This is a genomic window from Streptomyces sp. NPDC088124, from assembly GCF_040685895.1.
Taxonomy (GTDB): domain Bacteria; phylum Actinomycetota; class Actinomycetes; order Streptomycetales; family Streptomycetaceae; genus Streptomyces.
Genome location: NZ_JBFBJB010000014.1, coordinates 1 through 55,603 on the forward strand (window position 1 = coordinate 1; position 55,603 = coordinate 55,603).

A 55,603-nucleotide genomic window follows, 5' to 3' on the forward strand; every position below is an offset into this window, starting at 1 on the left:
TTTCCCTTTCCGGCGGTTCCGACTCTACCAGATCCTTTCGGGCCTGATTCCCAGTCAGTGGGGCTTGTCCTCCCGGCCCTGCGGCCGTTCCGACGTTCCAAACCCTAGCGGATTCCGCAGGCGACTCATAATCGAGCCTTCGAAATGAATTTCGGCATGCCGAAATTCGTCCCGGCCAGGGGATCGTGCTGTGTTTGGGTGCCGCTGCTGCGGCGTGAGTGGTTGCTACCGGGTCGTACCGACCCCGTGACAACTCGGAGCACTTTACGGACCGGCCGGGGGCGTGTCAAACCGGTTGCCGCTCGCCCCGTTCGGCCCTCATCGGCCGTCATCGGCCCCCGTCAGTCCAGGTCGGTCAGGCGTCCGCCGGCATCCGGCTGGGCGTCCTCCACGCGGCGCAGGAGGCGGATCAACAGCTCTCCGAGTACTCCGCGTTCGTCCCCCGTGAGGTCCTGGAGCAGTTCCTCCTCGAAGTCCGATGCCATCCGCATCGCCGCCAGCCACTTCGTGCGGCCCTCGTCCGTCAGCTCGACGATCACGCGGACCCGGTTCGTCTCGTCACGGTCGCGCGTCACCAGGCCCTCGCCCGCCATGCGGTCGATGCGGTGCGTCATCGCCGCCGGGGTGAGGCCGAGGCGCTTCGCGAGTTCGCCGGGGCCCAGGCGGTAGGGGGCTCCCGCGACCACCAGGGTCTTGAGGACCTCCCACTCGGCGTTGCTGATGCCGAGGTCGGCGACGTGTCTGCCGTACGCGACGTTCATCCGGCGGTTCAGCCGGCCGAGGGCCGAGACGATCTGCTCCACCTGGGGGTCGAGGTCGTGGAACTCGCGCTGATAGGCGGCGATCTGCTCGTCGAGGCTCGGCTCCTGGAGATCCGGCGGGCCGGCTTTCGCGGGGGTGTCGGACATCGGGGCAGTATGCCACGCATCTCTGTTGGCATTGAAGTCCTTCTCTGTGTACTGTTTAGCTTCTAAGTTTAGCTTTGAAGTCTTCAGACTTCGACCCTTGACCTTTGAGGTAGGTGAGTGTGACCAGGGCGATGGGCGCATCCTCTGCGATGCGCCGGATCCAGGCGGGGAACGCGCTGAGCGCGTTCGGGCTGGGATTCACGGTTCCGTATCTCTATGTGTACGTGGCTCAGGTGCGGGAGCTGGGTGCGAGTACGGCCGGTGCCGTGCTGGCGGTCTTCGCCCTGGCCGCGCTCGTCGTGCTGCCCTTCACCGGGCGGGTGATCGACCGGCGCGGTCCGCTGCCCGTCCTGGTGGGCGGCGCGCTCGTCGCCTCCGTCGGGGCGCTGGCCATGGGGCTCGCCGGCAGTGTGCCGGCCGCCGTGGCCGCCGCCGCGCTGCTGGGGGCCGGGACCGCCGTCATGCAGCCCGCGCTCGCCACGATGATCGTGCGGTCGTCGACGCCCTCGACCCGTACGCGCGCCTTCGCCACCCAGTTCTTCCTGGCGAACCTCGGGCTCGGTGTCGGCGGGCTGATCGGCGGGCAGCTCGTCGACGAGAACCGGCCCGGCAGCTTCCTCCTCCTCTTCTCCGTCGAAGCCGTGATGTTCCTCGTGCTCGCGGCGATCGCCCTCACCGTCCGGCTGCCCCGGCCCGCCGCCCTTCCGGGAACCTCCGGTCCGGCCGGACGGTCCAAGGCTCCGGAGCGGGGGATGCGGGATCTGCTGAGTCACCGGGCCATGGTGCATCTGTGCCTGCTGGGGTTCGTGCTCTTCTTCGCCTGCTACGGGCAGTTCGAGTCGGGGCTCGCCGCGTACGGCACCGAGGCCGCCGGGATCGATCCGTCGACCCTCGGGATCGCGCTGGCCGCCAACACGGCGGTGATCGTGGTCGCGCAGTTCGTCGTCCTGCGACTGGTCGAGCGGCGCAGGCGCAGCCGGGTGATCGCCGCGGTCGGGCTGATCTGGGCGTTCGCCTGGGGCGTGGCGGGGTTCGCGGGGCTGGGGCACGGCGGGCAGGCGGTGGCGACGGCCGCGTTCGTCTCGACGTACGCGCTCTTCGGGCTCGGCGAGGCGATGCTGTCCCCGACCGTCGCGCCGCTGGTGGCCGATCTCGCGCCGGCCGAGTCGGTCGGCCGGTACAACTCCGCTTTCGCTCTGGTCAAGCAGGTCGCGCTGGCGGTGGGACCGGCGGTGGGCGGGCCGATGGGCGCGGCCCTGGGCGGCCCGTACATCGTGACGTTCGTCCTGTTCTCGCTGGGCATCACCGTGCTGGCCCTGCGGCTGGGGCGGCGGCTCACGCCCGTACAGGACCAGCCGTCGCTCGTGACGGCCTCGCGGGTCGTGGCTCAGGGGCTGCCCGAGCCGGCCGTCCCCGCTCCCGCTCCCGTCTCCGTCCCCGCGCCGGTGACCGGGGCCGTCGGCTGAGCGAGCGCCCCGCGCGGCGTCCGGTGGTCAGTGCGGCAGGGCGAACTCGCACCAGACGGCCTTGCCTCCCCCGGGAGTGCGGCGCGAGCCCCAGGACGAGGCGATCGTCGCGATGATCGAAATACCGCGGCCCGCCTCGTCCGCCGGTTCGGCGCGGCGGCGGCGGGGGAGGTGGTCGTCCCCGTCCGTGACCTCGATGATCAGCCGGCGGTCGGTGCGGCGGAGTCTGAGGCGCATGGGCGGGGTGCCGTGCTGGAGGGAGTTCGCCACCAGTTCGCTCGTGGCGAGCACCCCCAGATCGCACAGCTCGACCGGGAAGCGCCAGGAGGCGAGCACGCCCGTCGCGAAGGCCCGGGCGCGCGGGGCGGCCTCGACGCCGCCGAGCAGGTCGAGCGCCGCGTTGTGGAACAGCTCCGCGTCCGCGCCCGTACGGGCAGGGTGCTGGAGGACGAGGACCGCGACGTCGTCGTCGTGGTCGTCGGTCACGCCGAGGGAGCGGATCAGCCGGTCGCAGACGACCTGGGGCGAGCCCTGGGCGCCGGACAGGGCACGCTCCAGGGAGGCGACGCCCTCGTCGATGTCCTCCCCGCGCCGCTCGACGAGCCCGTCGGTGTAGAGGACGGCGGTGGAGCCGGGCGGGAGGGCGATCGAGCCCGAGGTGTGGAGCCAGCCGCCGGTGCCGAGCGGCGGGCCCGTCGGGTCCTCGGCGCGCTGGACCGAGCCGTCCTCGGCGCGGACCAGGATGGGCAGATGGCCGGCCGAGGCGTAGACGAGACGGCCCTCGTTGGGGTCGTGGACGGCGTAGACGCAGGTGGCGATCTGGCTGGCGTCGATCTCGGCGGCGAGTCCGTCGAGGAGCTGGAGCACCTCGTGCGGCGGCAGATCGAGGCGGGCGTAGGCGCGGACGGCGGTGCGCAACTGCCCCATGACGGCGGCGGCGCGCACCCCGCGGCCCATCACGTCACCGATGACCAGGGCGGTACGGCCGGCGCCGAGGGTGATCACGTCGTACCAGTCGCCGCCGACCGCCGCGTCCTCGCCGCCGGGGCGGTAGGTGGCGGCGACGCGCAGGTCGTCGGGCTGCTCCAGCTCCTGCGGGAGCAGCGAGCGCTGGAGGGTGACGACGGTACGGCGGTGGCGGCGCTCGCTGGTGCGCAGCCGCTCGGCCGCCTCGGCGTGGTCGGTGACGTCGGCGGCGTAGATGAGGATGCCCGCCGTGCCCTGGCAGGCGATGGGGGTGCAGGTGACCGTGTAGGAGCCCTCCGCGCCGTCCTGGTGGCGCCGCGCCTTGCGGGACTTGACGGTGCGTGACGTGCCGCTGCGCAGGACCTGGTCGAGCAGGGGGAGCAGGCCCAGCTCGGCGAGTTCCGGGCAGCTCTCGGCAGCGGTGGCGCCGAGGGACCGCGGGCCGAAGGTGGTGGCGTACGCGCCGTTCACGTACGCCACGCGGTGGTCGGGGCCGTACACCAGGGCGACGAGGGCGGGCAGCTCGCCGAGGACCTCCCGTACGGACAGCTCCTCGACCGCGGGGAGGGAGGGGAGGGAGGGGACGTCCGCCGGGGGCTCTGGCTTCTGTTCGTACTCACCACGGGCCGCCGGGACCGTACCGCGGTCCGTCCGCGCGGCGGAGCGGCGCTGTGTACCGGGGAGACGGGCGCTCCAACGCGTGAAATTCACGGATTCTCTGGCCTCATGGTGTTGTGGGTCGTGCCGTGCGTCTGGGTCGGGGGATGGGCGGGCGGGCGCCCGGGGTCCGCGTCGCCGGATGGCGGCGCGGCGGAGCGGTCGGTCCGGATCACTCTGTGCAGATGTGAGCCCACCTATGGTCACACGTCCAGTGTGACCGATCGCACTGACAGGGGCACCGGGGTCGCGGAGGAACCGGAGGCGCGGGGTCGCCGCGTCCCACGTTCATCGAGGTCACGGGGGTTTCCGGGGTCACGAGGGGGTGCCGGGGTCAAACAGTCACAGGGAAGGGATCGGATGGTCTCAGGGGTCATGCGGTCTCAGGGGTCGGATGGTCGCGGGGAGGCGCGGACGGTCGCAGGGGTCACGCGGTCGCCGGGGTCGCCGGCCTCACGCCTCCTCGGTCCCCTGGGAACGCTCACCATCCTTGGAACGCCCGGTCCCCCGGGATCGTTCGCCTCTCGCGGCGAGTTCGAACTCGGCGCGCGGGTGCTCCAGCGAGCCGAGGGAGACGATCTCCCGTTTGAAGAGCCCGGACAGGGTCCATTCCGCGAGAACGCGGGCCTTCCTGTTGAAGGTGGGAACACGGCTGAGGTGGTACACGCGGTGCATCAGCCAGGCCGGGTAGCCCTTGATCTTTCGGCCGTAGACATGCCCCACGCCCTTGTGGAGACCGAGCGACGCGACCGATCCCGCGTAGGCGTGACGGTAGTCCCGTAGGGGCGCGCCGCGCAGGGAAGCACGGATGTTCTCCGCGAGAACTCTGGCCTGCCGTACGGCGTGCTGCGCGTTCGGCGCGCACAGCTTCCCCGGTTCGTCGGAGGTCAGATCGGGTACGGCGGCGGCGTCACCGGCCGCCCAGGCGTGTTCGGTGTCGGCGACCGTGAGTTGCGCGGTGCAGCGCAGCCGGCCGTGGTCGTTCCGCGGCAGGTCGGTGGCGGCGAGGACGGGGTGCGGCTTGACGCCGGCGGTCCACACGAGCGTACGAGTGGGGAAGCGGGCTCCGTCGCTGAGGACGGCGACGCGGTCCTCGCAGGAGTCCAGGCGGGTGTCGAGCCGTACGTCGATGTTGCGGGCGCGCAGCTCCCGTACGGCGTACTTGCCCATGACGTCGCCGACCTCGGGGAGGATCCGGCCGGTGGCCTCGACGAGGATCCACTTCATGTCCTCGGCCTTGATGTTGTGGTAGTAGCGCGAGGCGTAGCGGGCCATGTCCTCCAGTTCGGCGAGCGCCTCGACGCCCGCGTAGCCGCCGCCGACGAAGACGAAGGTGAGGGCGGCGTCGCGGATCGCGGGGTCGCGGGTGGAGGAGGCGATGTCCATCTGTTCGATGACGTGGTTGCGCAGGCCGATGGCCTCCTCGACGGTCTTGAAACCGATGCCGTGTTCGGCGAGACCGGGGACGGGGAGCGTACGGGAGATGGAGCCCGGGGCGAGGACGAGTTCGTCGTACGTGAGGTCGACGGTGCCGGTGCCCTCCTCCTCGGAGGCGAGGGTGCGCAGGGTGGCGGTGCGTTTGGCGTGGTCGATGGCGGTGGCCTCGCCGATGAGGATCTGGCACTGATCGAGCACGCGGCGGAGGGGGACGACGACGTGGCGGGGGGAGATATTGCCCGCGGCGGCCTCGGGGAGGAACGGCTGGTAGGTCATGTACGGGTCGGGCGACACCACGACGATCTCGGCCTCACCGCTCTTCAGCTGCTGCTTCAGTCTGCGCTGGAGCAGCAGCGCGGTGTACATGCCGACGTAGCCGCCGCCGACCACCAGGACGCGGACCCTGGGCGGGCGCGCCTCGGGCAGGTCTGCCCCGGGCGGCGTTGCCTCGGGCTCGGATGCGGGGGTCGTTCCCCGGGAGATCTCAGCCGTCACCTTCCCATGACGCACCCGGCTTCGTTGTTTGTCCACAGGCGCGACGCATTGTATGACCGGAGAACGTCCGCGGGTGCGGACGGCCGCGGGCCGGCGGGCGCCCGGTGCCCGGGGCAGGCGCGCAGGTCAGCGGGGGCGGGGTGGGTGCGGGGCCGGGGGTGAATCAGGCATGTTCCGGTCCTTGCTCCGATCGGGGGGCGCTCCGTGCGGAACTACCCTCTTCTGAATTGCCCCGGGCTCAACTATGTTCGTACTTCGTCGGGGTGTCCGGCCGGTTACCGGACCGGGAACCCGGCAGCCAGGCGGGGAGTCTCCGGGGGGAGACATCATTACCGGGGGAACGCTTATGCACATTCAGGATTCTCATTGGCAGGCCGCCGTCGTCACGGAAGGTGACGGACGGGTGGCCGACGAGGGACGACTGGGAGCGGTGGGGGTCGGCGGGTCAGGTCGTGCCGCGCCTCTCCGTGTGGACGCACAGCGCAATCTGGAGCACGTACTGCGCGCGGCTCGCGAGGTCTTCGGCGAGCTGGGGTACGGGGCTCCGATGGAGGACGTGGCGCGGCGCGCCAGGGTCGGGGTCGGCACGGTCTACCGCCGCTTCCCGAGCAAGGACGTACTGGTCAGGCGAATAGCCGAGGAGGAGACCTCCCGGCTGACCGACCAGGCGCGTTCGGCGCTGGGCCAGGAGGAGGAGCCGTGGTCGGCGCTCTCCCGCTTCCTTCGCACATCGGTGGCGTCGGGCGCGGGGCGGCTGCTGCCCCCGCAGGTACTGCGCGTCGGGGTCGATTCCGACGACGTGGTGGCCGGGCGGAACGGGGCGGCGGACGAGGCGCGGGTGCCGCAGCAGCGGCAGGCGGGCCAGCCGGACCTGCGGGTGGTCGGATCGCGGATATCGGCCTCGGCCGACGATCTGGACGACCCGGGCGCGGTCGAACTGCTCGCCGTCGTGGGGCAGTTGGTGGACCGGGCGCGGGCGGCGGGTGAGCTGCGCGGCGATGTGACCGTGGCGGACGTCCTGCTGGTGATCGCGACGGCGGCGCCCACGCTGCCGGACGCGGTGCAGCAGGCGGCGGCTTCGGCGCGGCTGCTGGACATCCTGCTGGAGGGACTGCGGTCCCGGCCGGTGTAGTTCAACGCGTGTAGCTCGACGCGTGTAGCTCGGAGGTTCTCGTGGAGTGGGGCCGGTGCGTGGATGCGTACCGGCCCTTCCGGGTCCGGGTCCGGGTCCGGGTCCGGGTGCGACGGTGCCTTGGGACGGCCCGCTTTCCTACCGGACGGCCTTCTCACCGGCCTGCTTCCGAACTCGGCCGATTTTGAACTGGTTTGCCGATAAACGGCGTTGATCTTTCCCCGAACGGGTGAAGGTTAAAGCCCGCCGTCAGGAAAGCCCCCCGGACGAGTGGTGCGGGGCTGCAAGCCCTGGGTCGGCGCGTCGCGCTGTGGCACGCTGGCCCGGTGTTTGGGACAGAAGGGGCGCGCACGGGGCACGTAACAGGGCGCCTGCGGGGGCTTCCGCGATGAACGGCGACGGGCGGGACGAGCCGCAGGACGAGCCTCTGGACGGCCGTGACCCCGATGGTGCCGACCGTACCGACGGTACCGCCGGTGGTACTGGCGGCGGTACGGGCTTCGGCGATGTGGCGTCCTCTCGCCAACTGCCGCATCAGGTACCGGGGCAGGTGCCGGAACAGGGGCCGCATCACGGGCCGGGGCAGGTCCCGAGCCAGGGCGGGCCCCGAGAGCCCTCCGGCGCCCCCGGTGTTCCCGGCCAGGGCGGTCCGGTGGGGCCGATCGGGCCCGTGGTGTCCGTCGGGCCGGTCGTACCGCATCCCGCGTCGGGTACGGGCGGGCCGGACGGCAGCGTTCCGCCGCAGCGCGAACGCGCCGAAAGTACCGGACGCGCCGAACGGGCCGGAGGGGAACCGGCCGCACCGGGCCGGGGAGAGCCGCTCCTTTCGGACGCCGACCTGATCCAGCGGATGCGGGACGGCGACGACAGCGCGTACGAGGAGCTGTTCCGCCGCCACTCGGAGCCGGTGCGCCGGTACGCCCGTACCTGCTGCCGCGACGCGCACACCGCGGACGATCTGACGGCCGAGGTGTTCGCCCGTACGCTCCAGGCGGTACGGGGCGGCGCCGGGCCCGAACAGGCGGTGCGCGCCTATCTGCTGACGACCGTACGGCGAGTCGCCGCATCCTGGACGAAGTCCGCGAAGCGCGAGCAACTGGTCGACGACTTCGCGGTGTTCGCCGCGCGAGCGACCCGTACCTCCGAGGTCTCGGCCGAGGACACCCTCGACCTGGGCGCGGACGTCCTGGCGATGCACGAGGCCGACCGGTCCATGGCCATGCAGGCCTTCCGCAGCCTGCCGGAACGCTGGCAGGCCGTCCTGTGGCACACCACGGTCGAGGAGGAGTCGCCGAGCGAGATCGCGCCGCTCTTCGGGCTGACCGCCAACGCCACCGCCGTACTGGCCAGTCGGGCGCGCGAGGGCCTCAAGCAGGCGTATCTCCAGGCACACGTCAACTCGGCGCTCATCTCGGAGGGCGACTGCTCGCGGTACGCCGACCGGCTCGGCGCCTACGCCCGCGGCGGGCTGCGCATGCGTGCCGAGCGCGGGCTGCGCAAGCATCTGGCGGAGTGCGCGAAGTGCCGCCTCGCGGCGGGTGAGCTGGCGCAGGTCAACGCGGCGATCCCGGCGGTGCTGCCGATCGCGGTGATCGGCTGGTTCGCGGCGGGGTACTCGCTGAAGGCGGCCGGGGTCGTGGCGGGCGGCGCCGTGGGAGCGGCCGGCGCGGGCGCCGCGGCGGCGGCGACGGGCGCGGCGACGGGCGGGACGGCAGGGGGCGTTGCGGGCGGGGCCGCCGGTGGCGCCTCCGGCGGATCGGCGGGCGCGGGGGCCGGTGGCGCGGGCGCCGCGTCCGAGGGGCTGGGCGCCCCGGCGAAGGCGGGGATCGCGGGGCTGCTGGTGGTCGCCGCCGCCGGTCTGGTGTACGCGCTGTCGGGCAACAGCCCGGAGCCCGACGCCAAGCCCCGGGAGAAGCCGCCGGTCGCGCAGCCGCTCGTACCGCGGGTACCGGTCCCTTCGCCCGCGCCGGCCGAACCCTCGGCGCCTCCCCCCGCGCCGTCCGCCCCGGCCCCGACGCCGACTCCTTCGAAGAAACCAGCACCGGCACCGCCCCCCACCCCCACGAAGCCCGCGCCGGAACCCGAGCCGAGCCCGAGCCGTACCAACCCCGGCCCCACCCCCACGCCCACACCCGAGCCGTCGCCGCCTCCCCTGCCGGAGCCGACCTCCCGCCCGAAACCGCCACCGCCGCCCGCCCCGGCCGACTACCAGGTCAACGAGCTGGCGTACGGCGTCCTCGGGGACGGCTCCGAGCCCGAGGTGCGGCTCGTCGGGAGCGGCTGGCTCTGGCAGCGGTCGAACGTGTCGATCGGCGGCACCCGCCACGGCCACGGCGTCACCATGCACGCCTCGTCCTCCGTGACCATCGACCTCAACCGGAGCTGTTCCTCGTACGCGGCGCTGGTCGGTGTGGACGACCTGACGCTCGGCCAGGGCTCCGTACGCTTCTCCCTCTACGGCGACGGCACCCGTCTCTGGCGCTCCCCCGTACTGCATGGCGGCGACGCGGCCGTACCCGTCCAGGTGGGCATCTCGGGCCGTGACTCCATCCGCCTGGTCGTGGAACCGCACGCCCCGTCCGATGCCGTCGCGCTCGCGGACTGGGCGCGGTCCCGCATCAGTTGCCCCTGAACCCCGGGGCCAGGAGCGCGCGTACACCGGTCCGTACGGCGTCCCAGTCGGTACCCGGTTGACGGTCCCGCGCCCGTGGCAGCCAGGTCGCCCGGTCCCGGTGCTCACGGCGCAACTGCTCCGTGTCCACCTCGGCGCCGGGCGGCGGACCCGACGCCTCCAGTGCGCCGATGCGCCGGTCCATCGCGGCCAGCAGCGCCCGGTCGAGTTCGGTCACCGCCGCGAGGAACTCGCTCGTGGGCATGGTCACCCGTCCTGTCGGCGGGCCGGCGAACTCGATCACGCCCTCCGGGTCCGGCTGGTGCTCCCAGGCCACGGTCACGGTGTCGCCGGGCCCGTCGGCACCCGCGTCGGCGTCGGCGACGGTGCGCCAGCAGCGGATGTGCGGGGCGACGCGCAGATAGTCGGTGTACAGGAAACCGACGCTGTGCCAGTTCAGCGCGGCCTCCGCCTCCGGGGTGTCGAGCCAGGTCCACTCCGGCGAGAGCTCGGCCGCCACGTCCAGCAGGTCCGGCGGCACCGGTTCCATCGCCCCCGACACGAGCGCGATCATGTCCTCCCACAGGCGGACGACGTAGTAGTCCACGTACGGGTGCGGTGGCCCGCCCTCCTCCTCGTTCCGCAACTGCCGGACGCTGCGCTCGGAGTAGCGCAGCACCTCATGGCCCCCGAGGTCGACGCAGTACCAGCCGTCGGTCAGACCGAACCAGTGCAGTACGGGACGCTCGGCGCCCCACGGTCCGACCTGCTCCAACGGGGTCAGACCGAAGCGGATGCGCATCGCGGGATCGGTAGTCGTCACGGATTCAGTTTCGAATACGGACGCACCCTGTTGCACTCTCCCGGGTCCCGGACACGTAAGGGCAGACGCGAGGAAAGGACGCCATGCCCATCGAAACCGAAGCCCAGTTCACCGAGGTGTACCGGGCCCACTACGAGGACCTGCTGCGCTTCGTACGCCGTCGGGCCCACCCGATGAACGTCGACGACATTGTCGGGGAGACGTTCCTCGCCGCGTGGCGCCGCAGGAGCGAGCTGCCCGAGGACCCACGGCCCTGGCTGTTCCGCACGGCACGCAACGCCATGCTGAACGCGAACCGCGGGATGCGCCGCCGGTCGGCGCTCGTGGTGCACATCCAGCAGTCCTCCGAGCCCGGCGCCCGGCACGCCACGGCGGACATGACGGCCGAGGTGGAGAACCGGCTGGACCTCGGCGCCGCCTGGCAGGAACTCGCCCCGGCGGACCAGGAAGTGCTCGCCCTGCACGTCTGGGAGGAACTCTCCGCCCGGGATGCCGCGAAGGTCCTCGGCTGCACCCGCGCCGCCTATGCCATGCGGCTCACCCGGGCCAAGCGCCGCCTGGCGGCACGGCTCACCGCGGGCACCGCCGTCAGGCCCGCCCTCGCCACGGCCCGCTGACCCGCCACCTCGCTGACCCGCAAACTTCCGACCCCTTGAGTGGAGACACCATGACCCACGACCTTCTCTCCCGCCTGGCCAAGCTGGACGCCGCCCCCCGCACCGAACCGACCGCCGCCGAGATCGACCGCGAGGAGACCCTGCTGCGCACCGTGCTGAGCGACACGGAGCGGCCCGCCCGGTCGCTCCGCACCACCTTCCACCGCCCCCTCGTGCGCCGTACGGCATTCACGCTGGCCGGCGGGCTCGCCGCGGGCCTGGCCTTCGTCGCGGTGACGGGCAGCCTGCCCGGCCTCGGCGGCACCGGACCGCTGCCGTCCTCGGAACTGGCGAGCTGGACCGCCACCCCGAACGCCCTGGACCTCTCCGCCGGCAAGGGCTCCGCCGCCGAGAAGGCGTGCCTGGAGGTGGCGGGGGAGCGCCCCGGCAACCCCTCACCCACGATCGTCAACGCCGACGTGCGCGGCAAGGTCGCCTCCATGATCGTCATGTGGGGGGAGCACGACGCGTCGTACTGCCTGGCCGCCTCGGACGGCACCGGCCTCATGATGGCCATCGACCCGACGGCCAAGGTCGCCGCGGACGCCGTCACCCTGGACACGCTGGGCGCCCGTGGCAGCGACGACGGTGAGTTCAACTACGCGCTCGGCTCGGTGGGCGCCGACGTCAAGGACGTCACCGTGCGCGACTCCGGGAAGACCGTCCACGCGACGGTGCAGGACGGCCGGTGGACGGCGTGGTGGCCGGACGGCGACCCGAACGGCCTGATCACCGGCACCGTCACGGTCACCCTCAAGGACGGTACGACGCGGAGCGTCACGGGCGACGAGCTGATGGCCCAGCGCCCCGAATGAGCCCGGGCGGTCGGCTCCGGCGTCGACGCGCCGCTTCGGACCGGGTCTTCCGGCGACGGAGCCGGACCGAACCGGGTCAGCCGCCCGCTTCGACGTACGACGCCAGGTTGGCCAGCGAGGAGGCGATCCCGGCCTCGTGGGCCGCCCGGTCGAGAAGGGCACCGTAGACGGCCGCCGGGGGTGCCGCGATCATCCGGACGGCGCGGTCGATTCTTCTCATGGCCCGATCCTAGAACGGGGGTCCCGCCGCGCCCGAGCCGTCGTCGGCCTTGAGCGCCGCGACGAACGACGCCCAGGCGCCGACGCCGAAGGCGAGGCGGGGGCCGTGGGGGGCCTTGCTGTCACGTACGGGGACGGTGCCGGGGAGGTTGTCGCGCACCTCGACGCACTGGCCGTTCCCGCTGCTGTAGCTGCTCCTACGCCAGTTGGACTCGGTTGATCCGTACGGCATTTCAGCCCCTCTTCGTCTCTTCAGTCCCCCGCCGCCGCAATCCTGTTCAACAAGGCGGCGCTGTCGTCCGGCCCCACGGCCATGGCTTGCAGATGCTCGAACATCGATTTGTAGCGGCGCATCTCCGCCTCGGACTCCAGGAACAAGTCCCCGGCGGGAGTGTCCACGTACACCAGTTCCGGATCCGCCGGATCCGGGAAGTCCATGTGCACGAAACTGCCGGTCATGGCCGCGTGAGCGCCCTTCTCGAAGGGGATCACCTGGAAGGTGACGTGGGGCTCCTCCATGAGCTGGAGCAGGTGTTTCGCTTGCCCCCGCATCACTTCGTGTCCCCCGACCACCCTCCGAACAGCCGCTTCGTCAACGATAGCCCAGAGCCTCAGAGGGTGCTCCTTCGTGAGCAGTGCCTGGCGTTCCATGCGGGCCTGAACGCGCTGAGCCACCTCTTTCTGACTGGCCGTTGGCAACACGCCCCTGATGACCGCCTGCGCGTAAGGCTCCGTCTGCGCGAGACCGGGCACAAACAGCGACTCGTAGTTGCGTACCGTACGAGCCTCCGCTTCGAAGCCGATGTAGGCGGTGTACTCCTCGGGCAACTCCGAGTGGTACGGGCGCAGCCAGCCCTGGTCGTTCGAGCGGCTCTGGACCGCCAGCAGATCGGCTCGCTGGACCTCGGTCGCCTCGTACAGATCCAAAAGCGCTACCAGCGTGCGCTTTTGAGGGCGCGCCCGGGCCTTCTCGATGCGGTACAGGGTGGCCGCGTTGATGTTGGTCCGCGCCGTTACCTCCTCCCGAGTCAACGCCATCGCCTTGCGTAAACGGCGCAGTTCGGCTGCCAGGCGTCGCAGCCTGACCGTGGGCGGGTTGGGTCGCTTCTCCGACATGGCCACAGACCCTTCACTTTCGACACTTTCCGTGAGTGTGCATGCCCACTAAGTAATCATGCAAGTCACTCGAACGCCTGAAAGCTATTCGCAATCCTTGCGTTCAACATGGAGGCGCGGGCACGCTGAGGCAAGAAGACACGCTCTGTCGCGACTGGGCAACGGAGCACATTCATGGTGGCCGTGCCTTGGCCAAACCAAAAACCCTCGCGACCGAGGCAACGGTCCGAGGGCATGGTCAACGCTTTGAAGGAGCGTCAACACATGGACTCTATCGTCCGTTTCTTCGAGCCGCTGCTGCGGCTTTTACTTCCCCCGGCGGGGCGCCATCGCGCGGCGGTGGCGCCATCGTCGGCGTGCTCGGGCCGGTACAAAGCGCCGGGGCACCGCTCCGCCGTGGTCTTCGTCCACGCCTGCCGCTCACTGCCGCGTGCCGAGTACAGCGCGCTGCTTCTCCCGTACCCCCGCGCCGAGTTCGAGCGCTGGAAACGGGCGGAGCGGCGGTTGCGCCACCGGGAACTGCTGCTCGCAGATTCCGCGGAGGTGGTCTGATGCCCTGCCTTCGGGACCCCGACGGCCTCTCCGTGGTGCTGCGGTGGAACCGTCATCCCTCCTCGGTGGGGTTGGCGCGGCTGGAGTTGCGTAAGGCGCTGGCCGGTTGGGGGATGAGCAGGCTGGAAGACTCGGCCGTGCTGATCCTCTCGGAGCTGCTGACCAACGCGGCGCGGCATGCCCGCGTCTCGCCCGGGCGGGAGATCGAGACCCGGTACCTCGCCGGGCCGCGAGGGCTGCGGATCGAGGTGCACGACGCCTCCTGCGAGCAGCCGCAGCCGAAAACCCCGGGCCCGGACGCGTGCGAGGGGCGCGGGCTCGTCATCGTCGAGGCCCTCGCCGACCAGTGGGGCGTCCACGAACGCGAGCGCGGCGGCGTCGGGAAGGTCGTCTGGGCCACCCTGTCGGTCTGAGGCGACGACGGTTCGCCCGGGCGATGGTCCGGGCGAACCGTCAGCCCACCGGGACGCCGTTCTCCAGGCAGACCGTCACCCCGAGGTGGCGCGCCTCGACACAGGCCCGCATCCGCCGGGCCAGCACCGGGGTCAGGCGCTCGGGCACCCGATTCAGGTCGACGAACGTGAACGCCCGGAGTTCCGCGGCCTGGAGGCGGATCGCCGTGATCTCCTCGGCCGACAGGACGCCGCCGTCGAAGATGACCGCCATCGCCTCGCTGCGGCCGGGGCGTGGTGGCGTCCAGTCGATGCCGAGCAGCCGGCCCGGCTCCAAGGTGAGCCCGAGTTCCTCCTCGACCTCGCGTGCCGCGCCTCGGCGAGGGGACTCGTCCCGCTCCACCGCGCCGCCGGGGATCTCCCACGGCTCCTTGTACACCGGGTCCACCAACAGCACCCGGCCTTCGAGGTCGAAGAACAGCACCCCGGCCGAGACGCGTTTACGTGCCAGCGAACGGTCGTAGGCGGTCAGATCGCCGGAGGCGGTGTCCATGCGCCGAGCCTAGGCGTATCCACGAACCCCGCGTCCACACGCCACCACCGCTACCGGTGACGTGAGTTGTGGCGTTGCGAGGGGCTGCCGGGGTCGGGCGGGGCGCGGTGGGGCCGCGCTGAGGTGCCCCGGCAACCAACAGACCCCTGGGCCACCCTTCGGCTCGGCCCCGGGCGCACCGTCCCGCCCCGGTCGCCCCTCGCAGCGGCAGGGCTCGCCTCATCGGCCCTGGTCCTCGTCCTGGCCCTGTCGGCTACGACCGCAGCGTCGGGCGCGCCACCACGCCGCCCGCGACCGCGCGTTGGCGGGGGGCCGCCGTGCCCGTCCAGCAGGTGCCCCGGCGGGAGAGGAGGCGGCGGAGCCAGAGTTCCGTGGAGACCAGGTCCGCTATGCCGTCCAGCGGGACCGGCTCGCCCTCGGCCGCCGCGCGCAGGGCCTTGCGGACGACGCGGGCCTCGACCAGGCCCGCGTCGGCGAGGAGCGGGGCGTCGAAGAGGGTGATCAGGTCGCCGATGGAGGCGCGCAGGCCGACCCGGGTGGCCGCCGCCGAGCCCGCGCGGGAGGTGGCGCCCCAGCCCGGGGGGAGGTCGTGGATGCCCGTGCCGGCCAGGACCGTACGGAGGATGTCGGCGCGGGCGCCCGGCTGGACCCGTAGCGCCTCGGGGAGTTCGCGGCAGGCCCGTACGACCTGGTTGTCCAGGAACGGCGCGTGCAGCCGCTGGCTGCGGATCTCGCCCGCCTGCTCGAAGACCCGGTGGTCGGCCGCGAAGCGGGCGAGGGCGGCGCGGGCGCGGGCCTCGCCGGGGCGCTGGACGGAGGTGGGGCGGGTCGCGCCCGAGAGAAGGCGAACCGATACTTCGGCCAGGGCCTCCCCGGTCAGCCAGCGCGCCGCCGGGCCAGGACGGGACCAGGTGAGCGCGGCGAGCGAGGCGCCCAGCGGGCCGTTCGACGCGGCGGACAGGAGTGCCCGGTTCGCCTCGGGGAGCCGGGCCGCGGCCTCTTCGAGTCCGGCGCGGTAGGGCGTACGGGCCAGCCTGCGCGCCGCCCGGTAGACGGTCACCGGGATGAAGAGGGAGGCCGGGGACGGGCCTTCGGCCTTCGCCAGCGCGGTGACCGGCTGGAGGAGGTGGCGTCTGCGGCGGTCGAGCAGCAGGTCGGCCAGGCGCGCCGGGTGCGCGTCGAGGACCTCGCGCGCGCCCGCCCCGGTGAGATGGTCCGCGCTGCCCGCGGCGAGGCGCCGCCGGTGCCGTTCCGCCGCGATCAGGGAGGGGCCCGGCTCATCGGTCAGCGGGCCTTCCAACTCGGCGTACGGCAGCGCCTCCTCGCCCGCCGCGACGACCACGTGGTGCAGCCGGGGGTTGTCCGCGATCGCCCTGGCCCGCTCCAGCTCCGCCTCGTCCCGGCCCGCCGCGGACAGGTCGTTGAAGGTGACGGCGAGCAGCCGCTCCCCCGCGCCCGTGCCGTGCCCGAGGATCGTGCCCGGCGCACCGGGCAGCCCGGCGGCGAGCAGCGCGAGGGTGCCGGACGCGCTGCCGCCGGAGAGGTCGGCGCCGATGCCGGGGACGGGGCCGCCGCCCCCGCGCGCGGCGCGCCGGTCGGCGGGCCCCATGCCGGGGACGGGCCCGGGGTCGGGCGCCACCACCTCGGGGGCGTGGCGCGGCGCGAGGAGCCGGGCGCGTACGGAGTCGACGAGGGCGTCCCGTACGCCTTCGACGGCCCGCTCCGGGTCGCGCTGGGGGCCGGCCACGGCGAGGGAGGCGACCGGTTCGTACCCGGTGATCTCGCGCGACCCCTCGCGCAGTACGAGCGCGTGCCCGGGCGGGATGCGCTTGACGCCCTCGTACGGGGTGGAGTCGCGCAGCGCCTCCGGCGTTTCGGGGCAGGCGAGCAGCGCGGCGAGGTGCCCGATGTCGAGCTGCGCCTCGATGAGGTCGGCGAGCGGCAGCGCGGCGGTGGCGTACGCCGTACCGCTCGCCCAGGGCGTGTAGAAGACGGGGCGCGCCCCGGCCAGATCGCCGGCGATGGTGATCCGGCGGCCGATCTGGGCGACGGCGGTGTAACTGCCCGACCAGGCCGTGAGATGGCGCAGCGCGCCGCCGCGCGCGGCGAACAGGCCGACGCGCAGCTCCTCGTCGGTGGCCCCGCAGCAGCCGAGTACGGCGAGCCGGGTGAAGGGGTCGACCGTGACGACTCTCACCTCGTCGGGGCGCCAGTCGCCGACGGCCCAGAGGGGATCCGGGTCGCCCCACAGGAGTTGGGAGCCGACCGGGTGGACGCTGCCGCCCTCGGAGTCGCCGACGGGGCCGACCGCGCCGGCCGTGCCGAAGCGCGCGGCGATACTGCTCCATCCCACCAACCAGCGCATCGCCGCCTCCACGCTTCCACAGCCTGTGGATCAATCGGGCCCGGACCCGGGCACCTCCGGAACCAGGGTCGTGCGGTCCCGGGGCCATGATCCCGCGTCGAAGCTCAAGCTGAGAAGCTCGAACCGAAGCCGTTCAGGACCATGCTGCCATGACAACAGCGCACGGGAGGGCCTACGGAAGCGTGCGCGCGAAGGGGAATGCGCCCCTGGCATTGGCCATGTGGCGGAGATACGGCCCCCTGTCCATGGGCAGCATTCAGCCAATCTCCGAACGCGGCGCGGCGCGACGCCCGGGCCCCGGCGCCGGCAAACGTTCGGTCCGGGAGGCGGGACTCGCCTCCCGGACCGGTCCACCGCCCGCGGGGATTGGGGCGGCGGGATCCCCCAGCCCACTCGTTCCAGTACGCAGTGGGCCGACCCACGCAGGTCTCATGGAAGCGTTCCGGCTCCCCCGGGGCCAAGAGCGCACGGCCGGGCGCACGCTACACAACCGGAGCACGGGACGCCTCTCCGGGGCCCGTTCGGCGGCTTGCGGACGGACAACAATCCCGCCATCCGGAAGTCCGCCCCTTAACGGTCGGGATGTGGCGAACTACGCTGGGTTTACGAATGCCGCGCGCCTATGCCGCAAGTCGGCGGCCGTCTGTGTGTCGAGGGGTGACGCATGTCCAGGGAGCTACGCGGGCCGAACGAGAAGCTCGGCACCGTTCTCGCCCTCGCGGGAATCAGCAACGCCGGCCTCGCCCGGCGGGTCAACGACCTCGGGGCGCAGCGCGGTCTGACACTTCGCTACGACAAGACCTCCGTGGCGCGATGGGTCTCCAAGGGGATGGTTCCGCAGGGTGCGGCGCCCCATCTCATCGCGGCAGCCATCGGAGCCAAACTGGGGCGCCCTGTCCCGCTCCACGAGATAGGGCTCGCGGACGCGGACCCGGCCCCCGAGGTCGGGCTCGCCTTCCCGCGGGACGTCGGGGAGGCGGTGCGCTCGGCGACGGAGCTGTACCGGCTGGACCTGGCGGGCCGGCGCGCGGGCAGCGGGGGCATCTGGCAGTCGCTGGCCGGATCTTTCGCAGTGAGCGCTTACGCCACACCCGCGTCCCGGTGGCTGATAACACCCGCCGACTCCTCGGTCGCCCGCGATCCGGCGGTCGCGGAGGCGGCGCAGGGAGCGCACGGCGGGGGTGGACCCGCCGCGCAGGGGGCGGCGCAGGGAGCCTCCCAGGGGGCCGACGGGGCCGGGCCGGCCGGGGGCTCCGGCGAGCTGTCGCCGCTGCGTGTGGGCCACAGCGATGTCGCCAAGCTGCGCGAGGCCGCGTCCGACGCGCGCCGCTGGGACTCCAAGTACGGGGGCGGCGACTGGCGTTCCTCCATGGTGCCGGAGTGCCTGCGGGTCGACGCGGCGCCGCTGCTCCTCGGGGCGTACAGCGACGAGGTCGGCCGGGGGCTCTTCGGCGCCACGGCCGAACTGACCAGGCTGGCCGGGTGGATGGCCTTCGACACGGGCCAGCAGGAGGCCGCGCAGCGCTACTACATCCAGGCGCTGCGGCTGGCGCGCGCGGCGGCCGACGTGCCGCTGGGGGGTTATGTCCTGGCGTCCATGTCGCTCCAGGCGACCTACCGGGGCTTCGCCGACGAGGGCGTCGACCTCGCCCAGGCGGCGCTGGAGCGCAACCGGGGGCTGGCCACGGCCCGCACGATGAGCTTCTTCCGGCTGGTGGAGGCGCGCGCGCACGCGAAGGCGGGCGACGCGGTCGCGGCCGGGGCGTCGCTGAAGGCGGCCGAGGGGTGGCTGGAGCGCTCCCGGGACGGTGACGCGGATCCGGGGTGGCTGGGCTTCTACTCGTACGACCGGTTCGCGGCCGACGCCGCCGAGTGCTACCGCGATCTGAAGGCGCCGCGCCAGGTACGGCAGTTCACGGAGCAGGCGCTCTCCCGGCCGACGGAGGAGTTCGTACGCTCGCACGGCCTGCGGCTGGTGGTGAGCGCGGTCGCCGAGCTGGAGTCGGGCAATCTGGACGCGGCGTGCGCGGCCGGTACGCGGGCGGTGGAGGTCGCGGGACGGATCTCGTCGGCCCGTACGACCGAGTACGTACGGGACCTGCTGCACCGCCTGGAGCCGTACGGGGACGAGCCCCGGGTGGTCGAGCTGCGGGAGCGGGCCCGGCCGCTGCTGGTGGCGCCCGCGTAGGCGGCTCGGCGCCGGCCGCCGGATCACGTGCGTTGATCACCGCGCGGGTGTTTAGGACAGCCGCGGGCGGGCCAGTGCACTATCGGGGTGGGAGGTGACGCGCGCGATGGGCGGGCACGTGGGGTTCGACTGCGAGGTGCTGGTGATCGGCGGCGGGATCGTCGGCCTGTCGACGGCGTACGCGATCACGCGCGCGGCGCCGGGGACCCGCGTCGTCGTGCTGGAGAAGGAGTCCGGTCCCGCGCGCCATCAGACGGGCCACAACAGCGGGGTGATCCACAGCGGGGTCTACTACCGCCCGGGATCGCTCAAGGCGCGGTACGCGGTGCGCGGCTCCGCCGAGATGGTCAAGTTCTGCGCGGAGTACGGCATTCCGCACCAGGTCACGGGCAAGCTGATCGTCGCCACCCGCCGCGACGAGCTGCCCCGGCTGCACGCCCTGGTCCAGCGCGGCCGGGAGAACGGCCTGCCGGTCCGGGAGCTGGGCCCGGCCCAGATCATGGAGTACGAGCCGCAGGTGCGCGGCCTCGCGGCGATCCGGGTCGGCACGACGGGCATCTGCGACTTCGCGGCGGTCGCCCGGCAGCTCGCCGCCTCGGCGGAGGCCGCGGGCGCCTGCGTACGGTACGGATCCGAGGTCACCACCGTCGACCGGCGTCCCTGGGGCGTCGCGGTCCGCACGGCGACGGGGAGCGTGGTCAGGGCGCGGGCCCTGGTCAACTGCGCGGGGCTGCAGTGCGACCGGCTGGCCCGGCTCACGGGCGACGAACCGGGAATGCGGATCGTGCCGTTCCGGGGCGAGTACTACGAGCTGGCCAGGCCGGAGCTGGTCCGGGGGCTGGTCTATCCGGTGCCGGACCCGGCGTTCCCGTTCCTCGGGGTCCATCTGACCCGCTCCGTCGACGGCAGCGTGCACGTCGGACCGAACGCGGTCCCCGCGCTGGCCCGCGAGGGGTACACCTGGAGCACCGTACGCCCGGCCGAGCTGGCCGCGACGCTGGCCTGGCCGGGCTCCTGGCACACGGCGCGCAGGCACTGGCGGTACGGCGCGGGCGAGCTGCGCCGCTCGTTCTCGAAGCGGGCCTTCGCGGCGGCCGTACGGCGGCTGCTCCCCGCGGTCAGGGACGCCGACCTGCGCCCGGCGGCGGCCGGCGTACGGGCTCAGGCGATCCTGCGGGACGGCACCCTGGCGGACGACTTCCTGATCCGGCGGGCGCGGCGCACGGTCCACGTCCTGAACGCCCCGTCCCCGGCGGCGACCGCGTCGCTGCCCATCGGGCGCGAGGTGGCACGCCGGGCGCTCGCGGTGCTGGCGGAGGGGTAGGGCCTTTCCTCAGGGCCTTTCCTCAGGGCCCTTCGTCCGGCAGCACCCCTCGTCCAGCAGACCCTTCGTCCTGCAGGACCCTTCGTCCGGACCCGGGGCTGCGGGACCGGTCCGTAGAATTGGGGCATCACGGCCGGATCCCGGCCGCACCCCGCCCCGCCCTCGCCCCCACCAGCCCGGATTGCCGAGATGACCGAGAACCCCACAGCGAGCCGCCCCGCGCAGCGCCCCGCGACCCGTCCCGTCGGCCGGATGTTCCCCGACGGCACCGGCCCCGCGGCCGACCCCGCCGGGTCGCACTTCGAGCGGCGGATCCGCAGCTTCCAGCCGCGCCGCAGCCGGGTGACCACCGGGCAGGCCGAGGCGCTGCGGCGGCTCTGGCCGGTGTGGGGCATGGACATCGACGGCCGAGGGGTGCTCGATCCGGGCGCGCTCTTCGACGGGCTGCCGGTCGTCCTGGAGATCGGCTTCGGGATGGGCGAGGCGACGGCACGGATGGCCGCCGCAGATCCCGGGACCGGCATCCTCGCCGTCGACGTGCACACCCCGGGCCAGGGCAATCTGCTCCGGCTCGCCGAGGAGAACGGGCTCTCCAACATACGGGTGGCCAACGGCGACGCGATCATCCTGCTCCGCGAGATGCTGCCCGCCGCGTCGCTCGACGGGATGCGCGTCTACTTCCCCGACCCCTGGCCCAAGAAGCGGCACCACAAGCGCCGGCTGATCCAGCAGGAGTTCCTCACCCTGGCCGCGCCCCGGCTGAAGCCCGGGGCCGTACTGCACTGCGCGACCGACTGGGAGCCGTACGCCGAGCAGATGCTCGCCGAGCTCACCGCGCATCCGGACTTCGAGAACACGGCGCCGGACGGCGGCTACGCGCCCCGGCCCGCCTTCCGGCCGCTGACCCGGTTCGAGGGCCAGGGGCTCGACAAGGGGCACGTGGTGCACGACCTGCTGTTCCGCCGTACCGGGAGCCGTGCCGGAAGCCGTACCGGGATTCCCTCCGCGACTCCTCCCGGAGATCACATCTGACACCGGTGTTCGGGCACGGGCCCTCGCCGGGTGTCGGTGCCCCTCGTTAGGGTCATCAGGTGTCAGAACCGTTCCAGCGGAGCCCCGGACCGCCGCGCCTCGACCCCGAGCGCCCCGATCCGGGGCCGGCCATCCCCGTCTACGAGCAGCAGGAGCTGCGCGGCGACCTGTGGAGCGCCGTGCCCGAGCCCGCCCGCAGGCGTTACCGGCCGACGCGCGCGTTCTGGCGCAGGAGGGCGGTCAGGGCCTGGGCGGTGATCACCGTACTGGCGCTCTGCGCGCTGGTGATCCTCGCGCTCGTCCGGGAGCAGACCGGGCCGCAGGGCTTCCTGGTGGGCCTCGGGCTCGCCGTCCTGCCCGTACCGCTGCTGGCGGCCGCTTTCCGCTGGCTGGACCGGGTCGAGCCGGGACCGTGGCGGAATCTGCTGTTCGCCTTCGCCTGGGGCGCCTTCGCGGCGGCGCTCGTCGCGATCATCGCGAACTCCTTCGCGACGGAGTGGATCGCCACCGCCACCGCGGACCCGGCGGGCGCGGAGTCGCTGGGCGCCACGGTGATAGCGCCGGTCGTCGAGGAGAGCGCGAAGGCCACGGCGATCCTGCTGATCTTCCTCTTCCGCAGACGCAGCTTCACGGGGCTGGTCGACGGCGTCGTGATCGCCGGATTCAGCGCCACCGGCTTCGCGTTCACGGAGAACATCCTCTATCTGGGCAACGCCTTCGGCGAGGACCAGAGCCAGGGATACTCCGGGCTGAACTCGGTCACGGCGGCCACCTTCTTCGTACGGATCGTGATGTCGCCGTTCGCGCACCCGCTCTTCACCGCGGCGACGGGCATCGGCTTCGGCCTGGCGGCGATGGCGGCCCGGCGGCAGAAGATCCGCCGCGTGGTCCTCCCGCTGCTCGGGCTGGTCCTCGCGATGGGCATGCACGCCCTGTGGAACGGCTCGGGGTCGCTCTTCGGCCCCTTCGGCTTCTACGCCGTGTACGGGGCCTTCATGGTCCCGGTCTTCGGGCTGCTGACCTGGCTGGTGATCTGGAGCCGGCAGCGCGAGCTGCGCACACTCGCGGCCGAGCTGCCCGCGTACGCCGCCGCGGGATGGCTGGCCGCGGCCGCGCCCCCCGCGCTCTCCTCGATGCGGGCGCGCTCCATGGCGCGGGGGTTCGCGGGGCGTCACCACGGGCCCGCGGCGGCGCGGACGGTCGCGGAGTACGAGGCGTTCGCGACGTCCCTGGCGTTTCTGCGCCACCGGGCCGGGCGGGACCCGGTCGGCCCGGACTTCGTGGAGCGCGAGCAGGAGCTGCTGCACCACCTGTGGGAGCGCAAGGAGATAGCCGGGCCCGCGCTGACCTACGCGGCGCGGGCCACGGGCCGGGTACGGGTGCCGCCGCCGTACATCGACTACGACGGCTACAACCCGTACCGCCAGTACTGACACCCGCCGGTACCGACGGGTGTCCAGGCGTGACCTCCGTCAGGCGGGGGTCACGGTCGGGCGGAGGCGGCGGTCAGGCGGAGGCGGCGGTCAGCTTCGCCAGTTCCTCCGCCGTCAGCTCCAGCTCCGCGCCCGCGAGCAGCGCCGGAAGCTGCTCGACCGTGCGCGCGGAGGCGAGCGGCGCGACGACGGTCGGCTGCGCCGCCAGCCAGGCGAGCGCGACGGTGGCGACCTCGGCGCCGCGCGCCGCGGCGATCCGGTCCAGCGCGGCGAGCACCTTGACGCCCCGCTCGGACTCCAGGTACGCGCCCGCGCTCCCGGCCCGCGCGCTCTCCACCTGGGTGCCGGGGCGGTACTTACCGGTCAGGAAGCCGGAGGCGAGGGCGAAGTACGGCACGACGGAGAGGCCGTGACGGACCGCGGCGTCCCGCAGGGGGCCCTCGTACGTGTCGCGCGAGACCAGGTTGTAGTGCGGCTGGAGCGCGACGTACCGGGCCAGCCCCTCGCGCTCCGCGAAGGCGATCGAGGCGTCCAGCCGCTCCGCGCTGATGTTGGAGGCGGCGACGGCGCGCACCTTGCCCTCCGTGACGAGCTGGTCGAGGGCGGTGACGATCTCCTCGACCGGGACGTCCGGGTCGTCGAAGTGCGTGTAGTACAGGTCGATGTAGTCGGTACGGAGCCGCCGCAGCGACTCCTCGGCCCCGGCCTTGATGGTGGCCGCCTTCAGCCCCTTGAACTCCGGGTGCGCGCCCACCTTCGTCGCGAGGAGCACGTCGGAGCGGTTGCCGCGCGCGGCGAACCACTCGCCGAGGACGGACTCGGACTCACCACCGGAATGGCCGTCCACCCAGGCCGAGTAGACGTCCGCGGTGTCCACGAAGTTGCCGCCCGCGGCGGTGTACGCGTCGAGGACGGCGAAGGACTCCGTACGGTCCGCGGTCCAGCCGAAGACGTTGCCGCCGAGGGCGAGCGGGAAGACCTTGAGGTCGGAGGAGCCGAGTGTGCGCAAAGTCGTCATGCGTCACTTCAACCCCGCCGCAGAGCGCCTTATTCCGTTTCGGGGCGCTCCGGGCGGTCCTGCTGCTCCTGCCGCCCTCAGGACCGGGAGGTCTCAGGACCAGAGGTTCCAGGACCGGGGCTTCGGCCTCAGGGATTGATTCCCTTGCCGTTCAGCCACGCCATCGGGTCGATGCCCGTGCCGCCCGCCGTGTGGACCTCCAGGTGGAGGTGGGGCCCGGTCACGTTGCCGGTCGCGCCGACGCGGCCGATGACCTCGCCGGTGGAGACCTTCTGCCCGGCGCTGACGGAGAGCGAGGACTGGTGCGCGTACCAGACCTCCGTGCCGTCCTCCAGCTCCAGGACCGTGCGGTAGCCGTACGAACCCGACCAGCCGGCCGACTTGACGGTGCCGCTGTGCACGGCCTTGACGGGGGTGCCCGTCGGCGCCGCGAAGTCCAGGCCGGTGTGGTAGCCGGAGGACCAGAGGGAACCGGACTGGCCGAAGGAGGAGGTGAGGGTGTACGAGGAGGTGGGGAGGGAGTAGCTGGCCGCCAGCTTGGCGAGACGCTCCTGCTCGGCCTTGGCCTTGGCCTCCGCCTCGGCCTTCTTCTTGGCCGCCTCGATCTTCTTCTCCGCGTCGTTCTGCCGCGCCTTGGCCTGGCTCGCGGCCTTCTCGGCGGCCGCGTCCTCCTCCGCCGCCTTCTGCGTCGCGTCGGCCTTCGCCTGCTGCCCCTCGGCCTGCTGGAGGATGCGGGCGCGCAGCGCCTCGCCGGCGTCGGTGGCGCCCTGCTCGGCGTCCGCGGCGGTCAGACCGGCGGTGCTCAGGGGCGCACGGGCCAGCACGTCCGACGCGGACTCCGCGTCGTCCGACCCCAGGGAGCCCATCCCCGGCAGGGACTTGGCGTCGGGAAGGTTGTCCGCGATGGCGTCGGGCAGGGATATGGAGACCGCGGGCTTGTCCTGCGCGGTGGCGATGCCGCCCGCGCCGACGGCGGCGATGACGCCGACCCCCAGGACCGTGGAGCTACGGGCGAGCCCGCTGCGCTGCTTGGCGACGCGGTGCCTGCCGCGTACGGGGCGGATGGACTCCTCGGTGGGATTCCACTCCCCCCAGGTCCCGGGCGCCTCGTTCTCACTGCCGCTGCCGAAGGAGTGGGTTTCGAAGGTGACCGTGGGGGCAGGCTTGTTGGACGCCACTGAGGCGTGCTCCTTTCCTTCCTTCTCGCCTACCGGGTTAGCTGACGGGTTCGGAGCAGGAAGGTCTCCTACGGGTGTCCCCTGCCGCGCGAGGCGGCAGGTAACTCCCGATTCACCCCAATTGGTGGTTCCCCGGTTCCCTCGCGGGATTCGGCGCGTGCGCACGGTGCCATCTCTGGCGACGGCTGGGACAACCGCGCTGCGTTATCGAACGTTAATAGAGACCAGGGCCTTATTCCAAGCTGTTCCCGATGATCGTTAACGACTTCGCAACGGACGTACCGGGACACAAGAACGCGCATCCGGGCGAGTTGATCGGCGCTCGAAGCACATTGACCCGCCTCGCATACTTGACGGTATGTCAAACGTTATGCGGAGGGATACTCATCGGTCACCATGAGTGACGCCGCGCGCTCAGGGCACGATCGGCATCGTCCTGCGCCGCTCCGGCTCCCCCTCCGAGGGCCGGCTGACCGCCAGCAGCGCCATGTCGTCCTGGCTGCCGCCGCCCGTGTGCCGCCGCACGTCGTCGATCAGCGCCTGGAGCATTTCGTCGGGCCCCTGGAAGATCCGCCCGTCCAGCCGCTCGCGCGGGACGTAGAAGATCCCGTGCGCGTCGCGCGCCTCGGTGAGCCCGTCCGTGTAGAAGAGCAGCGTCGCGCCGTCGGGGTACGGGGACTGCTCGGCCCGGTCGGGCCACGCGCCCAGCTCGCTCATGCCGAGCGGCAGCGCGGGGTCGTGCGCCGCCAGCATCCGTACGGCGCCGTCGTGACAGATCAGCGGCTCGGGATGGCCTCGGTTGACGAGCCGCACGACGCCCTCGCCGTGCGGAATCTCCGCCAGTACGGCCGTGGTGAACCCTTCGAAGACATCGAGCCCGTCCCGCCGCGTCCCCTCCCTCAGAAGTGAGCGCTCCAGCCGCTGCGCGACGCCCTCCAGCGAGCTCTCCTGCTCCGCCGCCTCCCGGAACGACCCGATGATGACGGCGACCGCCTCGACCGCCTCCAGCCCCTTCCCCCGTACGTCGCCGACGACCAGCCGCACCCCGTACGGCGTGTCCTGCACGGCGAACAGGTCACCGCCGATGAACGCGCCCTCCTGCGCCGCCTCGTACCGCGCCGCCACCCGCAGCCCGCCGATCCGCTCCGCGGGTCTGGGCAGCACGGCGCGCTGGGCGGTCTCGGCGATGACGCGGGCGGAGGCGAGCCGCTCGCCGCTGCGTCTGACGACGCCGTTGATGTAGAGCGCGAGGGCGGAGACGACGAGCACCGTCAGCAGTTCACTGATCGACACCACCGTGGTGAGCGTGTTGGTATGCGCACGGAGCGCGATCTCGGCGGCGAGCGACGCCACGGCCACCAGCAGGGTGCCGAACAGCGGATAGAACGGGGCCGCGGTCAGCGGGGCGGCGGCGAAGAGCGGCGCCGAGGTGACCCTTGTCGGCGTCGCCAGGTCGAGGATGACCCCGCCGATGATCACCAGGGCGGGCAGGAACCGGACGAGCCGCCGCCCGGCCAGTCGCCGCGCGTACGGGCCGGCCGGACCGTACGGCGCCCGGTCCGCCGCCCGGCCCAGGTCGCTGGCGGGATCCCGGCGATGGTCCCGCCCGTACGTGCCGGTCGCCCAGAACCCCGCGGCGTCGGCGCCCAGAATCCCGGCGCCGTCGGCGTCCCGTCTGCTTCTGCCGCCGAGGCGTTCTCCGATTCTCCTGAGCTTCCCCACCAGTCGTCTCCTGCCCGTTCCGCCGACGGCTGCGGACGGCACCGCGCTCCACCCAGGCTGGCCGCCGCCGCGGCGGGCGGCGACCCGCGGTCGGCCGACTGGGCTACGGAGACCGATGCGAGGGCACGGAGGCCGATGTGGAGACGCTCAGTCGGTCAGGTGGCGCTCGGCGTACACCTTCATGGCGTCCCGCACGAGCACAGCCGTACCTTCACCGTACTTGTCATACGCCGCGGTGAAACGTGGATCATCGACGTACAGGGCCGTGACTCCGATGACATAAGACCTGGTGGGCTCCATGGTCACCGCCAGCCAGTCGCAGTGACGCCGGGCGATCGCCTGCGCCTCCTCACCGGACGCGTCGTGCCCTGCCGCGGCCGCACGCCCCCAGTCGCGGGCGATCGACTCGTGCCGCTCCTGGAACGCCCGGCGCTCCTCCTCACCGAGCGAGCGCCACCAGCGGTCGCCCTTCTCGTAGGCGGGGCGGCCCCACCTCTCGGTGACCTCCTGCTCGTACCGCGTGTGCGCGAAGCCGTCGAGCACTTCCTCTGCCATGAGTTCCTCTCCGCTCTCGGTCTTGTGGAGAGTGGTCCGCACCGACGCGATCAGCCGACCGATGCGCTCGCGCTCCTGCTCCAGCAGCCCCAGATGGCCGCGCAGGGCGGCGGCCGTGTCCTGCTGGCCGTCGAGGATCCGGGCGATGTCCGGCAGCCCGAGACCCAGCCCCCGCAGCAGCAGGATCCGCTGCAGCCGGACCAGGGCCTCCTGGTCGTAGTACCGGTATCCGTTGACGCCGGTCCTGCTGGGCTCCAGCAGCCCCAGCTCGCCGTAGTGCCGGAGCGTACGGCTCGTCGTACCGGCCTTCTTCGCGATGTCCTGGATCGACCACTCCATGACATTCACGGTAGAAGTTGACGTTACGTAAAGGTCAAGCGCGAGCCCGGGACACGGATCCCCGGGGACGCGGATCAGGGAACGGGAACACGACGAAGGCCCGGATTCACCAGGAATCCGGGCCTTCGTCTTCTTCGCAGTAGCGGGGACAGGATTTGAACCTGCGACCTCTGGGTTATGAGCCCAGCGAGCTACCGAGCTGCTCCACCCCGCGCCGTTGAAGATGACTCTACGCCATCCGGAGCAAGATCATTACCAATTCCGCGGTCACGGCCGAAAGGGCGCCCAGCCGGGCCGAACGACAGGCCCTAGGCGGCCTCGACGACATCCGCCCGCACGGCGGCGGCCCACTCCACCAGCAGCCGCTGGTAACGCTCCTGCTCGGCCGAGGACAGCGCACTGCCCGCACGCGCCCACAGCGCGCGGATCTCCGCGTTCACCACAGCGGCGGATCTGACAGGGGACGGGGACGCGGACTCCGGGGTGGCAGCAGAAGCGAACATGGGACCAAGGCTACGGCCGGCCACTGACAATCGGCGGAGCGTGGCGCCTGCGCCCGGTCCGGCACCCGGCACCCGGCACCCGGCACCCGGCACCCGGCAGTCAGCACCCGGCACCGTCCGCCTCACACCACCACGGTGTACTCGTGCGCGGGGCCTCCCTGCCACTCCACCCAGGCCGGGTCGTCCAGCAGCTCCCAGGCGTCGGGCAGCCCGGCCAGCCGCAGGAATTCGACCAGGTGGTCGTCGGAGTGGGCGAGTCCCATGATCTGCCCGCGGACCGTGACCCGCCGCCCGCCCGTCCCTGACGCCCGGTGGACGACGATCGGTGCATCACTCATACGGCCAAGAGTGCGACGATCTCGCCCGGTCCGCAGCATCTGGGGCGCGCTATCTTCCGTACCGGCCTGTAGCGTGCGTCACATTCGCCCCCGGGGCCCCTCAGGGCTCTCGGACCCCCCGGCCCCCTCGGACCCCACGGCTCCTCCCCCGGGCTCCACGGACGTCTCACCCCAGAACGGCGAAAACCTCGTCGATCGCGGCGCAGGTCCGGTCGGTGTCGTCGTCCGTCACGGCGGCCGACACGAACCAGCAGGCCAGGCCGTGCGCGTTGATGTGGATGCCGCGGCGCAGCAGCTCGTGGCGGAAGAGGTCGTACCGCCGCCGGTCCAGGTGGAGCGTGTCGCGGTAGTGGCGGGTGGGGGCGCCGCCCGGTGAGAACACCACCTGGAACATCGCGCCGACGCCCTGCACCGCGCACTCCACCCGGTGGTCGGTGGCGGCCCTGCGGATGGTCTCCATGATCCGCCGGCCGGTGTCGTCGATCTTCTTGACGACGGCGGGGTCGGCGAGCGCGGTGAGGGTGACGAGGGCGGCGGTGGCGCAGAGCGGTGAGGCGTTGTACGTACCGCCGTGCTCGACCCGGCCGTTGGCGAGCGCGGCCATCACCTCGTGGCGGCCCGCGAAGGCGGCGATGGGCAGCCCGCCGCCGAGGGCCTTGGAGTAGACGGCCAGGTCGGGCACGACGTCGTACAAGGCCTGTGCGCCGCCCGGGCCGGTCCGGAAGCCGGTGCAGACCTCGTCGAAGACGAGCAGGATGCCGCGCGCCGTGCACTCGTCGCGCAGGAAGCGCAGGTAGCCGGGGCCGGGCATGGTGCAGGCGTTGTTGGCGACGATGGGTTCGCAGATGACGGCGGCGAGTTCGCCGCGGTGGGCGTCGAGTACGGCGACGAGGGCGTCCGGGTCGTTCCACGGGCAGACGACGACATCGCCGCTGACACCGGACGGGATGCCCGGGGAGTGCGGCACGGAGTGCGGGGCGCCGTAGGGCCCGGCCGCCGCCTCGGGGGGCCGGTTGGAGATCGCGAGGGTGTCCGTCCAGCCGTGGTGGTGCCCCTCGAACTTGAGCACCTTCGAGAGCCCGCTGTGGCCGCGCGCGGCCCGTATCGCCCCCTGGACCGCCTCCGAGCCGGAGTTGGCGAAGCGGACGAGATCGGCGCAGGGGACCATCGCGCGGATGAGTTCGGCGAGTTCGACCTCGGGCACGTTGCAGGTGCCGAACATGGTCCCGTCGGCGAGGACCCCGGTGAGGGCGTCGGTGAGCGCCGGGTGCGCGTGCCCGAGGACCGCGCTTCCGTGCGCGGCGAGATAGTCGACGTACTCGTTTCCGTCCGCGTCCCGGATACGGGCGCCGGAGCCGCTGGTGATGTACAGCGGATACGGATGCGGCCCGGTGGAGGTGAGCCGTGCGGAAGAACTGATTCCGCCCGCAAGGGATTTCTTGGCCCGCTCGAACAGTGCACCGCTGCTCGCGGTCCCGCCGAGCGCGGGAACGCCGGAAACAGGTAAGCCGGATGGATTCATGGGTTTCATGTGTCGCTCCTGCCCGGGAATCTGTTCGAAATAATCGACCAAGCTGACGGACCTGCCGGACCCGACGCACTCGACATACTCGACGGCCCCGACGGATTCACGTTTCGTCGCCCGGATCCGCATCTCGACGGGATCACGGCCGGCCCCCGGACTCGTCGACTCTCGTCTCCGTCTTCGCGGAGATCCAGAATGCGGTGAAAGGAAGTCAGGCATGACTGAATCCGCTGAATTGGCCGAAAAAATCGTGATCGCCGTCGCGGGCGGAGCGGATCAGGTGGCGGCCGGTGGGCGGGCGATTCCGATGATTGACGGGGAGGCCGGGGTGCTCCGGTCATTGATGAGGAAGTCGAAGCGGCGGATCTCGTCCACGGCGAACCCCGCTTCGATGATCGCGCGTTCCGTGTCGCGGGTGAGATTGCAGCCGCCGCACAACAGCCGCCAGGGCGGATTCAGCATCCTCTGCCGGCGGAAGGCGCTCCGCTTCCGCGACCGGACGTGCTCGTAGAAGCGCAGCTCTCCGCCCGGCTTGAGGACGCGCGCGGCCTCGGCGAGCGAACCCGGCACGTCCGGGAGGGTGCACAGCACGAGCGAGATCACGGCCGCGTCGAAGCTTCCGTCCGGTACGGGAAGCTCCTCGGCCCGGCCGGACAGCACTCGAACCGGTACGGCCGCTCCGGCGACGGCCTGTTCCGCGAGGGCGCGCAGCCGGGGCTCGGGCTCCACCGCGACCACTTCTGCCACCTCGGGCGGATAGTGCCTGAAGTTCGCGCCCGTACCCGCACCGATCTCGATCACCCGGCCTCGTACGCCGGCGAGGAGTTCTCGGCGGTGCTCGACGGAACCGTGCGCCTCGGCGAAGGCGTTGACGCGCGGATAGATCCGTGCGAACAGCGGATGCGACACCGCTTTGGCCATGGCGGACTCCTTGCCGGTGTGGTGTAGGGGGGCAGGCATCCGGCGCCTGACCTCCTCACACTAGGAGTGCCCTTTTTGAGGCGTCCGATACGGCACGCCCCTTCTGTTCTGCTGTCATCGACCCGATCCACCCGGGCGTACATGCCCCCGAACAACGGAGCGCCCCGATCAGTCGAACTCGATCGGGGCGCTCCGCCGCAGGTCGGAGAGGTTTCCCCGCGCCTGCTGCCGGTAGGCCGTGTGGGACTCGAACCCACAACCAACGGATTAAAAGTCCGCTGCTCTGCCAATTGAGCTAACGGCCCTCGACACAACACACACGAGCATAGCCCGCCCGGGAGCGTGCGCCGATCGGGTATGCCCCTGTGGGGATGTCGCGCGGCGCGGAGCAGACGCGGACCGGACGCGGAGCAGGCGCGGGAAGAGGGTGTGCGGGGCGGAGTCGGAGAACGGGCCAGGGCCCGTGCCGGCCACCCTGGGGGTGGGGCGCGGGCCCTGGTGGAGGGTCAGGAGCGGCGGCGGTCAGCCGTTGCGCTTCCAGCGGGGCTTGTCGTCACGACGGCCGAAGGAGCCGGTGCCGGTGCCCGTCGTGCCGCCGCGGTGGTCGTCGCGGCGGGTGGCCGGGCGGTCGTGGCCGCCGGCGCGGAAGCCGCCGGAGGGGCGGTCGTCGCGGCGGTCGCGGTTGAACGGGCGGTCGCTGCCGCCCCGGTGGTCCCGGCGCTCGAAGGGACGGGCACCGCGGTCGTCCCGGCGGTCGCCGCCCCGGTCGTCACGGCGGTCGCGGTTGAAGCCGCCGCGCTGCTCGCCGCCCCGGTCATCCCGGCGGAAGCCGCCGCGGTCGTCCCGGCGGTCGTCACGGCGCTGGAAGCCACCGCGGTCGCCGCCCCGCTCGTCCCGGCGGTCGTCGCGGCGGAAGCCGCCCGCGGGCCGGTCGTCACGGCGCTGGAAACCGCCGCGGTCACCGCCCCGGTCACGGTCGCCACCGCGGTCGTCGCGCGGCGTGTAACCCCGCGCGCCGCCCCGGCCGCTGCGCTCGCCCCGGTCGTCCCGGCGGCCGAAGTTGCCGCGCTCGTCGCGCGGCGTCGCCTGCTGCGGTACGGACGCCGCCGCGGCGGCCTCCTCGACCGCGCGCTCGGCCTCGGCCGTCACCGCGGCGACCGCGGCCTCCGGGTCCTCGCCCCGCTCGCGCGCGGCGCGGGCGACCAGCCGGCCGGCCTCCTCGCGCAGCTCGGTGGCGCGCCGCTGGGCGCGCTCCAGCTGCTTGGTCAGGTCGGCGGCCTCGCGCTCGGCCTGCTTGGCCGCGTTGTTCGCGGAGTCCGCCTGGACCTCGGTGAGCGACCGGGCGCCGGTGATCTCGGCGACCTCCGGGTCGAACGCGCCGGCGCCGCCGACCATGTGGCGCGAGGCGTCGACGCCCGCGTCCTCCATCAGCCGGAAGATCTGCCGGCGCTGGTGCGGCAGCGCCAGCGAGACGACGACACCGGACTTGCCGGCCCGCGCCGTACGGCCCGAGCGGTGCAGGTAGTCCTTGTGGTCCCCGGCCGGGTCCACGTTGAGCACCAGGTCGATGCCGTCCACGTGGATACCGCGGGCGGCGACGTCGGTGGCGACGAGGGCGTTGACGTAACCGTCCTTGAAGTCGGCCAGCGTCCGCGTCCGCGCGCCCTGCGTCATGCCGCCGTGCAGCGCGTCGGCCTTCACGCCCGAGTCGCGGAGCTGCTCGGCGATCCGGTCCGCGCCGAGCTGCGTCCGTACGAAGATGATCGTGCGGCCCTTGCGGGCGGCGATCGCCGCGGTGACCGGGGCCTTGTCCTTCGGCTTCACGACGAGGACGTGGTGCGTCATCGTCGTGACGTTGCCCTGGGCGCTGTCGACCTCGTGGCTGACCGGGTCGGTCAGGTAGCGCTTGACCAGCGAGCTGATCTCGTTCTCCATCGTGGCGGAGAAGAGCATGCGCTGGCCACCGGCCGGCACCAGGTCGAGCAGCTCGGTGACCTCGGGCATGAAGCCCAGGTCCGACATCTGGTCGGCCTCGTCGAGGATCGCGATCTGGATCTGGTCGAGCGAGCAGGCGCGGCGGTTGATCAGGTCGCGCAGCCGGCCCGGGGTGGCGACGAGGATGTCGACGCCGCGCTCCAGGGCGTAGATCTGGTTGCTCATCGACGTACCGCCGCAGACGACCTTCATCTTCAGGCCGAGCACGTCGCCGTACGGCTGGAGCGCGTCCGCGACCTGCATCGCCAGCTCACGCGTCGGCGTGAGGATGACGCCGCGGGGCTTCTTCTTCTCGGTGTGGCCGCCCGCCAGCGTGGCGAGCAGCGGCAGGCCGAAGGAGAGGGTCTTGCCGGAGCCGGTACGGCCGCGGCCCAGGATGTCCTTGCCGGCCAGGGCGTCCGGGATGGTCGCGGCCTGGATCGGGAAGGGGGCGGTGACGCCGTTCTGCGCGAGCTTGCGGACGATGCCGTCGGGCAGGCCCAGGTCGCCGAAGGTGATGCCGGGGGCCTTCTCCGACGCCTCGTCGGACTCGGTCGTCCCGGGGGCCTCCGCGGCCTCGTCGAGGACCTCGGTCACCTCGGGCGCCTCGGTGAGCTCCGCCACATCGGCGGAGACGGCGGCCTCTTCGGCCTCGGCGCTCTCGGGCATGACGGCGCGGTCAGTACTGGAAATGGACATGCGAAATGCGAAACCTTCCGGAGTCTCGGCACGCGCCCAAACTCCGTGAAATTCGCAAATCGACCGCCTCAATGCGGTCAGCCACGGCAAGGGAGAGTACGCGCCACGCGGCGCTCTTCTGTGTCGGCGCCGGGCAATGATCAAACGATCTACTACCATACGCACCCACCCCCCACTTAGGCAAACCAGGCCCCCGCCGCCGAGGTGCGGAAACGCGAAAGAGACGCGCCTCACACCGGCCCGGGCCGGGCCGACGCCGACGGCTCCTTCAGCATCCCCTCCCCGTCCGCCAGGGACAGCGCTCCCGTCCGCATGCCCGCCGCCGGCGAGGCCGACGGCGGCTCCTGCGGCTTCGTCGGCTCCGGCTCGGGGTCCGGGTCCTCCGGTACGGGGGAGGGCGTGGGCTGCGATACGGGCGGCGGCGCGGAGCGCGTGGGCTCCCTGGTCGGTACGGGCTCGTTCCCCGGCGCGGTCGGCTTCCCCTCCCCCGGCTCCGGCCCGGGCCCGGTGGACGGCCCCGGCGCGGGGGCGTCCGGCGAACCGGCCGCGGGCGAGGCCTCCTTGCCCCGCTCGACCGCCGGGGCGGCCCCGTCCCCCGCCCCGCCCTTGCCGTCCGGCCCCGCGTCGCCGCCCGCCTCGGCGTGCCCCGTACCGCCGCCGCTCTTCTCCGTATGGCCCGGCCAGGCGTCGGACCGGCCGGCTCCGGCGGCGGCGCCCGTACCGCCGTCGGGTTCCGCGGCGGCGGCGCCGGTACGGTCCGGCGAGCGCGACGGGGCCGGGCTCCCGGCGTCCTCGCCGACGCTCATACAGCCCGCGGAGGACAGGGCCGCCAGGGACGTGACGATCCAGACGGCGAGACGGCCTGGGGCGGACAACTGGCGCACGAGCGGCACCTCCGGGGCACGGGAACGGCTCTCCCCGCCATCGGCGGGGGAAGGTCGACCTGCCCAACTCCCTTTTCGCCGCCAGGGACACGCCCGGGTCACACGGAGCCGTCGACGATCTTGCCGGGGCGCGGATCTGCCGGACAATGGCCCTGTGCTGGAGATGACACGCGAGACCTTCGAAGAACTGGTGAGCCAGGCCCTCGACCGGATCCCCCCGGAACTGACCAGGGTCATGGACAACGTCGCCGTCTTCGTCGAGGACGAGCCGGACCCCTCCGACCCCGAACTCCTCGGGCTGTACGAGGGGACGCCCCTCACCGACCGGGGCGAGTGGTACGCCGGTGTCCTGCCCGACCGCATCTCCATCTACATGGGTCCCACCCTGCGGTACTGCGAGAGCACGGAGGACGTCGTCCACGAGGTCTCCGTGACCGTCGTCCACGAGATCGCCCACCACTTCGGCATCGACGACGACCGGCTCCACGAGCTCGGCTGGGGCTGATCCCGTACGGGCCGGGGCGCGGGCCCCCGTCCCGCCTCCGTACCCGGACTACTCCTGTTGGCGGCGGCCAGGCATGGCGGACCGGCGCCCCGGGCATACGCGCCCAATGGACCGTGATGTCCGGCGCCTCCCTCCGCGCGCCCTCCGCGCTCTCCGCGCCCTGCGCTCCGCGCTCCCGGCGCTCCCGCGCATCACGGGCCGTCTCCGTCCCCGCCGCCCCACCGACCTCACCAGTTCCCTCGTCGAGGTCCACCCCCCGCGCCCCCTCGCCCGCGCGCTCGGCATGGTCGCCGTCGTCCTGTTCGGCGCCTGGCTCGGGCTGCTGATCGTCGGCAGCGTGCTGACGCCCGTCGGGCCCATGGACACCCGGATGACGCTCCGCCCCTCCCTCACCGGCGGCACGAAGATCAATGTCTCGCCGCTGGGCGCGCTGGAACTGGCCACGCACACCGGGCCCGTGCGGCTGGACGTGGACGTGGACCAGCTCGACCCGGTCCGCTCCACCGCCCTCGTGGAGCACCCCGAGCGGCTCTCCGGGCTGCAGAGCGAGATCAGCCGCGACGTCAGGACCGGCACGACCGAGCTGGCCGTACGCTCCGTCGTCGCCGTCGTCTCGGGCGCGACCGCCCTCGGCCTCGCCGTCTACCGCCGGCCCCGCCGCGCCCTCGCCGCCGGCGGCCTCGCGTTCACGCTGCTGGGCGCCTCCGCCGCCGGCGCGTACGCCACCTGGAACCCGCAGTCGGTGCTGGAGCCGAAGTTCTCCGGGCTGCTCTCCTCCGCGCCCCAGGTCGTCGGCAACGCCCGCTCGATCGTCTCCGACTTCGACGTCTACCAGAAGGAGCTGGCCCGGCTGGTCACCAACGTGACCAAGCTGTACGACGCCACGTCCTCGCTCCCCACCTTCCAGCCCGACCCGGCCACCCTCCGCGTCCTGCACGTCTCCGACATCCACCTCAACCCGGCGGCGTGGCACATCATCGGCTCGCTCGTGGAGCAGTACGGGATCGACGTGATCATCGACTCGGGCGACACGATGGACCACGGCACCTCGGCCGAGAACACCTTCCTCGACCCGATCGAGGACCTCGGCGTCCCCTATGTCTGGGTACGCGGCAACCACGACTCGGACCGTACGCAGGAGTACCTGGAGCGCACCCGGAACGTGCACGTCCTGGACGAAGGCCGGGCCGTCTCGGTCGGCGGGATCCGGATCGCCGGCACGGGCGACCCGCAGTTCACCCCGGACCGCTCCAGGGAGGTCCAGGGCGACCCGGCCGAGCGCATGGCGGGCATCCGGCTCGCGTCGGCCCTGCGCGACCAGGAGCGGGCCGGCACCCCGGTGGACATCGCGGTCGCCCACGACCCGCTGGCCGCGGAGCAGACGGACGGGGTGGTCCCGCTCGCCCTGGCAGGACACGTGCACCACCGCGAGACGCGGATACTGCCGTACGGCACCCGGCTGAAGATCGAGGGCTCGACGGGCGGCGGCGGGCTGCGCGCGCTGCAGAACCAGAAGCCGGAGAAGGTCCGCGCCTCCGTGCTCTACCTGGACCGGACGACCAAGCGGCTCCAGGCGTGGGACGAGATCACGCTCGGCGGCCTCGGGCTGACGACGGCCGAGGTCAGCCGTCACCTCCCGGAGGAGGCGGGGAAACCCGGCGCGGAGTCCGGTACGGACCCCGGCACCGACGCGAGTACGGGTCCCGGCGGGGGTCCCGGTACGGGGCGGGGTACCGGTGCCCCTTCCGGTCCGCCCGGCACCGCGTCCCCCTCGGGCACCGGGCCGGGTCTCCCCGTCCCCGAGCCGTGACCGGCCTCGCCCCCGGCCCGGGGAACTCCCCGCGAAAACGGCCCCCAAGAGGGCCCCGTAAACCGTTTTGGCGATAGCTCCCCGCATCACATATGCTTCGGACGTCCCCGACGCGCTGGAAAGCGCCCAGGCGGGCCCTTAGCCCTCATCGTCTAGTGGCCCAGGACGCCGCCCTTTCAAGGCGGTAGCACGGGTTCGAATCCCGTTGGGGGCACGCAACACCATGTGCGAGACTAGTGCTCGCACATTGCTTGGTCCTGTGGAGCAGTTTGGAGTGCTCGCCACCCTGTCAAGGTGGAGGCCGCGGGTTCAAATCCCGTCAGGACCGCTTGCAGCCGCGAGGCTGCGTGGCTGGGTAGCTCAGTTGGTACGAGCGATCGCCTGAAAAGCGATAGGTCGCCGGTTCGATCCCGGCCCCAGCCACCACCGCCCGCAAGGGTGTCAAGCCCCCGCCCGGGGAATCCGGCGGGGGTTTTTGCGTACCGCGCTGCGTACCGCGTCGCCTGCCGCGCAACCGTAGGTGCGCACCACTCCCTCTCCGGACGCCCGCCCCGCGACGAAATCGTTCGCCACCCCATCGGCCCGGGTGAGATCCTGGTTTCGGTATGTCTACTTCCTTCGCCGACCTCCAGACCCTGCTGGCCGACGTATCGCTGCGTGACGCGCAGCGGCTCGGCCGCCGTCTCGAAGGCGCCCGGCGCATCCGTAAACCCGAAGCGCGCCAGGCCGTGCTCGACGAGATCGCAGGTCAGGCCGGGAAGGCCGCCGAGCGGACGCGGCTGCGTGCCGGGCGGGTGCCCGCGGTCTCGTACCCCGAGCAACTGCCCGTCAGCCAGAAGAAGGACACGATCCTGGAGGCGATACGCGACCACCAGGTCGTGATCGTCGCCGGTGAGACCGGGTCGGGCAAGACGACCCAGATCCCCAAGATCTGCCTGGAGCTGGGCCGCGGCGTCCGCGGGATGATCGGGCACACGCAGCCGCGCCGGATCGCCGCCCGTACGGTCGCGGAGCGCGTCGCGCAGGAGCTGGACACCCCGCTGGGGGAGGCCGTCGGCTGGAAGGTCCGCTTCACCGACCAGGTCGACCAGGACGCGACCTTCGTCAAGCTGATGACGGACGGCATCCTGCTCGCGGAGATCCAGACGGACCGCGAACTGCTCGCGTACGACACCCTCATCATCGACGAGGCCCACGAACGCAGCCTCAACATCGACTTCCTGCTCGGGTATCTCGCCCAGCTGCTGCCCAGACGCCCCGACCTCAAGGTCGTCATCACCTCCGCGACCATCGACCCGGAACGTTTCTCCCGGCACTTCGGCGACGCGCCCATCGTCGAGGTCTCGGGCCGTACGTACCCGGTCGAGGTCCGCTACCGCCCGCTCCTGGAGGACGACAGCGCGGAGCGCGACCGGGACCAGATCACCGCGATCGCCGACGCCGTCGAGGAACTCCAGCGCGAGGCCCACGGCGACATCCTGGTCTTCCTCTCGGGCGAGCGGGAGATCCGCGACACCGCGGAGGCGCTCCAGAAGCTCTCGCACCGCGACACCGAGGTCCTCCCTCTCTACGCCCGGCTCTCGCACGCCGAGCAGAATCGGGTCTTCCAGCGCCACAGCGGACGCCGGATCGTCCTCGCGACCAATGTCGCGGAGACCTCGCTCACCGTCCCCGGCATCAAGTACGTGATCGACCCGGGCAACGCCCGGATCTCCCGCTACAGCCACCGCACCAAGGTCCAGCGCCTGCCGATCGAGAAGATCTCCCAGGCCAGCGCCAACCAGCGCAAGGGCCGCTGCGGCCGTACCTCCGACGGGATCTGCGTCCGGCTCTACTCCGAGGAGGACTTCGTCTCCCGCCCGGAGTTCACGGACGCCGAGATCCTGCGGACGAACCTGGCGTCCGTCATCCTCCAGATGACCGCGGCCGGCCTCGGCGACATCGAGAAGTTCCCCTTCATCGATCCGCCGGACCACCGCAACATCCGCGACGGTGTGCAGCTCCTCCAGGAGCTGGGCGCCTTCGACATGGCGGAGAAGGACCTGAAGAAGCGGCTCACCCCGCTCGGCCGCAAACTCTCCCAGCTCCCGGTGGACCCGCGGCTCGCCCGGATGGTCATCGAGGCCGACCGCAACGGCTGCGTACGGGAGGTGATGGTGATCGCCGCCGCGCTCTCCATCCAGGACCCGCGCGAGCGCCCCTCCGAGAAACAGGCGCAGGCCGACCAGCAGCACGCCCGCTTCAAGGACGAGACCTCCGACTTCCTCGCCTTCCTCAACCTCTGGCGGTACGTACGGGAGCGGCAGAAGACGCTGTCGTCCTCCGCGTTCCGCCGGATGTGCAAGACGGAGTACCTGAACTTCCTGCGGATCCGCGAGTGGCAGGACATCTATTCCCAGCTCCGCACGGTCGCCCGGCAGATGGGCATCCACCTCAACGAGGAGGACGCCGCGGAGCAGGCCGTCCATGTCTCGCTCCTCTCCGGACTGCTGTCGCACATCGGCATGAAGGACGTGAAGGAGAAGGACGCCTCGAAGAAGGACGGCGGGCGGGACGGGAAGGACGGCGCGCGGAAGGACGGCGGCAGGAACGAGTATCTGGGCGCCCGCAGCGCGAAGTTCGCGGTCTTCCCCGGCTCCGCCCTCTTCAGGAAGCCGCCGCGCTTCCTGATGTCGGCCGAGCTGGTGGAGACCTCCCGGCTCTGGGCGCGGGTCAACGCGCGGATCGAGCCCGAGTGGATCGAGCCGCTGGCCGGCCATCTCCTCAAGCGCACGTACAGCGAGCCGCACTGGGAGAAGGACGCGGCGGCCGTCATGGCGTACGAGAAGGTCACGCTGTACGGGGTACCGATCGTCACCCAGCGCAAGGTGAATTTCGGCCGAATCGACGCCGAGGCATCGCGGGAGCTGTTCATCCGTAACGCGCTGGTCGAGGGCGACTGGCGCACGCACCACCAGTTCTTCCATGACAATCGCAAACTGCTCGGCGAGGTCGAGGAGCTGGAGCACCGCGCCCGGCGCCGCGACATCCTCGTGGACGACGAGACGCTGTACGACTTCTACGACCGCCGCGTGCCGGAGAACGTGGTCTCCGGAGCGCACTTCGACTCCTGGTGGAAGGCGAAGCGGCGCGAGGAGCCGGAGCTGCTCGACTTCGAGCGGTCGATGCTCATCAACGAGAAGGCCGGCTCGGTCACCAAGGACGACTACCCGGACTCCTGGCGCCAGGGGCCGCTCAAGTTCCGGGTGACGTACCAGTTCGAGCCGGGCACGGACGCGGACGGCGTCACCGTCCACGTCCCGCTCCAGGTGCTCAACCAGGTCACCGCGGAGGGCTTCGACTGGCAGATCCCGGGGCTGCGCGAGGAGGTGGTCGTGGAGCTGATCCGGTCGCTGCCCAAGCCCGTACGGCGCCATTACGTGCCCGCTCCGAACTACGCGGCCGCCTTCCTGGACCGCGCCGTGCCCCTCCAGGAGCCGCTGCCGGTCACGCTGGCGCGGGAACTCCAGCGGATGGTCGGCGTGCCCGTCGCCGCCGAGGACTTCGATCTGAGCCGGATCCCGGACCACCTCAAGATCACCTTCCGGATCGTCGACGAGCGGCGCCGCAAGGTCGCCGAGGCGAAGGATCTGGAGGCGCTCAGGCTCCAACTGCGCCCCAAGGCCCGCAAGGCCCTCTCCCAGGCCGCCGCGGCCACCGCGGAGCGTTCGGGCGGGGAGACGATCGAGCGCACGGGGCTGACGGAGTGGACCATCGGCACGCTGGTACGGATCTTCGAGACCCATCCCCAAGCTCTCAACTCCGTTCGAGCAGGGGAGACCCCACTGGCCGGCCAGCCGGTGAAGGCGTACCCGGCCCTGGTCGACCAGGGCGCGACGGTGGCCGTACGGCTCTTCGACACGGAGGCCGAGCAGCGGCAGGCGATGTGGGCGGGCACCCGGCGGCTGATCATGCTGAACATCCCGGTCAACCCGGCGAAGTTCGCCTCGGACAAGCTCACCAACCAGCAGAAGCTGGCGCTGTCCCGCAATCCGCACGGATCGGTGCAGGCGCTCTTCGAGGACTGCGCGACGGCCGCCGCGGACAAGCTGATCGCGGACCACGGGGGCCCGGCGTGGGACGAGGAGTCGTTCCGGAAGCTGTACGACAAGGTGCGCGCCGACCTCGTCGACGCGACGGTGCGGACCGTCGGCCAGGTCCAGCAGATCCTGGCCGCATGGCAGTCCTGTGAGCGCCGCCTGAAGGCCACGAACAGCCTGGTGCTGGTCAACAACGTCCAGGACGTCAGGGACCAGCTCACGGCCCTCGTACCGGCCGGCTTCGTCACCCTCACGGGGCTGCGCAGGCTGCCGGACCTGATGCGCTACCTGGTGGCGGTGGACCGCAGGCTCCAGCAGATGCCGACGGCCGTCCAGCGCGACACCACACGCATGGAGAAGGTCCACGAGATGCAGGACGAGTACGCCTGGCTGCTCGAACAGCTGCCGCGGGGGCGACCGGTGCCGCGCGAGGTGCTGGACATCCGCTGGATGATCGAGGAGCTGCGGGTGAGCTACTTCGCGCACGCGCTGGGCACCGCGTACCCGGTCTCGGACAAGCGGATCGTGAAGGCGATCGACGCGGCGGCCCCGTGATGCCGGGGCCGCCAGCATCCAGTTCGACCGCACCCTCCGAGCTGCTGTAGAGTCTCGTTTCGCAGCCGCCACTACGGGGCCGCGAAACCTGGTCCTGTGGAGCAGTTTGGAGTGCTCGCCACCCTGTCAAGGTGGAGGCCGCGGGTTCAAATCCCGTCAGGACCGCATAAGAAGGGCCCGCATCCGATCACCGGATGCGGGCCCTTTGCCGTGCGCGGCCGTGTGCCGCGCGGGCGTACCGGGGTGTGCGGGCGCGGCTCCGGGACGTGCGCGGGCGTGTGCGTGCCGGTGCGCGGGCGTACGGACCCTGGTCGTTTTGCCGTACGCCGCGCTCGCCCGTCCCCGGCGGCGGACTCCATTGCATACGGCAAGCGCCGTCGACGCAGCAGTAACGCCGCAGTAATGGCGTGCCCAAATCCGGCGGGGCGGGGGCGATCCGTCTTGACGGGGTTCACGGCCCGGGGTACCTAAGCAGAAGGCCCCTTGTCCTTCGCATCCCGGGGCCGCACCGGGGGTGGTGTGCGTGACCGCATCGACAGCGAGGCCGGCGAATCGGACCCGGCCCGTGAGGCAGACGAAACATGAGACGGGCGCGCTGCTGCGCGCCCACCTGGCGGCCGCTTCGGGCCGCCCCCACGCCACCGGGTACTGCCCGGTCTGCCATCGCCTCCAGCGGCTCGTCGACGAGTCCGTGACGGCTCCCGACGCCGCTCCGGAGGGCGGCGGCTTCCTCGTGGTGAAGTTACCCGGAGGCCAACCCCCTCCCGCAGCCTGACGTTTGACTGGTGTTCGGCTGCCGGCCGGTGGCCGTCCCGCCGTCGTCGCGTCTCCGTCCCGCGTGGCGGAGTGCGCTCCGGGTCCCTGGCGACCATGATCTGACACGTGCCCACGAGCGGTTCGCGCGCCGTTGGCAAGAGTTGAAGGATGTGACGGGAGTCACGTAGGAACTTCCTGCAAAGGCAGGACTTACACCCTGCCTACAAGGCATCAATTTCATATGTGCAATTGCACTCCCCGTCCGAGCCTTCCCCACCCGTTCCCCGTCACCACCGGAACCACTCGCTCCACACCGTTTCCGCGCACAAAAAATCGCGCCGGACTCGGCGGAGTCCGGCGCGATCGACGACCTACCCGTCTTGCGTGGGCATGGCACCTGTTGGGGCAGGTGCCCGTCGTGTGGAGCCATGGGTCGGGACGACCGGATATGGGGGACCCGGCAGTGCCCTGCTTGGTTTGAGCCCTAAATGAGCCTTACTGGGGTGTTCAGGCCTCGCTGCGCTGCTGCGGAATACCCGCAAGCAGTGCGCGGACCTCTGCCTCGCGATACCGGCGATGCCCACCGAGCGTGCGGATGGACGTGAGCTTGCCGGCCTTTGCCCAGCGTGTGACCGTCTTCGGGTCCACACGGAACATCGTGGCAACCTCAGCCGGGGTCAGCAGCGGCTCGGCATCAGGGGTGCGAGCGGTCATGAGCGGCCTCCTCGGGAGAACCGAACCTTCTCGGTTCTTTCCTCTAAATTCTGCACCTTGACCCGCGTTGCCCGAAATGGCGGACGCGGGTCGAGTCGGTTATAGGACGAACGGCTTGTCCTCGGCACTACAACTACACCATCCGTCCAGCCACGTAGGCCAAACCGACGGAATTGCCCTCTGAGGTGTTCATCAGCGGCGGAAGCCGATGGACCATGCCATAGCGGACAGTCACGTCACAGATACGATCAGTCACAGAATGATCAGGAGTCACTGGCCCCCCTACAAAGAGTGCAATGCCGAGCATTCCGCCCATACTTGGACGGATGGAGCCCTCCCCGGACTCCTTGTCCTATTTTGACACGAGGAGGGGCGATGGGCGCAAGAGCCCCGTTAGTGCGGTCCGTCACCCTTGAGGCATAGGCCCGGATCGGGACCTCTGCCCCGGTGCCCGGTTCAAGGTCCGGCCAAGCCCGTTCCATGGCTTCCCCATGACCGTTTGCCCGAATGGGCGGACCGGGTAGGAGTGAACGCCTCCCGGTGGAATACGGCGCACCCGGCGCGCGCGCTCAGCTGGCGTGCTGCCGGTCCCGCACCGCGCGCCAGCGCTCCATGAGCCGGGCGTACGCCTCCCCCGCCGCCTCGCCGTCCCCGTCCCGCAGCGCCGCGACCGCCGCCGCCACATCGGCGGCCGAGCGGTCGTCCGCCAACTGCTCGCGGGACATCACGTGGACGAGACCGCCGTAGTCCAGTTCGACCAGTGAACGCGGGTGGAACTCCTCCAGCCACCGCCCCACCTCGACCAGACCTTCGACCACCGGCCCGTCGTCCAGCGCCTCCCGCAGCGTCTTCAGCGCGCGGGCCAGCCGCCGCCTCGCCTGCACCATCGGGGTCCGGTAGCGCAGTACGGGCGCCGGGTCGCCGGCCTCCGGTGACGCGCCGGTGACGGGGCTCTCCTTCTCGTACAGCCGCTCCTCGTCGGAGAAGAGCGCGAACCAGCCCACCGGGACCTGCCAGCGGGCCGTCCTGATCCACGGCCGCGCGTCCGGATTCCGGTCCCGCCAGTGCTCGTAGTCCGACGTGGCCTGAAATCGCACCACCGGCGGGAGCACCGCGTCCAGCAGCGGGGCGGGCAGCGTCCGGCTCAGCTCCTCCAGCGCCAGCCAGCCGCGCAGCCGCGTCCGCCACGGACAGACGCACACCACGCCGTCCACCTCGGTGACGAACGCCTCCCCGCTCTCGTGCACCGGCACGGGCACCGGCGGGGTGGGCAGCAGGTCCGCGAGGGAGCGCCGCAGCTCGTCCTGGGCGCCGGGCGTACGGTCCCGCTTGGCGTAGCGCGCCCAGTGACTCCTCTCCGGTTCGGGGAAGGCCCCCAGCGGCTCGTACACCCGCAGGTAGGACGCGTAAGGGACATGGACAGAAGACACCGCCGGCATGGGCCGCATCGTCCCATGTCCGTCACCCCCGAGGGGGTGATCCTCGGCACTGCGGCTGATCTACGCCCGCGGAGGACTTACTCTCTTGCTTGCCCGACCGGTCGCTCCACCACCCACCGGAGGGACCGACGCCGTTTCCGACTGGGGAGTCACCACCGTGACCGATGTTTCCGGCGCGCACAACGACGTACTGCACACCCTGTTCCGCTCCGAGCAGGGGGGCCATGAGCAGGTCGTGCTCTGCCAGGACCGCGCCAGCGGCCTCAAGGCCGTCATCGCCATCCACTCCACCGCCCTGGGCCCGGCCCTCGGCGGCACCCGCTTCTACCCGTACGCCTCCGAGGAGGAGGCCGTCGCCGACGCGCTGAACCTCTCCCGGGGCATGTCGTACAAGAACGCTCTCGCGGGGCTCGACCACGGCGGCGGCAAGGCGGTGATCATCGGGGACCCCGAGCAGATCAAGACCGAGCAGCTGCTGCTGGCCTACGGCCGGTTCGTGGCCTCGCTCGGCGGCCGGTACGTCACTGCGTGCGACGTCGGTACGTACGTGGCGGACATGGACGTCGTCGCGCGCACGTGCGCCTGGACCACCGGGCGCTCCCCCGAGAACGGCGGCGCGGGCGACTCGTCCGTCCTGACCGCCTTCGGCGTCTTCCAGGGCATGCGGGCGAGCGCCCAGCACCAGTGGGGCGACCCGTCGCTGCGCGGGCGCCGGGTCGGTATCGCGGGCGTCGGGAAGGTCGGGCACCACCTGGTGGAGCACCTGCTCAAGGACGGCGCCGAGGTCGTGGTCACGGATGTGCGCGAGGAGTCGGTACGCCGGGTGACGGAGGCGCACCCGCAGGTCACCGCCGTGGCCGACACGGAGGCGCTGATCCGCACCGAGGGCCTGGACATCTACGCGCCGTGCGCGCTCGGCGGCGCGCTGGACGACGCGTCGGTGCCCGCGCTCACCGCGGCGATCGTCTGCGGGGCGGCCAACAACCAGCTCGCCCACCCGGGCGTCGAGAAGGACCTCGCCGACCGCCGGATCCTGTACGCGCCCGACTACGTGGTGAACTCGGGCGGGGTCATCCAGGTCGCCGACGAGCTGCACGGCTTCGACTTCGAGCGGTGCCGGGCGAAGGCCGCGAAGATCTTCGACACAACTCTTTCGATCTTCGCACGTGCGAAGGAGGACGGGATTCCGCCCGCCGCGGCGGCGGACCGGATCGCCGAGCACAGGATGGCCGAAGCGCGTCATCCCCGCGACTGATCACCCAGAGGGACCGAGAAGTCACCGAACGTGTTCCCCGGTGTCCGGGCGGGGCGGGAAGCGGGCGCGCGGCGGGCGGGGAGACCAGACTCACGCCGGTCGGCGGGTCGCCCCTCCAGAAGAGGTTAAAATCGCTGCTGACCAGCGAGGACGGGGCGCCTCGCCGGCCCTGCACCGGGGCGCGTCATGCGGGCGGCGTACCGTATGGCCGCGGAAGCAGGTACCGTTGAAGCCCTACGGACGGGTGTCTCCGCGGAGAGCTCGTTCTGATTCATGAACGCGTGTCAAGACTCTGGGGCCGTCGAGCCCCGTCACCGAGGGGGTCGAGCCATGGGGCGCGGCCGGGCCAAGGCCAAGCAGACGAAGGTCGCCCGCCAGCTGAAGTACAACAGCGGCGGGACAGACCTGTCGCGTCTGGCCAACGAGCTGGGCGCATCGCCTTCAAGTCAACCGCCGAACGGCGAGCCGTTCGAGGATGACGACGAGGAAGATGACCCGTACGCAAAGTACGCGGACCGCTACAACGCGGATCGGTACAACGACGACGAGGACGAGGACGGCGAGTCCGGCCCCTCGGCCCGGCGCCGCGGCGCTTGACGTCGTACATCCCGAGCGTCAGCTCGTCATCAGCATCAGCCCGGTCCGGGGCGCGCAGCCCTGGACCGGGTTCTGTGCTGTCCGCGCCAGGTTCCGCCCCGGGTTCCGTGCCGGCCGCGTACTCCCGCGCCGGCCGTGGAGTCCATGGAGCCTGTGCGGCCTGTGGAGTCCGGTAGTCGGCGCGGGTCGGCACGTCAGCTCGCGTAGTCGCCGGTCAGCGCCGCTCCGGTGGAGTGGTCCGGGCGCTCGGTGATCTCGCCGGCGATCCACGCCTCCACGCCCCGGTCGGCGAGGGTGGTGAGGGCGGCGTCGGCGGACTCCGCCGGGACGACCGCCATCATGCCCACGCCCATGTTCAGCGTCTTCTCCAGCTCCAGGCGCTCCACCCGACCCGCCGTGCCGATCACGTCGAAGACCGCGCCGGGCGTCCACGTCGAGCGGTCCACCGTGGCGTGCAGCCCGTCCGGGATCACTCGGGCGAGGTTGGCCGCCAGGCCGCCGCCGGTGATGTGGCTGAACGCGTGCACCTCGGTCGTCCTGGTGAGGGCCAGGCAGTCCAGCGAGTAGATCTTGGTGGGCTCCAGCAGCTCCTCGCCGAGCGTCCGGCCGAACTCGGGGACCTCGCGCTCCAGCGACCAGCCGGCCCGGTCGAAGACCACGTGGCGGACGAGCGAGTACCCGTTCGAGTGAAGTCCTGAGGACGCCATCGCGATGACCGCGTCCCCCGTACGGATACGATCCGCGCCGAGCAGCCGGTCCGCCTCGACCACACCCGTACCGGCGCCGGCGACGTCGAAGTCGTCCTCGCCGAGGAGTCCGGGGTGCTCGGCGGTCTCGCCGCCGACCAGGGCGCAGCCGGCCAGCACACAGCCTTCGGCGATGCCCTTGACGATGGCGGCGACCCGCTCGGGGTGGACCTTGCCGACACAGATGTAGTCGGTCATGAAGAGCGGCTCCGCGCCGCAGACGACGAGGTCGTCGACGACCATGCCGACGAGGTCGCGGCCGATCGTGTCGTACACGCCCATCTTGCGGGCGAGGTCGACCTTCGTGCCGACGCCGTCGGTGGCGGAGGCGAGCAGCGGGCGTTCGTAGCGCTTGAGGGCGGAGGCGTCGAAGAGGCCGGCGAAGCCGCCGAGGCCGCCGAGGACCTCGGGGCGCTTCGTCTTCCGCACCCACTCCTTCATCAGCTCGACCGCGCGGTCACCGGCTTCGATGTCGACGCCCGCGGCGGCATAGCTGGCACCAGTAGTCGTTTCGGACATGGCTGGGTACTTTCCTGTCGTCGTGAGGTCGTCGAACATCATGCGGAGGGCCGGGGCAGTGCGGCGCGGGCGGCGCTACGGCCTGCGCAGCGCTTCCGACGCGGCGGTGGCGGCCGGTCCCGCCGCCAGCTCGGTCTCCAGGAGCTGCTTGCCGAGCAGCTCGGGGTCGGGGAGCTCCATCGGGTACTCGCCGTCGAAGCAGGCGCGGCAGAGGTTGGGCTTGGCGATCGTGGTCGCCTCGATCATCCCGTCGAGGGAGATGTACGAGAGCGAGTCGGCGCCCATGGAGACGCCGATCTCCTCGACCGTCATGCCGTTGGCGATCAGCTCCGCGCGGGTGGCGAAGTCGATGCCGAAGAAGCAGGGCCACTTGACCGGCGGGGACGAGATCCGGATGTGGACCTCGGCGGCGCCCGCCTCCCGGAGCATCTTGACGAGGGCGCGCTGGGTGTTGCCGCGCACGATCGAGTCGTCGACGACCACCAGGCGCTTGCCGCGGATGACTTCCTTCAGCGGGTTCAGCTTCAGCCGGATGCCCAGCTGGCGGATGGTCTGGGACGGCTGGATGAAGGTCCGGCCGACGTAGGCGTTCTTGACGAGACCGGATCCGTACGGGATGCCGCTGGCCTCCGCGTACCCGATCGCCGCGGGGGTGCCGGACTCGGGCGTGGCTATGACCAGATCTGCCTCGACCGGGGCCTCCTGGGCCAGTTTCCGGCCCATCTCGACCCGGGAGAGATAGACGTTCCGACCGGCGATGTCCGTATCGGGACGGGCCAGGTAGACGTACTCGAAGACGCAGCCCTTGGGCTTCGCTTCCGCGAATCGCTGCGTACGCAGACCGTTCTCGTCGATGGCGATCAGCTCGCCGGGCTCGATCTCGCGGACGAAGGAGGCGCCGCAGATGTCGAGGGCGGCGCCCTCGGAGGCGACGACCCAGCCGCGCTCCAGCCGGCCGAGGACGAGCGGGCGGATGCCCTGCGGGTCGCGGGCGGCGTACAGGGTGTGCTCGTCCATGAAGACGAACGAGAAGGCGCCCTTGACGTCGGGCAGGATCCTGGCGGCGGCTTCCTCGACCGTGAGGGGCTTGCCGTCGGCGTCCGACTGGCTGGCCAGCAGGGCGGTGACCAGGTCGGTGTCGTTGGTGGCGGCGACCCGGGTCGTCCGGCCGTTCTCCTTGGGCAGGTCCGCGACCATCTCGGCGAGCTGGGCGGTGTTGACCAGATTGCCGTTGTGGCCGAGCGCGATGGAGCCGTGGGCCGTGGCCCGGAAGGTCGGCTGCGCGTTCTCCCACACCGAGGCTCCGGTGGTGGAGTAGCGGGCATGGCCCACCGCGATATGCCCCACGAGGGAGCTGAGGGAGGTTTCGTCGAAGACCTGTGAGACGAGGCCCATGTCCTTGAAAACCAGGATCTTGGACCCGTTGCTCACTGCGATGCCCGCGGACTCCTGTCCACGGTGCTGTAGGGCATACAGTCCGAAATAGGTGAGCTTGGCGACCTCTTCACCCGGGGCCCAGACTCCGAAGACGCCACAAGCGTCCTGGGGGCCTTTCTCTCCGGGGAGCAGGTCGTGGTTGAGTCGTCCATCACCACGAGGCACGCCACCGAGTGTAGGCGAGATCGACCACTGGTCCGAATTGGGGATGCGGACCGGGGCCCCCGCGGGCCCTTCCGGCTACTTCTCCGGGGCGGTCGCGAGGGCTCCGATCCCCTCCCCCTCCGCGGTCCTGAGGGTGAGGTCCCGGTGGCGCAGCTCATATGTGACCTTGCCCTCCAGCACCTTCTGCACCTGGCGTTCCAGGGTCATCCCGGGTCCGGGGCAGAGCTTGCGGGTGGCGGTGATCCGGCCGAGGGTGAGGGTCGTGTCCGTGACGGTGGCGGGCGCCTTGAAGCGGTTGCAGCCGAGGCTGCCCTCGACGGAGCCGGTGCGCTCGCCGTCCTTTCCGGCCTGAGCTTCCTTACCCAGAGTGATCGTGAAGAACGCCTTGCCCTCGGCGCCCTGCGGCACGGAGGTCGCCGTGTCGTCGTCGGTGAGCGAGCCGACCGTCCACCTGGTCCCGGCGAGGGGCGCGGCCTCCTCGGGCCCTTCGGAGGTCAGGGCGATCGTGTCGCCGTCCGCCGTGGTGAGGGTGAGCTTCTCGTCCTGGACCTTGGCGGTGAGCTTCCCGGCGAACGCGCCGTCGAGCGCCTTCTCGAAGCTCTCCATCTCCTTGTCGCACCCGACCAGCGTGGCGTCCTTCTCACCGACGGTGACGGTGTCGCCCTCGACGGTGACATCCGCGCTGATGCGGTTGCAGCCGGTCTGTGCGCTGGCCCGGCCCTGGGGGCTGATCTCGACGCCGGCGCCGGCGGGCGCGGCGGTCTTCCGGCCGTCCACCGTCACGCTGTCGACGCTCCAGCGGACGCCGGTGAGCGGCAGATCGGTCTCTACGGACCCGCCGCCGGCCCGGTTCCCGGTGCCGGACCCGGCCCCGGAGCCGTCCTTGGTCTCGGTGCCGCAGGCGGTCAGCGCGAGCAGCGCGGCCGTGGTGACGGCGGCGATATGAGTGACACGAGGGCCATGGATGATCTTCTGTTTCCGCATATCCGTGGGACGGGACGGGTCACGGTACGGTTCCGCCTCGCCCGTGCGTCTCCCGCTCCGTCACCCCATCAGCGGGAGCAGACCACCGAGATCCGCCCGCTCCCCGCTCGCGCCGACCCGCGCCGCGTCGATCTCGGTGCGCCAGTCCGTACGGCCGGTGGCCAGCCGGATCCACGTCAGCGGATCGGTCTCCACGACGTTGGGCGGGGTCCCCCGGGTGTGCCGCGGCCCGGCCACGCACTGCACGACGGCGTACGGCGGCACCCGCACCTCGGTGGCCGAACCGGGCGCCTTGACGGCGAGCGCGTCGGCGAGCACCCGGGTGCAGGCGGCGAGTGCCTGCCGGTCGAACGGCACGGCGAGCCCGGCGGCGCGGTTGAGGTCGTCGGTGTGGACGATCAGCTCGACCGTCCGGGTGACGAGATAGTCCCCGAGCCGCATCGCCCCGAGCCGCATCGCCACCACCCGGTCGTCGTCGGCGCCGGGCAGCAGCGCCTCGATCCGGGCGGCGGTACGGGCGAACAACTCGTCCGGGGCGGCCGAGGCGGCGTACTCGGTGACGCTCCCGGAGATGGCGCCGGCGTGCGCGGCGGTGGCGAAGGGCCAGGTGGCGACGGTGACGACGGGAGCGGGGGAAGGGGCGTTGTTCTTGTCGTTCTCGATGTTCTCGATGTAGAGGTTGACGGACTCGACCGCCATGCACAGATGCGCGGCCAGTTCCCGGACACTCCACTCCCCGAGCCCACTGGGCGACGCGAGCTGCTCGGGGGTGAGGCGCCCGACCGCCGCGCGGACATTCCCGAACTGGGCCAGAACGGCGGCCCGGATCTTGGCGGAGTCGTAGCTGCGGGCACGCTTCTTGGCAGGTGGCATGGAGCGAGGTTAATCGGGTCAGGAGAGCCAGTCGGCGTAGTGGGTGGGGGCGAGGTGTGCGTCCTTGTCGGTGAGGACGTCGCCCTTGACGGCGGCGAACATGCCGGCCGTGGGGTCGGTGACGACCGTACGGCTGTCGCCCTTGCGGGACAGGGTGATGCGGCCCACCTCGTCGAGGGTGAAGATCTCGGGGCCGGCGATGTTACGGATGCCGTTCAGCGGGGCGCCCGCGGCGACCTCGGCCACGGCGGCGGCCACGTCCTTGGCGGCGATCGGCTGGATCGGCGTGGCGGGCAGCCGGACGGTGTCGCCGTCGCTGGTCCAGGACATGGTGGCGTCCATGAACTCCATGAACTGCGTCGCCCGGACGATCGAGTACGGGACCGGCCCGGCGGCGAGGAGATTCTCCTGGAGCACCTTGGCGCGGTAGTAGTCCAGCTCCGGGACCTGCTCCGCGCCGACGATCGAGAGGATGACGAAGTGGCCGACGCCGCCCCTGCGGGCCGCGGCCAGGAGGTTGTCCATCGAGGTCTGGAAGAAGGCCAGGGAGGCGTCGTCGAACGTCGGGGAGTTCGTCAGGTTGACGACGACGTCGGCGCCCGCCACCGCCTCGTCCAGCCCCTGGCCGCTGATGATGTCCACCCCGGTGGACTGCGAGTGCGGGACCGCCTCGTGCCCGGCGGCGTTCAGATTCTTGACGACCTGCGACCCGATCAGTCCGGTACCGCCGATGACTGCGACCTTCATGGCATGCCTTTCATCCGTCTTTTTGCAAAATATGACACTTGGGTAGTTATGTGGGTAGGGCAACGACCCGCGCTCGCCGGTCGGCCCGAGGGCGGGCGTTGTCAGCGGCCGTCGACGAACGTGACCGTTTCGTCGAGCGGCGCGCGGCCCGTACGGACGTCGCCGCCGACCGTGCCGCACTCGAATCCGATCGACATGCCGCAGAAGAGGATGAGCTCCTCCGGGGGTGACAGGACCGTCGCGACGGTCCTGTGGAACTTCGCCCAGGCCATCTGCGTGCAGCTGTGCAGCCGTTCGGCACGGAGCAGCAGCATGACGGTCTGCAGATACATGCCGACGTCGGACCACTGGGGCCGGCCCATGTCGCGGTCGATGTAGCAGAACAGGGCGGCGGGCGCGCCGAAACAGTCCCAGTTCGCGGAGGCGGCCCGCTGGCGCGCCTCGGTGTCCTCCCGCGCGATGCCGAGCCCTCCGTAGCGCTGCTCACCGAAAGCGGATCGGCGCTCGTGGTACGGGGACTTCAGCGCGGGCGGGTACATCTCGTACTCCGCCTCGTCCCAGGAGTCGCCCGCGGCCAGGCGCCCGACGGCGCGCTCCTTGATCTCGGCCAACGGCGCGCCAGTCACCACATAGGCGCGCCACGGCTGGAGGTTCGAACCGGACGGCGCCCAGGCCGCGGCGGACAGCACGCGCTCCAGCACTTCCCTCGGGACAGGCCGGTCGGTGAATCCGCGCACCGCTCGCCGGCTCGTGACCGCCTCGTAGACGTCCATGGCCCCCGCCTCCATCGCTCAACGAGTTCGTCTTCCTTCACCTTCGCTACACTCGCGACCGTATCATTCGATACCGTATCGTGTGCAACTATCGTTGAGGCCACGAAATCCCCGACCCCGGCTTCCCTGCCCGGGACACCACCGCTTGGAGAAAACCCATGACCACGCTGCTGCACATCGACTCGTCCGTGCTCCCGGGCGAGGCGTCCTCGTCCCGTTCGCTCTCGGCCGCCTTCCGCAGGACGTGGGAGGAGCAGCACCCGGACGGCACGGTGATCTACCGCGACCTGGCCGCCGACCCCGTCCCGCACATCACCGCCGCGGCCTGGTCCGCCGGTTTCACCGCCCCCGCCGAGCGCACCCCGGAGCAGTCCGCCGCGTTCGCCGCGCGGGTGAAGCTCATCGAGGAACTGGAGGCGGCGGACGCCATCCTGATCGGCGCCCCCATGTACAACTTCTCGATCCCGTCGACCCTCAAGGCATGGCTGGACAGCGTGTTCCTGATCGGCCGCACCGCGGGCGAGGCCCCCTCGGCCCAGGGCACCCCGGTGATCGTCATCGCCAGCCGTGGCGGCTCCTACGCGCCGGGCACCCCGCGCGAGGGCTACGAGTTCGTACAGAACTATCTGGAGGCCGTCCTCAAGGAAACGTTCGGCCTGGACCTCGACTTCATCGTCCCGGAACTCACCCTGGCCCCCCGCAACCCGGCCATGTCGGAACTGGTCCCCCTCTACGAGGCGTCCCGCAAGCGCGCCTTCGAGGAAGCGGCCACCAAGGCGAAGGAACTCGCGGAGCGGCTCGCCGCGAAAGCCGCGGAAGCCGCCGGGACGGACGCGCGTTAACCCTCGGGACCCGCGGGACCCTCGGGACCCGCGGGATGGGCCAACCGGGTCAGCAGGGCCGTCAGCTGCTCGGTCCCGCCGGGTCCCAGTTCGGCCGCCAGGTGCTCGGCCAGCGGCTCCGCCGCCGCATGGGCCGCGTCGAAGAGTTCGAGCCCCTGAGGCGTGATCTCCACCGCCCGCACCCGCCGGTCCCCCGGAACGGCCCTGCGTACGGCCAGCCCCTTCCGCTCCAGGTCGTCCACGACCCGCATGATCCCCGCCTTGTCCGACCCCGTCGCCGCCGCCAGGTCACGCTGGACCGTGGGCCCGCGATTGACCAGCACGATCAGCACCGCGAAATGCCGCAGCTCGACGCCGAGCGGCCGAAGCGCCTCCCCCATCACGGCGGCCGCGCGCCAGTGCGCCCGGCGCAGCAGCAGGCCGAGAGCGAAAGGCGAGACGTCCCCGGGGCGGTCGGTCGCACGTGAGGCGCTGGTCTGGTGCGGAACATCGGCGGCGGCCATGAAGCCAGACTACTTCACTCAATACGGTATCGATTGAAACTAACTCCGGCCCACGAAGCTCTCACCGTTCGACGGGACGCCGATGCCCCGCCAGCGGAACGGGATGCCGCGGGCGGAGTTCAGGTCCGGGTGGTCCATGAGCTGGAAGTGGAGGTGCGGCTCGCTGGAGTTGCCCGAGTTCCCGCAGCGGGCCAGGGTCTGCCCGGCCGAGACGCGGTCGCCCACGCCGACCTCCAGCGAGCCCCGCCGGAGGTGGGCGTAGGCCGCGTACGTACCGTTCCCGAGGTCGAGGATCACGTGGTTGCCGAAGATCCGGTGCACACCGGCGATCTCCCGTACCGTGCTCTCGAAGAGCATCAGGTAGACCAGTCCGGCCAGGGAGTTCCTGCTGAGATGGTCGCGCTGGCCGTCGGAGGCGTGGACGACCATCGCGTCGGCCACCGCGAACAGCGGTGCGCCGAAGGCCGGGAAGTCCTCGTTGCGGCGGGCGACCGGCCACAGCCACGCGAACGCCGGACGGGACGGTGGCGGGGTGGATGCCGGTCCTGGCGTTCCGGCCTGCGGGCTGGGCGTGTCGGCCTCCGGGCCCGGCTCCGCCACGATGTCGATCGCGTACGCCTGTCCGTACCCGTACGTCCCATGGCTCGGCACCTTGTCCGCCGGGCTGTTCAGCGCCTGCCAGCCGCCCCTGACCGGCGGATCCACCTCCACCGCCGGCGGGCGCACCGCGTGCTGGGCGCGGGCCGTGCGCCCCATCCACACCAGCAGCGCGATCCCGATCCCCCCGGGCAGCCAGGTCCACCAGTAGCTGAAGGGCAGGCCGACAAAGGCTCCGGCGAGGACCAGGGCGCAGAACACCAGCCAGGACAGCCGGAAGCCGGTCATGGCCCGCGCCCGGCTCCGGCGGCCCTTCTCCATCTCCATCTCGCTCACGGACATCGTTTCGTTCCCCCCGGTGGATCGATCGGTCATGGGTGGTGACGGACTTACGGACGCGCGGCGGTGATCATCACCAGCAGCGGTACGACCCGGGCCGCCGGGATCTCGTACCGTCCCCGGCCCGGCGTGTGCAGCCAGCCCGTGCCGGTCAGTTGGCGCAGGTGGTGGTAGAGCTGGCCGGTGGTGCCGAGTTCGTCCACCTCCGCCAGCTCGGCCGTCGTGCGCCGGCCGCCGAGGATCTCGCGCAGCAGGCGGAGCCGTACCGGATGGCCGAGCGCGGCGAAGGACTCCGAGGTTCCCGACCAGTCGGCGGCGAGCAGTCCGTCGGTGAGCGCGCCGTACTGCCACTCGTACCGCTCGCCCCCGGGCAGCCGTACGGAGCCGGTGTAGAGCACTCCCCCGCCCGGCGAACCGGCCCTCGCCAGCTCGGACTTGAGGTGGTGCAGCGCCCAGAGGTCGCCGCCGGGCAGCGGCGGCTCCGCACCGTCCGCCTCGCCGGCACCCCGGGCGCCGCCTTGGCTCCCGGCCCCGCGATCGCGGTCCGCGCGCTCCAACGCCGCCAGTCTGCG

48 protein-coding genes, 6 tRNA genes and 1 riboswitch (1 of these 55 cut by a window edge) are annotated in these 55,603 nt (G+C 71.7%); of the genes, 22 read left to right on the forward strand and 32 right to left on the reverse strand.

Translation table 11 applies throughout. From position 1 onward, the window contains the following. Positions 1-341: 341 nt before the first annotated feature. The gene (locus AB0P17_RS13470) at positions 342-908 is read right to left on the reverse strand and encodes a MarR family transcriptional regulator (protein WP_365810525.1); all 567 of its coding nucleotides are present in this window, start codon (positions 906-908) and stop codon (positions 342-344) included. Between the two features lie 131 nt (positions 909-1,039). On the opposite strand from AB0P17_RS13470, the gene AB0P17_RS13475 reads away from it, so the two are divergent. Next, positions 1,040-2,374: an MFS transporter gene (locus AB0P17_RS13475; protein WP_365810527.1), complete on the forward strand. Its 1,335-nt coding sequence runs from the start codon at positions 1,040-1,042 to the stop codon at positions 2,372-2,374. A gap of 27 nt (positions 2,375-2,401) precedes the next feature. Here the strand turns inward: AB0P17_RS13475 and AB0P17_RS13480 are convergent, their stop codons facing one another. After that, positions 2,402-4,051 carry a SpoIIE family protein phosphatase gene (locus AB0P17_RS13480; RefSeq protein WP_365810529.1) on the reverse strand — a complete coding sequence of 550 codons (1,650 nt, stop codon included), beginning with the start codon at positions 4,049-4,051 and terminating at the stop codon, positions 2,402-2,404. Between the two features lie 399 nt (positions 4,052-4,450). Continuing rightward, complete coding sequence (locus AB0P17_RS13485; protein WP_365810766.1) at positions 4,451-5,860, reverse strand: FAD-dependent oxidoreductase; 1,410 nt, start codon at positions 5,858-5,860, stop codon at positions 4,451-4,453. 415 nt (positions 5,861-6,275) lie between these two features. On the opposite strand from AB0P17_RS13485, the gene AB0P17_RS13490 reads away from it, so the two are divergent. Together AB0P17_RS13490 and AB0P17_RS13495 are read left to right on the forward strand one after the other, a co-directional pair. Next, complete coding sequence (locus AB0P17_RS13490; RefSeq protein ID WP_365810531.1) at positions 6,276-7,061, forward strand: helix-turn-helix domain-containing protein; 786 nt, start codon at positions 6,276-6,278, stop codon at positions 7,059-7,061. Between the two features lie 388 nt (positions 7,062-7,449). Then, positions 7,450-9,693, forward strand: a complete 2,244-nt coding sequence (locus AB0P17_RS13495; RefSeq protein ID WP_365810532.1) for a sigma-70 family RNA polymerase sigma factor — start codon at positions 7,450-7,452, stop codon at positions 9,691-9,693. On the opposite strand, the gene AB0P17_RS13500 is transcribed toward AB0P17_RS13495, so the two are convergent. Beyond that, the gene (locus AB0P17_RS13500; protein WP_365810533.1) at positions 9,680-10,495 is read right to left on the reverse strand and encodes a DUF5984 family protein; all 816 of its coding nucleotides are present in this window, start codon (positions 10,493-10,495) and stop codon (positions 9,680-9,682) included. The genes AB0P17_RS13495 and AB0P17_RS13500 overlap by 14 nt on opposite strands. A gap of 83 nt (positions 10,496-10,578) precedes the next feature. On the opposite strand from AB0P17_RS13500, the gene AB0P17_RS13505 reads away from it, so the two are divergent. Both AB0P17_RS13505 and AB0P17_RS13510 read left to right on the forward strand, forming a co-directional pair. After that, positions 10,579-11,112 carry a sigma-70 family RNA polymerase sigma factor gene (locus tag AB0P17_RS13505; RefSeq protein WP_365810534.1) on the forward strand — a complete coding sequence of 178 codons (534 nt, stop codon included), beginning with the start codon at positions 10,579-10,581 and terminating at the stop codon, positions 11,110-11,112. Positions 11,113-11,162: 50 nt separating this feature from the next. Next, positions 11,163-11,966 carry a hypothetical protein gene (locus AB0P17_RS13510; RefSeq protein WP_365810536.1) on the forward strand — a complete coding sequence of 268 codons (804 nt, stop codon included), beginning with the start codon at positions 11,163-11,165 and terminating at the stop codon, positions 11,964-11,966. Between the two features lie 76 nt (positions 11,967-12,042). Here the strand turns inward: AB0P17_RS13510 and AB0P17_RS13515 are convergent, their stop codons facing one another. The 3 genes from AB0P17_RS13515 to AB0P17_RS13525 are packed head-to-tail and all read right to left on the reverse strand — an operon-like array spanning position 12,043 to position 13,301. Continuing rightward, positions 12,043-12,186: a hypothetical protein gene (locus AB0P17_RS13515; RefSeq protein ID WP_365810538.1), complete on the reverse strand. Its 144-nt coding sequence runs from the start codon at positions 12,184-12,186 to the stop codon at positions 12,043-12,045. 9 nt (positions 12,187-12,195) lie between these two features. After that, a complete protein-coding gene (locus AB0P17_RS13520; RefSeq protein ID WP_365810540.1) occupies positions 12,196-12,417 on the reverse strand; it encodes a DUF397 domain-containing protein in 222 nt (73 codons plus the stop codon). Between the two features lie 20 nt (positions 12,418-12,437). After that, the gene (locus AB0P17_RS13525; protein ID WP_365810542.1) at positions 12,438-13,301 is read right to left on the reverse strand and encodes a helix-turn-helix transcriptional regulator; all 864 of its coding nucleotides are present in this window, start codon (positions 13,299-13,301) and stop codon (positions 12,438-12,440) included. A gap of 264 nt (positions 13,302-13,565) precedes the next feature. Between AB0P17_RS13525 and AB0P17_RS13530 the strand changes: the two genes are divergently transcribed. Next, positions 13,566-13,853, forward strand: a complete 288-nt coding sequence (locus AB0P17_RS13530) for a hypothetical protein (RefSeq protein ID WP_365810543.1) — start codon at positions 13,566-13,568, stop codon at positions 13,851-13,853. Next, positions 13,853-14,266: an ATP-binding protein gene (locus AB0P17_RS13535; RefSeq protein WP_365810545.1), complete on the forward strand. Its 414-nt coding sequence runs from the start codon at positions 13,853-13,855 to the stop codon at positions 14,264-14,266. Before AB0P17_RS13530 ends, AB0P17_RS13535 begins: the two co-directional genes overlap by 1 nt. A 40-nt stretch (positions 14,267-14,306) precedes the next feature. Here AB0P17_RS13535 and AB0P17_RS13540 read toward each other — a convergent pair whose 3' ends face one another. Both AB0P17_RS13540 and AB0P17_RS13545 read right to left on the reverse strand, forming a co-directional pair. Beyond that, complete coding sequence (locus AB0P17_RS13540) at positions 14,307-14,798, reverse strand: NUDIX hydrolase (RefSeq protein ID WP_365810547.1); 492 nt, start codon at positions 14,796-14,798, stop codon at positions 14,307-14,309. A gap of 253 nt (positions 14,799-15,051) precedes the next feature. Next, entirely contained in the window at positions 15,052-17,163 is a 2,112-nt protein-coding gene (locus AB0P17_RS13545) for an asparagine synthase-related protein (RefSeq protein ID WP_365810549.1), read from the reverse strand. A gap of 664 nt (positions 17,164-17,827) precedes the next feature. Between AB0P17_RS13545 and AB0P17_RS13550 the strand changes: the two genes are divergently transcribed. The 4 genes from AB0P17_RS13550 to AB0P17_RS13565 all read left to right on the forward strand — a co-directional run bounded on the left by AB0P17_RS13550 (position 17,828) and on the right by AB0P17_RS13565 (position 23,140). Further along, a complete protein-coding gene (locus AB0P17_RS13550; protein ID WP_365810551.1) occupies positions 17,828-19,351 on the forward strand; it encodes a sporulation protein in 1,524 nt (507 codons plus the stop codon). Between the two features lie 106 nt (positions 19,352-19,457). Next, positions 19,458-20,675, forward strand: coding sequence for an L-2-hydroxyglutarate oxidase (lhgO, locus tag AB0P17_RS13555; protein ID WP_365810553.1), 1,218 nt, complete (start codon positions 19,458-19,460; stop codon positions 20,673-20,675). Between the two features lie 252 nt (positions 20,676-20,927). Beyond that, complete coding sequence (gene trmB / locus AB0P17_RS13560; RefSeq protein ID WP_365810767.1) at positions 20,928-21,707, forward strand: tRNA (guanosine(46)-N7)-methyltransferase TrmB; 780 nt, start codon at positions 20,928-20,930, stop codon at positions 21,705-21,707. Positions 21,708-21,862: 155 nt separating this feature from the next. Beyond that, complete coding sequence (locus AB0P17_RS13565; RefSeq protein WP_365810769.1) at positions 21,863-23,140, forward strand: PrsW family intramembrane metalloprotease; 1,278 nt, start codon at positions 21,863-21,865, stop codon at positions 23,138-23,140. A gap of 73 nt (positions 23,141-23,213) precedes the next feature. Here AB0P17_RS13565 and AB0P17_RS13570 read toward each other — a convergent pair whose 3' ends face one another. The 12 genes from AB0P17_RS13570 to AB0P17_RS13625 all read right to left on the reverse strand — a co-directional run bounded on the left by AB0P17_RS13570 (position 23,214) and on the right by AB0P17_RS13625 (position 34,796). Next, positions 23,214-24,158: an aldo/keto reductase gene (locus AB0P17_RS13570; RefSeq protein ID WP_365810555.1), complete on the reverse strand. Its 945-nt coding sequence runs from the start codon at positions 24,156-24,158 to the stop codon at positions 23,214-23,216. 128 nt (positions 24,159-24,286) lie between these two features. Then, positions 24,287-25,336, reverse strand: a complete 1,050-nt coding sequence (locus tag AB0P17_RS13575) for a M23 family metallopeptidase (RefSeq protein ID WP_365810556.1) — start codon at positions 25,334-25,336, stop codon at positions 24,287-24,289. Positions 25,337-25,347: 11 nt separating this feature from the next. Beyond that, a riboswitch (cyclic di-AMP (ydaO/yuaA leader) is annotated at positions 25,348-25,502 on the reverse strand. A gap of 248 nt (positions 25,503-25,750) precedes the next feature. Further along, on the reverse strand, positions 25,751-26,854 hold the full coding sequence (locus AB0P17_RS13580) for a PP2C family protein-serine/threonine phosphatase (protein WP_365810771.1): 1,104 nt from the start codon (positions 26,852-26,854) through the stop codon (positions 25,751-25,753). 351 nt (positions 26,855-27,205) lie between these two features. Further along, positions 27,206-27,952, reverse strand: a complete 747-nt coding sequence (locus tag AB0P17_RS13585) for a MerR family transcriptional regulator (RefSeq protein WP_365810558.1) — start codon at positions 27,950-27,952, stop codon at positions 27,206-27,208. 140 nt (positions 27,953-28,092) lie between these two features. Continuing rightward, positions 28,093-28,166, reverse strand: a tRNA-Met gene (locus AB0P17_RS13590). 94 nt (positions 28,167-28,260) lie between these two features. Then, complete coding sequence (locus tag AB0P17_RS13595; protein WP_365810559.1) at positions 28,261-28,455, reverse strand: hypothetical protein; 195 nt, start codon at positions 28,453-28,455, stop codon at positions 28,261-28,263. A gap of 122 nt (positions 28,456-28,577) precedes the next feature. Then, complete coding sequence (locus tag AB0P17_RS13600) at positions 28,578-28,793, reverse strand: hypothetical protein (RefSeq protein ID WP_365810560.1); 216 nt, start codon at positions 28,791-28,793, stop codon at positions 28,578-28,580. A 166-nt stretch (positions 28,794-28,959) separates the two neighbouring features. Beyond that, positions 28,960-30,324: an aminotransferase class III-fold pyridoxal phosphate-dependent enzyme gene (locus AB0P17_RS13605; protein ID WP_365810561.1), complete on the reverse strand. Its 1,365-nt coding sequence runs from the start codon at positions 30,322-30,324 to the stop codon at positions 28,960-28,962. A 270-nt stretch (positions 30,325-30,594) separates the two neighbouring features. Further along, the gene (locus AB0P17_RS13610) at positions 30,595-31,278 is read right to left on the reverse strand and encodes a class I SAM-dependent methyltransferase (RefSeq protein ID WP_365810563.1); all 684 of its coding nucleotides are present in this window, start codon (positions 31,276-31,278) and stop codon (positions 30,595-30,597) included. 193 nt (positions 31,279-31,471) lie between these two features. Beyond that, positions 31,472-31,544: transfer RNA gene (locus AB0P17_RS13615), tRNA-Lys, on the reverse strand. A gap of 217 nt (positions 31,545-31,761) precedes the next feature. Continuing rightward, complete coding sequence (locus AB0P17_RS13620; protein ID WP_365810564.1) at positions 31,762-33,912, reverse strand: DEAD/DEAH box helicase; 2,151 nt, start codon at positions 33,910-33,912, stop codon at positions 31,762-31,764. A 230-nt stretch (positions 33,913-34,142) separates the two neighbouring features. After that, entirely contained in the window at positions 34,143-34,796 is a 654-nt protein-coding gene (locus AB0P17_RS13625) for a hypothetical protein (RefSeq protein ID WP_365810566.1), read from the reverse strand. A 154-nt stretch (positions 34,797-34,950) separates the two neighbouring features. Here AB0P17_RS13625 and AB0P17_RS13630 point away from each other — a divergent pair, with 154 nt between their 5' ends. From AB0P17_RS13630 to AB0P17_RS13665, 8 genes are all read left to right on the forward strand, one after another. Then, on the forward strand, positions 34,951-35,301 hold the full coding sequence (locus AB0P17_RS13630; protein ID WP_365810567.1) for a metallopeptidase family protein: 351 nt from the start codon (positions 34,951-34,953) through the stop codon (positions 35,299-35,301). Positions 35,302-35,584: 283 nt separating this feature from the next. After that, complete coding sequence (locus AB0P17_RS13635; RefSeq protein ID WP_365810773.1) at positions 35,585-37,111, forward strand: metallophosphoesterase; 1,527 nt, start codon at positions 35,585-35,587, stop codon at positions 37,109-37,111. Positions 37,112-37,252: 141 nt separating this feature from the next. Further along, positions 37,253-37,325: transfer RNA gene (locus AB0P17_RS13640), tRNA-Glu, on the forward strand. Between the two features lie 39 nt (positions 37,326-37,364). Next, positions 37,365-37,439 (forward strand) — tRNA-Asp (locus AB0P17_RS13645). A 21-nt stretch (positions 37,440-37,460) separates the two neighbouring features. Beyond that, positions 37,461-37,537, forward strand: a tRNA-Phe gene (locus tag AB0P17_RS13650). Between the two features lie 179 nt (positions 37,538-37,716). Continuing rightward, the gene (gene hrpA, locus AB0P17_RS13655) at positions 37,717-41,745 is read left to right on the forward strand and encodes an ATP-dependent RNA helicase HrpA (RefSeq protein WP_365810568.1); all 4,029 of its coding nucleotides are present in this window, start codon (positions 37,717-37,719) and stop codon (positions 41,743-41,745) included. A gap of 90 nt (positions 41,746-41,835) precedes the next feature. Then, positions 41,836-41,910, forward strand: a tRNA-Asp gene (locus tag AB0P17_RS13660). A gap of 400 nt (positions 41,911-42,310) precedes the next feature. Continuing rightward, positions 42,311-42,520, forward strand: a complete 210-nt coding sequence (locus AB0P17_RS13665; protein ID WP_365810570.1) for a DUF6274 family protein — start codon at positions 42,311-42,313, stop codon at positions 42,518-42,520. A gap of 488 nt (positions 42,521-43,008) precedes the next feature. Here the strand turns inward: AB0P17_RS13665 and bldC are convergent, their stop codons facing one another. After that, a complete protein-coding gene (gene bldC / locus AB0P17_RS13670) occupies positions 43,009-43,215 on the reverse strand; it encodes a developmental transcriptional regulator BldC (protein WP_003949541.1) in 207 nt (68 codons plus the stop codon). Between the two features lie 569 nt (positions 43,216-43,784). Then, complete coding sequence (locus tag AB0P17_RS13675) at positions 43,785-44,654, reverse strand: hypothetical protein (protein ID WP_365810572.1); 870 nt, start codon at positions 44,652-44,654, stop codon at positions 43,785-43,787. A gap of 157 nt (positions 44,655-44,811) precedes the next feature. On the opposite strand from AB0P17_RS13675, the gene AB0P17_RS13680 reads away from it, so the two are divergent. Then, positions 44,812-45,909 carry a Glu/Leu/Phe/Val dehydrogenase dimerization domain-containing protein gene (locus AB0P17_RS13680; RefSeq protein ID WP_365810573.1) on the forward strand — a complete coding sequence of 366 codons (1,098 nt, stop codon included), beginning with the start codon at positions 44,812-44,814 and terminating at the stop codon, positions 45,907-45,909. A gap of 330 nt (positions 45,910-46,239) precedes the next feature. Beyond that, positions 46,240-46,506 carry a DUF3073 domain-containing protein gene (locus tag AB0P17_RS13685; RefSeq protein WP_365810575.1) on the forward strand — a complete coding sequence of 89 codons (267 nt, stop codon included), beginning with the start codon at positions 46,240-46,242 and terminating at the stop codon, positions 46,504-46,506. 194 nt (positions 46,507-46,700) lie between these two features. Here AB0P17_RS13685 and purM read toward each other — a convergent pair whose 3' ends face one another. The 6 genes from purM to AB0P17_RS13715 all read right to left on the reverse strand — a co-directional run bounded on the left by purM (position 46,701) and on the right by AB0P17_RS13715 (position 52,750). Next, the gene (gene purM / locus AB0P17_RS13690) at positions 46,701-47,771 is read right to left on the reverse strand and encodes a phosphoribosylformylglycinamidine cyclo-ligase (RefSeq protein ID WP_365810577.1); all 1,071 of its coding nucleotides are present in this window, start codon (positions 47,769-47,771) and stop codon (positions 46,701-46,703) included. 75 nt (positions 47,772-47,846) lie between these two features. Continuing rightward, the gene (gene purF, locus AB0P17_RS13695; RefSeq protein ID WP_365810579.1) at positions 47,847-49,373 is read right to left on the reverse strand and encodes an amidophosphoribosyltransferase; all 1,527 of its coding nucleotides are present in this window, start codon (positions 49,371-49,373) and stop codon (positions 47,847-47,849) included. A 75-nt stretch (positions 49,374-49,448) separates the two neighbouring features. Further along, the gene (locus AB0P17_RS13700; RefSeq protein ID WP_365810581.1) at positions 49,449-50,357 is read right to left on the reverse strand and encodes an META domain-containing protein; all 909 of its coding nucleotides are present in this window, start codon (positions 50,355-50,357) and stop codon (positions 49,449-49,451) included. A gap of 60 nt (positions 50,358-50,417) precedes the next feature. Then, positions 50,418-51,230 (reverse strand): sterol carrier family protein, encoded by an 813-nt coding sequence (locus tag AB0P17_RS13705; RefSeq protein ID WP_365810583.1) that lies wholly within the window; start codon positions 51,228-51,230, stop codon positions 50,418-50,420. Between the two features lie 18 nt (positions 51,231-51,248). After that, positions 51,249-51,977: an NAD(P)H-binding protein gene (locus tag AB0P17_RS13710; RefSeq protein ID WP_365810585.1), complete on the reverse strand. Its 729-nt coding sequence runs from the start codon at positions 51,975-51,977 to the stop codon at positions 51,249-51,251. Positions 51,978-52,078: 101 nt separating this feature from the next. Continuing rightward, the gene (locus tag AB0P17_RS13715) at positions 52,079-52,750 is read right to left on the reverse strand and encodes a nitroreductase (RefSeq protein ID WP_365810587.1); all 672 of its coding nucleotides are present in this window, start codon (positions 52,748-52,750) and stop codon (positions 52,079-52,081) included. Positions 52,751-52,908: 158 nt separating this feature from the next. Here AB0P17_RS13715 and AB0P17_RS13720 point away from each other — a divergent pair, with 158 nt between their 5' ends. Then, on the forward strand, positions 52,909-53,592 hold the full coding sequence (locus tag AB0P17_RS13720; protein ID WP_365810588.1) for an NAD(P)H-dependent oxidoreductase: 684 nt from the start codon (positions 52,909-52,911) through the stop codon (positions 53,590-53,592). On the opposite strand, the gene AB0P17_RS13725 is transcribed toward AB0P17_RS13720, so the two are convergent. The 3 genes from AB0P17_RS13725 to AB0P17_RS13735 all read right to left on the reverse strand — a co-directional run. Next, entirely contained in the window at positions 53,589-54,095 is a 507-nt protein-coding gene (locus tag AB0P17_RS13725; protein WP_365810590.1) for a MarR family winged helix-turn-helix transcriptional regulator, read from the reverse strand. The two genes, AB0P17_RS13720 and AB0P17_RS13725, sit on opposite strands and share 4 nt — an antisense overlap. A gap of 39 nt (positions 54,096-54,134) precedes the next feature. After that, positions 54,135-54,980, reverse strand: a complete 846-nt coding sequence (locus AB0P17_RS13730) for a M23 family metallopeptidase (protein WP_365810774.1) — start codon at positions 54,978-54,980, stop codon at positions 54,135-54,137. Between the two features lie 101 nt (positions 54,981-55,081). Continuing rightward, a protein-coding gene (locus tag AB0P17_RS13735; RefSeq protein ID WP_365810592.1) for a helix-turn-helix domain-containing protein crosses the window boundary here: on the reverse strand, positions 55,082-55,603 show its 3' portion. 33 nt of this gene lie beyond the right edge of the window; only the last 522 of its 555 coding nucleotides appear in the window; the start codon falls outside the window, past its right edge — the gene reads right to left on this strand; the stop codon is at positions 55,082-55,084.

What these genes read in the sequence shown, in the direction of transcription:
- AB0P17_RS13470 (WP_365810525.1), bottom strand. Translation starts at nt 908, where the DNA reads ATGTCCGACACCCCCGCGAAAGCCGGCCCGCCGGATCTCCAGGAGCCG.
- AB0P17_RS13475 (WP_365810527.1), top strand. Translation starts at nt 1,040, where the DNA reads ATGGGCGCATCCTCTGCGATGCGCCGGATCCAGGCGGGGAACGCGCTG.
- AB0P17_RS13490 (WP_365810531.1), top strand. Translation starts at nt 6,276, where the DNA reads ATGCACATTCAGGATTCTCATTGGCAGGCCGCCGTCGTCACGGAAGGT.
- AB0P17_RS13495 (WP_365810532.1), top strand. Translation starts at nt 7,450, where the DNA reads ATGAACGGCGACGGGCGGGACGAGCCGCAGGACGAGCCTCTGGACGGC.
- AB0P17_RS13505 (WP_365810534.1), top strand. Translation starts at nt 10,579, where the DNA reads ATGCCCATCGAAACCGAAGCCCAGTTCACCGAGGTGTACCGGGCCCAC.
- AB0P17_RS13510 (WP_365810536.1), top strand. Translation starts at nt 11,163, where the DNA reads ATGACCCACGACCTTCTCTCCCGCCTGGCCAAGCTGGACGCCGCCCCC.
- AB0P17_RS13515 (WP_365810538.1), bottom strand. Translation starts at nt 12,186, where the DNA reads ATGAGAAGAATCGACCGCGCCGTCCGGATGATCGCGGCACCCCCGGCG.
- AB0P17_RS13520 (WP_365810540.1), bottom strand. Translation starts at nt 12,417, where the DNA reads ATGCCGTACGGATCAACCGAGTCCAACTGGCGTAGGAGCAGCTACAGC.
- AB0P17_RS13525 (WP_365810542.1), bottom strand. Translation starts at nt 13,301, where the DNA reads ATGTCGGAGAAGCGACCCAACCCGCCCACGGTCAGGCTGCGACGCCTG.
- AB0P17_RS13530 (WP_365810543.1), top strand. Translation starts at nt 13,566, where the DNA reads ATGGACTCTATCGTCCGTTTCTTCGAGCCGCTGCTGCGGCTTTTACTT.
- AB0P17_RS13535 (WP_365810545.1), top strand. Translation starts at nt 13,853, where the DNA reads ATGCCCTGCCTTCGGGACCCCGACGGCCTCTCCGTGGTGCTGCGGTGG.
- AB0P17_RS13540 (WP_365810547.1), bottom strand. Translation starts at nt 14,798, where the DNA reads ATGGACACCGCCTCCGGCGATCTGACCGCCTACGACCGTTCGCTGGCA.
- AB0P17_RS13545 (WP_365810549.1), bottom strand. Translation starts at nt 17,163, where the DNA reads ATGCGCTGGTTGGTGGGATGGAGCAGTATCGCCGCGCGCTTCGGCACG.
- AB0P17_RS13550 (WP_365810551.1), top strand. Translation starts at nt 17,828, where the DNA reads ATGTCCAGGGAGCTACGCGGGCCGAACGAGAAGCTCGGCACCGTTCTC.
- lhgO (WP_365810553.1), top strand. Translation starts at nt 19,458, where the DNA reads ATGGGCGGGCACGTGGGGTTCGACTGCGAGGTGCTGGTGATCGGCGGC.
- trmB (WP_365810767.1), top strand. Translation starts at nt 20,928, where the DNA reads ATGTTCCCCGACGGCACCGGCCCCGCGGCCGACCCCGCCGGGTCGCAC.
- AB0P17_RS13570 (WP_365810555.1), bottom strand. Translation starts at nt 24,158, where the DNA reads ATGACGACTTTGCGCACACTCGGCTCCTCCGACCTCAAGGTCTTCCCG.
- AB0P17_RS13585 (WP_365810558.1), bottom strand. Translation starts at nt 27,952, where the DNA reads ATGGAGTGGTCGATCCAGGACATCGCGAAGAAGGCCGGTACGACGAGC.
- AB0P17_RS13595 (WP_365810559.1), bottom strand. Translation starts at nt 28,455, where the DNA reads ATGTTCGCTTCTGCTGCCACCCCGGAGTCCGCGTCCCCGTCCCCTGTC.
- AB0P17_RS13600 (WP_365810560.1), bottom strand. Translation starts at nt 28,793, where the DNA reads ATGAGTGATGCACCGATCGTCGTCCACCGGGCGTCAGGGACGGGCGGG.
- AB0P17_RS13605 (WP_365810561.1), bottom strand. Translation starts at nt 30,324, where the DNA reads ATGAAACCCATGAATCCATCCGGCTTACCTGTTTCCGGCGTTCCCGCG.
- AB0P17_RS13610 (WP_365810563.1), bottom strand. Translation starts at nt 31,278, where the DNA reads ATGCCTGCCCCCCTACACCACACCGGCAAGGAGTCCGCCATGGCCAAA.
- AB0P17_RS13620 (WP_365810564.1), bottom strand. Translation starts at nt 33,912, where the DNA reads ATGTCCATTTCCAGTACTGACCGCGCCGTCATGCCCGAGAGCGCCGAG.
- AB0P17_RS13635 (WP_365810773.1), top strand. Translation starts at nt 35,585, where the DNA reads ATGGTCGCCGTCGTCCTGTTCGGCGCCTGGCTCGGGCTGCTGATCGTC.
- hrpA (WP_365810568.1), top strand. Translation starts at nt 37,717, where the DNA reads ATGTCTACTTCCTTCGCCGACCTCCAGACCCTGCTGGCCGACGTATCG.
- bldC (WP_003949541.1), bottom strand. Translation starts at nt 43,215, where the DNA reads ATGACCGCTCGCACCCCTGATGCCGAGCCGCTGCTGACCCCGGCTGAG.
- AB0P17_RS13675 (WP_365810572.1), bottom strand. Translation starts at nt 44,654, where the DNA reads ATGCCGGCGGTGTCTTCTGTCCATGTCCCTTACGCGTCCTACCTGCGG.
- AB0P17_RS13685 (WP_365810575.1), top strand. Translation starts at nt 46,240, where the DNA reads ATGGGGCGCGGCCGGGCCAAGGCCAAGCAGACGAAGGTCGCCCGCCAG.
- purM (WP_365810577.1), bottom strand. Translation starts at nt 47,771, where the DNA reads ATGTCCGAAACGACTACTGGTGCCAGCTATGCCGCCGCGGGCGTCGAC.
- AB0P17_RS13700 (WP_365810581.1), bottom strand. Translation starts at nt 50,357, where the DNA reads ATGCGGAAACAGAAGATCATCCATGGCCCTCGTGTCACTCATATCGCC.
- AB0P17_RS13705 (WP_365810583.1), bottom strand. Translation starts at nt 51,230, where the DNA reads ATGCCACCTGCCAAGAAGCGTGCCCGCAGCTACGACTCCGCCAAGATC.
- AB0P17_RS13710 (WP_365810585.1), bottom strand. Translation starts at nt 51,977, where the DNA reads ATGAAGGTCGCAGTCATCGGCGGTACCGGACTGATCGGGTCGCAGGTC.
- AB0P17_RS13715 (WP_365810587.1), bottom strand. Translation starts at nt 52,750, where the DNA reads ATGGACGTCTACGAGGCGGTCACGAGCCGGCGAGCGGTGCGCGGATTC.
- AB0P17_RS13720 (WP_365810588.1), top strand. Translation starts at nt 52,909, where the DNA reads ATGACCACGCTGCTGCACATCGACTCGTCCGTGCTCCCGGGCGAGGCG.
- AB0P17_RS13725 (WP_365810590.1), bottom strand. Translation starts at nt 54,095, where the DNA reads ATGGCCGCCGCCGATGTTCCGCACCAGACCAGCGCCTCACGTGCGACC.
- AB0P17_RS13730 (WP_365810774.1), bottom strand. Translation starts at nt 54,980, where the DNA reads ATGACCGGCTTCCGGCTGTCCTGGCTGGTGTTCTGCGCCCTGGTCCTC.